Here is a 55,362-nt window from a genome sequence, read left to right on the forward strand (position 1 = left end):
CGCGATCGCTGGCGCCCAGCAAACCCTTGGCCTCGCACACGGCACGAAACACCTGCCACTTGTTGGCGCTGGCGCCCGGCGCACAGCTGTCGGCCACCAGTTGCCCTGCCACCATGGCAAGCGACAGCGACCGCCGCCCAAAGGGCGTCGTCGAGATATGCTCGATCATAGTTCCTTCGCCTTTCAATCAGGCAAAAGAAATCTGCTCACCGTTTCGGTGCCATGACTCTTGACAGTGATTCGGGGAAATGCGATTCTCTAGTTGCTAAACCAATGAGAAGGGCTTCCACGACGGCAACGTTTGGGGGCCTTTTTCTTTTGCGATCAGTCTCCTGTTTTCACTTTCCCAGACTCCCTGTACGCCTCGTAAAGGCGCTCAAGGTTCTCTGAAATCCAGCCGCCAAATCCGGCGGCGTCCTTGTCTTTAAGAGCAAGGGTATAGGTCTTGCCGGCCGCCTTTGCGGTCACGCTCACCATTTTGTCCGTGGCTACCCAACGCTCAGCTTGAGCGGGTGGCTTGGATGGTTTTTTCGTGAGTTCTCCGAACACTGCCTGGAACCTGGAATCGCTCGGCGCTTCCCTGACCTGAGCTTGAGAGAGATAGGTGAGAAGCGCGGGCAGTGCCGACGGCTTCATGATCTCCGCCAGTTCCGTCCAGCGGCGGCGGCCCACTTCGGGAGCAGGGCCTATTGCCTCGATCAATTCAAGCGGGATCTCGCGCACGACACTGATCAGCTTGGATACCGCTGTTTTCTCGATGCCAAGCGCAGACATGATGACATCGCGCGAAAAAGAACGGTCCTCAAGGCGGGCCGCAAAGAGCGCGCGTTCGATGAAGGACAAATTTGCCCGCGCATTGTTTTCCTGACCTTGGCTTACGATCAATTCGTCGTCCGACAGGTTCCGCACGACAGCCCGAACCTTGAGGCCAAGCTGCGAGACCGCGGCCAACCGGCGATGTCCGTAAGCCACCTGGAAGCGTCCCTTGGCATCGGGATGCGGACGGACAAGGATCGGCACCTGCTGGCCATGGTCCCTGATCTGTTCGACAAGTTGAGCGAGTTCAACAGGATCCATGGTCAAGCGATCGCGAACAATCGATGCGTCGACAAGGGCAGCATCGAGTTCGACGACCGTTTGGCCTTCAGCCATCTGACGCTCGAGATCTTGGACGCGCTCCACCTTCTGTGTGATATTGCCAAGCGTCTTCGCAATGCCACCAATCGGAGCGTTGGCTCGCGGGGCAGAAGCAGCCAGGCCTGCGATCGGCCGTGATGCCGCCAGCGGTTCAGCAGGCCGCAAGAGAGCCGTGCTTTCGGATACTTCGATGAGGTTCTTCCGAGCCATTATTTCCGGCTCCAAGTGCTCTTGAGGAGGGTCTCAATTTCCGAGTTGACCTGGTTGAGCGACTCCATCGCCCGGTCATACGTGCCTCGGGTGAACTGAGCTCTGTCAACTTCGTAAAGGGTCTGCTTGGTCACCCCTGCATCGGAGATCGCCGTCGACTTGAGCATGGGATACTGAAGCATACGGTTGCCGAAGATCGCTCGCATGAAACCTGTCATCTGACTTTGTGGCCCATCATTGGGTTCAAAGCGGGTAACGAGGTAGCGCATCCAGTCGTAACTCGTGCGGCCGCCTGCGTTCTCGACCACGGCCATCAGTTCACTGGTCATAGCCAGGAACTGGCTCATCGACATGACGTCAAGCATTTGCGGGTGTACTGTGATCAGCACCGAAGTTGCCGCGCACAGCGCCGACATTGTCAGAAAACCCAATTGCGGCGGGCAATCAATGACAACGATATCGTAAAGGCTCTCAATAGGTGCAAGAGCCTCACCGATACGGGCAAAAAACATCGACTCTGCTGTGCCGGAAGCAATGGCCGTCGGGGTTTCGTGTTCGAACTCCATCAGTTCAAGATTACCAGGAACAATATGGAGATTGGGTGTGTAGGTAGCCCGGACGATATCGGCGATCGAACGTGGCTCGTCATATCGGATGGCGCCGTAAAGGGTCTCTCCTTCGCCAACATCCAATTCGGGTTGATGCCCAAACAGTGCAGAAAGCGATGCCTGCGGATCGAGGTCGATCGCGAGCACCCGATATCCGCGTATGGCCAGATACTGGGCAAGATGAGCGGAGGTTGTGGTCTTGGCTGATCCGCCCTTGAAGTTCATCACGGCGACGACCTGGAGCTTCTCGCCAGCCCGGCGTATGGGCACGTATTTCTGAGTGCTGTTCTTTTCGTCAAGGCTGGCCCGGATTCGGTCCATGTCCTCAGGGGAATAGACGCGCCGGCCATTGGCCAAGGGCTCAGGCCCATGGCCTTCGGATGCGACCTGTCGAAGATACCCCTCGCCTATCCCGATATAGTAGGCTGCCTCGGCAGGCGTAAACTGCCTGATCGTCTTCTGGGACGTAGGAGGAAATATCTTCTGCTGATGGAGCTGCAACTGCCGTGACAGTTCCCGCGAATCCGCGGACAACATGGACGGAAGGTGCTCCTGCTCTTGGTGTATCCTGCTCTGCAACATCCCTGAACCTTGAACTACGCATTTCGCGAAAGAAAAAGCCAAACTGCGCAGTTACAATATGGCCCGATTCGTGAAGATTTGACAAACGCTTAACCATAACGCCCCCGAGGCGTCATGCCGCTTCGACCTGCCCCCTTCACGATCAATCCAGGCTAGGCCTTACAGTCGCCTGCGGACGCCTGCCCTCCAGAACACTCGACTACCCGACGCCTTCACCGCAAAGGCTTTTCCATCTCCTGTAGCGGCATTCCACTTCCTTCTTGCTGACGGGCAAGGCACTCACAGGCCTTCGCTCATCGCTTGGTCGCCAAAAGTTGCCCGCGGGCAACTCGAATTGCCAAAAGTTGCCCGCGGGCAACTCGCATCCAAGACAAAACACTAAGCTGTCTTTGGTCGACAGACCCGGCCTGTATGCACTTAAACCGTCAGAGAAGTTGCCCGCGGGCAACTCGACGTCCCGATGAACATCGCGGTCACGTCCTACAAACACCATCCTCAAATTTGACGAGGCGACTTCCGCACTGAAGCACCTATGTTGCGCAAGTTTTCAACCTGGCTGGCGACAATGTCCGACCCCACCTTCGCAACTGTTGACGATAAGGTGCCAAGAACCGGAACAGGCCACGCGATCGGCCATCACGGAGAATTGCTGCAGGGCGTATTCCAAGGACATGGCAAGCGACTTATTCGCGGACTGATTACCTTGCCCCTTCCCGCTCTCAGTACCAATGCCCGATTTGTTCCATCGAGCGGTGGAACGGTACGCGTCCAGCCGTCGGGGAAGACGAAAGCGCGCAGAGCTGCAAAACTTGCCTTGCAACGGCTCGGCCACAGTCAACTCGGCGGAGACCTGCTCATCGAAAGCTCCATCCCCGTTGGCTTTGGATATGGTTCGTCCACCGCCGATGTTGTTGCCTCCATACGCGCAGTCGTATCCGCGTGCTCGGCCTTCTTGCGTCCGGCAACCATCGGCAGGCTGGCTGTAGCGGCTGAACTCGCTAGCGACTCCACGGTGTTCGGCGACGAGGCCGTTTTGTTTGCGCAGAGAGAGGGGACCGTAATTGAACCGTTGGGCGGATCCTTCCCGCCACTCTACCTACTCAGCCTGGGACACAGCTCGGCATCAGTCGTCGACACACTCAAGCTCCCGAGGGCCCGATACACCAGCGCGCAGATCTTGCAGTTCAGCGTTATCCGTGGACTGGCGCGCCACGCCATCGAACATCAGGACGCCGCCTTGCTCGGCCGTGTCGCCACCGCCAGCGCCACAATCAGCCAACAATATCTACCCCAAGCCGGCTTTGAAACCGCGCTGCAATTGAGCAGGCTGCACGAAGCCTGTGGAGTGCAGGTATCGCATAGCGGTTCGCTTATAGGGATTCTGTTTGACGCTTCCAAACCAGAGGCGCGACGTCATTTGACGAGTGCGGCCCGCGCCGCTCAAGCCGAAGGGTTCGGTGCCGTGTCAGCTTATTCCGTTTTTAGCGACGGGGTGCAGCCATGAATTCCTTCCTCGAGGCCTATGAGACGCCGAGACTCTTCCATCTAGCACCCAATTTGATTGCCGCCAGCTTTGCGCTGATGAAGCTGATGCCGGCACGTCTCATGCTAGATCGTGCAGAGCAAGAAGGAGCACTGGACAAGGGCGCGCGCATCATAGAGTCGTCATCTGGATCATTAGGTCTAGCACTGGCCATGTTGGCCGCGGAGCGGAACTATCCATTGACCTTGGTCACCGCGTCGAGCCTGATCGATCTGCTCTTCGCTGCGCGGATCCGCCAACTCGGCGCCGAATTGATTGTGAATGAAGATCCGTCGGCGTCGGGTGACCAGTGGGGTCGCCTTTCAATCATCGAAAAGCTCATCGCCCAAAGGCCAGGCACGTATTGGCCAAGACAATACGACAATCCCGACAATCCAGCTTCCTATGCGCGGTTAGCAGAATTGCTGGTCCGCGCAAACGGACAGATCGATTGCCTCGTCGGCACTGTAGGTTCGGGAGGCTCGTTGTGCGGCACCGCTGGCTTTCTAAGATCGGTTTTCCCCGATCTCCATGTCATCGCAGTTGACACCAATCGCAGCGCACTTTTCGGGCATCGCCCTGGCGCTCGTCTTCTTCGCGGTCTCGGCAACAGCCTGGTACCAGCAAACCTTCGTCATAACGAGATCGATGAAGTCCACTGGATCGGTGCGTTTCAGGCCTTCATGGCTACCCGACACCTCAACACCATGTTCGGAGCTTATCTAGGTCCGACAAGCGGTGCCGCCGCGCTGGTAGCTCAATGGTATGCGAGCCGAAATCCCACGGCATCAACCGCAGTCATATTACCCGATGAGGGAGGTCGATATCAGCAGACCGTCTACAATGACGAATGGCTGAGCAGTCTCGCCGGCTGGCCGGTTTGCGAACTGCGCAGCCCCCAGAGGCTGGACCGGCCGCAGGAACACGGCGAGGGCAGTTGGACGATGCTGGATTGGCAACGGCGAATGCTAGTGAACAAAATGGCAGAAGCTACGAAAGACGACCTGTCCCGAAATATCGCCAAGCCTCCTCGGTCGACCCAAACGGGGAGGGGAGACTGACGTTTGAACTTCGATCCAGATCTTTGAGACCACTTGCGGTCAAGACGGCTACGACCCGATCAGAACGCTTGATGATCTCCCGCCTTCGAGCCCAGGCTATGGCAGCCACAGGCAACACAGAGGCAAGCTCCGCAAAGACCCCCTCTTTCTCGGCGATGCTTTCCTGAAGCTCTATCATTCCGTCGTTGCCGATGGGAACTGCCAGCCCTTTGGATTCACGAAGTGCGCAAAGCGCCTGATATGTGCTTTGAGCAGCGCCGACCGAGACTGCCAATGTTTGAAAGCCAGGACTCAGTGCGTGAATTCTGTCGCCGCCATGCGAAAGCGCATGCGCGAGCGAGCCGTGGACTTCTGCAGCAATGAGCCGGGGAAGCCGATCTGTTACTCCCTCCCGCTGGAGCTCCTTGAAGCCAAGCCAGAGCCCTGACAAGGCGTCACCGTAACAGACCGGCAGTGCACACCAATCAGGGACCTCGCCATTGGACTGCTCGACTATTTCATAAGCGAGTGTCTTGTATCCCTCGATACCTACCGGATGACTACCAACCACCGGCGCCAGAAATGGCGAACATGCCCACCAATTATGTCGCGCAATCCCCTCCTGTAAGAACCGCCAGCGGTCAGGTTTGGAAGAGAAGGGGACAATTTGCGCCCCGTATTTTGCAATCTGTTGCACCATGGGTGTGGCTGCACCTGCAAAAGTCGCCACCACGCATTTAAGCCCGGCTCGTGCCGCGTAGGCTGCCAACGAAGCGCCGGCGTTTCCCGACGAGGCCGTGGCGACGATTTTCGAGCCGCGCAAGCGCGCCATCGATACCGCTAGCGTCGAAAAACGATCCTTGTGCGACCATGTCGGGTTGCGCCCCTCATCCTTCAACCAAAGGCGCGGTATGTCGACCGTCAGGCCGAGTTTTTCTGCCGAGAGCAGAGGTGTCAGTCCCTCTCCAAGAGACACCGCCTGATCATACGAACAGGGGAGGCGTCTTTGAAATCGCCAAAGAGAGCTGGCAGGTGCGTAACCACGGTCCAATGCACCAGATTGCGGAACCACTACCTGAAGGTTTGAAGGAGCTTCGTGATGGCATCGCGGACAACCTCGCGAGTCGATGACCAACGAATGCGGAAACCTGCTCGAGCAACGCAGGCACTGATACGAGTAGTCCGAATCCATCACGCTCCCCCCAAGAACGGGACTTAGTAAGAACATCTGGCGTCTGAGAATTTATCGAGCCAAGGTGTGGCCGAGCTTGGCCGCGATGCGATCTGCAGCATCTTTGACGAGGTCACCAATTTCGGAAAACCTTGCCCTCGAAATGGCGTCGCGTGGCATGGCGACGGAAATGGCCGCAACAGGTTGGCCGCTGTCATCCAAGATGGGCGAGCCATACGACAGGACCCCCATGATGCTCTCATTGAGGGATGTGGTGTAACCTACCGATTGCGCCAGTCTGATCTGGGACGCAAGCTTCTCCAATCCGGTGATCGACCGGGGCGTTCGCTGCTCGTAGGGTCCTTCGCCAATCAGCTCTCGCATCTCTGCAATGCTCATTCCGACAAGCAGTGCCTTGCCGATAGCCGTCGTATGCAGAAGGCACGGGTCGCCGGGATTGGCTCGGATGACGATTGGGCCAGTGCCTTGGACGCACAGCAGCAAAATGGCGGCAGCTCCGCGCCGGACACCGGCAAAACAATTGAACCCATGTGCCCGGGCAAGGTTCTCAAGCTCAATCTGACTGGACCTGATCAGCCGGTTCTGATCTTGCGCTCCATATGCCAAGCCGAGCACGGCCGCACCCAACCGGTACCTTCTTTCGGTGTCCTGCTCGGCATAGTCGTGTTCGGAGAGGGTGTTAAGGAGGCGCTGTACTGCAGCCGGGCTCAGGTCGAGGCGTCTGGACATCTCGCGCACTCCCTGGGCTCCGTTCTCCTTGAGGAGCCGGAGGACAGCAAGGCCCCGTTCGAGGGAGAGAGAGCCACTCATTGTTGTTCCTATAATTAGAGTGGTGTTTCGATAAATGACACTTGCTTTTGATACCAATCAACCGCCAAGTCAATCGGAATGTTCACTATAGTGGGTCGCACTATAATGAACATGCGGTCGACAAGGCCGCATGGATATACGTGTAGCAATCGGGCTCAACGTACAGCGGATCAGGCGAGAATTGGGTCTCTCGCAAGAGGAGCTATCGTTCCGTTCGGGCTTCACGCGAGGTTATATCAGCAGCCTCGAGGCAGGCAGGCGCAACATCACGATACTGTCCCTGGTTAAACTTGCAGATTCGCTCGGCACATCTGTCGACCAGCTAATCCGCACCCCAAATGGCCGGCGCGCCGAAGGCGTTTGAATACGGCATTTGCAGCCGGCAGTTCATCCGGCGCGCCTGATCAACACTTCCACTTCGACCTGCAATGCTAGCGCAATGACTTCGAGCGTATCCACAGTCGGGGAATTGCCCTCACGCTCGAGCTTGCTGATATAATTGCGATCGAGGCCGCATAGATCCGCCAATTGCCCTTGCGTCAGACCCGAAGCTGAACGCCTCATCCTAAGGTTTCGTGCAAAAACCGACCTTAACTTCATGGATTCGAGAACAGCATATTTTCTACATATACATATACATACTATAGTAATAAATGAATAAGACCCAACTTGAAAAAGGGCGCTCTCCATACATCTCTGTCTCACCTACTCCAAACACGGTTACAGATGCAGAGAGAGCTTCTACAAATATTCGAGACAACGGCGCGAATGAGCGAGGCTGGGTCGGTCAATGAAATCGTCAAGCGCCTTAGACAGGGGCTAACGCGGTTCGGTTACAGCGCGTGCCTGATCACAAACCTGCCCAGGCCTGAACATGAGCGGTGGCAACAACACATCCTGATCAACGAGTGGCCCCGACAATGGTATGAGCGCTATGTGAATGCCGGGCACTATCGAAATGACCCTTGCGCTCTCATAAGCCGGTCCACGGAAGTGCCCTTCCTTTGGGAGGAGGTTGCAAAACGCCATCTCTGCAAGGCCTCGCGGCGGGTAATGGAAGAAGCCGGCGATTTTGGGTTGCGGCAGGGGCTGTGCGTTCCGATCGGGTTGGGGACCGGAAACCCGGCAGTGGTCACCATGGCTGGCGAGGAGATCGGACTTTCCCCAATAGCCCGCTGCACGGCACATGCTCTGGCAAGGCATGCCCACTCCGCGGCCAGGCGATTGATTGCCCGCACCAGTCCGCGATTTGCTCCGCTGTCACCGCGCGAGAGAGAAGTCCTCAGATGGGCTTCCCTGGGTAAGACAGCCTGGGAAATCTCCAACATCCTTTCGATTTCCGAAAGCACGGTAAATACCCATTACCGTAACTCCCGATGCAAGCTCGACACCACGAATGTGGTTCACACCGTCGCAGAAGCGCTGCGACGAGGCGAAATCGAGCTGTAATCCGCCTTGGAACGTGCCCCAATGCCGCATCTGCCATTCGCCGTCCATGTCATAGACCGTTTCAATCGCAACGCTTACACTCGGGAGGTGGAGCAGCATTTCCGGATTCGTCACGACATCTATGTCGTGCACCGCCAATGGCTGGACCTTGCCAGGCCTGACGGACGCGAGGTCGACCCCTTCGACACCGACGATGCCATTTACCTGCTTGGTTTAGAGCAGGGGAGGGGAGTGGTTGCCGGAAGCAGGCTGATACCGACTGAAAAGTCCAACCTGTTCAAGAATCTGTTTCCGCATCTGGCGGCCAATGGCGTACCCGTGGGGCACGAAATTCTTGAATGGACGAGGTTCTTCGTGGTTCCAGACCTCAGGGGAGTCCAGAAATCCTCTCTCGCCGCCGGCATCATGCTTTGTGCGATCCAGGAATTCTGCCTGACCCGCCTAAAAACGGCACTGATCGTGGTTTGTGAGGATTTCTGGTTCGACCGGCTGTCTGCACTAGGCTGGCAGCCGCGTCGCCTGGGCGCACCTGGTCGAGATGGAGCGGCCGTCATTGTTGGGCTGCAGATCAGGATCGATCCTGAGGCGCTGGAATGCACCCGAGAATATTACGGAATTGCTGGCAGTTGCCTGTGGTCCGGCAGGCCATCCGAACGGATTTAAAGCCACAGGCGACCAGCCGCAGTTCCTTGGATAAAGGGCTGGGGCGATAATTTGTGCTGGCGTCAGAGAGATTGCCAGTAAGATAGCTTGCGGTCTATCAGAGCCCATTGCGAGACATACTCGAGGCCGTCCGAGATGAAGCCAATGGTGCTGATCGTTTCACAGGAAACGGAATTCTATCTGCTCTTCAGCCACATCCTGCAGGCTGAGGGCTTTGACACCGAGTTGATCCACAAACCCGTCGACACCCATGCAACTGCCGAGACAAAGCGGCCTATGGCGATCGTTCTCGACTGCCAGCTTAATTCAGAGTTAGCGCCGATGATCAGCGGCCTCAAGAACGACACGCCAACCTCGCAGATTTCAGTCATAGGCCTGCTTGCGGCGGACGCTCAGGCACAGCACATCGACTTGCTAAAGGCAGGAGCCGACGAGATATTTCAGCGGCCATTCCCACCGGCGCAGCTTGTCGCTCTACTCCATAACAAGCGACCCGCAAAATCTAAAAAGCCAGCTTCCTCGAAAGGTCTACTGGCATATCGCGATGTCGAGCTCAACCTCGATACACATCGCGTTTACGCCGCAGGCAGGGAGGTGAAACTGCCTCCCATAGAATACAAGCTGCTGCTGCATTTTATGCTGTCGCCTGGAAAGGTGTTTGGGCGCGAAGATCTAATCGTAGCGGCCTGGCCGCGTAAGGCAATTGCCGACGAACGCAGTGTGGATGTGCATATCGGCAGGCTACGCAAGGCGCTGAAGCGCGCAATCGGCTATGACATGATCCGCACCGTGAGAACTGCGGGGTATGCCCTGGCTGAACCGGACATTAGCTAAGGTTACGAACCTTGGCCGCGATCCCCGACGCTTAAGCTCGTCAATACCAGGATTCACCGATGGCGCCCCATTCACGCGAGAATAGGTTCCAACCTTGCTGACTGGTTCTCATGGCGGTCGAACTGGGGGTGGTATGAATCTGGTACTGAAAGTCTTACAGGCCGACGATCTCGGCGCCGTCGCGCATTTGCGGCTGGACGCCGCGCAGGAGCGGTTTGCGGGCGGCAAGCTAGGGGAGATCTTTGGCAAGCTCCAGGCGGCGCGCTCACCTGCAGAAACTCCCATTGCAGTTGTTGCGGACGGCGCTGTCGTGGGGTTTTTCATTCTGCGGCAGCCACCTGCTTCCCCTGCCTGGGCACCCGCCTCGGCCGTGTCGTTGCACAATCTTCGCATTGGCGTGAGCTTTCAGGGGAGGGGCTATGCGAGGCAGGCGATGGAGGCGACGGTTGACTGGATCCGGGACCATCGTCCTTTGGCCGATCGGCTCATGCTGGCCGTCAACGAGCTGAACCTGCCCGCGTTGCAGCTTTACGCCAGTTGCAACTTCTTCGGCACCGGAACGACTCTGGAGGGTCCGATCGGCCGTCAGCTTGTACTGGTGCGTCCGATCGTCTCTGGTGCTGACACTTAGTGCCAACGGCACTTTCCGCAGCCCTCACAACTGTTCCAGCGGAACCATAAGTTTGAAAAGGCAATCACCGGGCTCCGCAAGCGAAGGAGCGCGACGACAGGCCACGAGACCTGAGCTTGCAAACCTGACCAATTGAGGCTCCCGATACGGCCACTCGACAGGATGGATCAGTCCGGCTTCGTCATCGGCCCGCACTTCGTCGCCGAGTTCGGCGAAGGGTTCGAAAATACCGCGCGAATGAGAGTAGACGAAGGAATCCCGCCCGGCGACCATCATGATACGCGTGGGCTGCGCCGGTTCGACAAGCAATTCGGGGGTGACCCCGAAATGCTTGAGCAGGCGTTTCAGGCCATTTTCCGCAAGCGCAGCACCGGCTGACGACAAGGTGGCGCCGCCACCGAGTTCGGTTGTCAGTGCCAAGATGTTTCGTTCCTCGGCCGCGGAAGCGAGTGTTGTCATCCCCCCACCGCCTGCACCATTGCTTACAAAGCTGATCGGGGCTCCAAACACTTCCATCATCTGGAACAATGCCTGCCGCTGTCCCTCATCCCGCCCAGGCCTTACCAGGGAACTCTGAACGTAGTGTAGGGATCTGCCGCCCGAATGGAGGTCGACCACGAAATTTGCCATCGGGATCAGGACCTCGCTGACGTAATGGGCGATCATCTGGCTCGGCGTCCCAAGAGCGTTGCCAGGGAACATTCTGTTGAGGTTGCCCTCATCCAGGGGCGACACGCGCCGTCCCGAGATCACGGCCGGATAATTCAGCGCCGGCACTATGATCACCCGTCCACGAATGTCGGCGCAGTCGAGACTCCGGGCCAGATTGAGGAGAGCAACTTGGCCTTCATATTCATCGCCATGTGTGCCTGAGATGAGCAAGGCAGTCGGACCGGGGCCATTCTTCAGGCAGAAAACCGGAATAGGTATCCAGCCATAGGCAGACAGATCGGTAGAATGCGGCAACCGGAAACAGTCTGATTGACTGCCATCGGCGTCAAAATCGACAGGTGTCCAGATGCGAGATTGCAAAGTCATTTTCTGACCCCTTCAGAACTGTCAGTGAAGCAAGTTGCTCAGAAATGCTCGTGTGCGAGCGTGGGTGGGAGCCGCAAAGAATGAAGCTGGATCCGACTGTTCGACGATGCTTCCTTGGTCCATGAAAACGATCCGGTCAGCCACCTCCCGCGCGAAGTGCATTTCATGCGTGACGCAAACCATCGTCATGCCATCTCGAGCAAGGCTCGTCATGACGTCGAGCACCTCCTTGACCATCTCCGGATCAAGGGCCGAGGTCGGTTCATCGAACAGCATGATCCTAGGGTTCAGGCACAGGGCCCTTGCAATGGCGACCCGCTGCTGCTGGCCGCCTGACAGTTCGGCTGGATATTTGTTCGCCTGCTCCGGGATCTTAACTTTTTCGAGGAAATGCATCGCAATCTCGGATGCAGCGCCCCGTGACTTTTTTTGAACCCGGCGAAGGGACAGGGTGCAGTTGGCAAGCACTGTGAGATGCGGAAACAGGTTGAAACTCTGAAACACCATTCCCGTCTGCCGGCGGGCAGCCGAGGATTTGGCTGCGTCCATTTCCAGTGGGGTATCCGCCAGGCGAATGGTGCCGCTCTCATACTTTTCGAGCCCGTTGACGCAACGGATGAGTGATGACTTTCCTGACCCGGACGGTCCGCAGATCACAATGCGAGAACCGGTGCCAACAACCAGGTCTACATTCTTCAGCACATGAAACGTGCCATACCATTTGTTGAGCGCAGCGATGTCGATCGCCGGCGCAAGCGAGTGCTCCTGCATTTCTTCCTCCGACTGGATTGGTCCGGGGCCGACTTTAGCGTCGGTCCGCTTTCAGCAATTTGCGCTCGAGTTGCTTGACGCCACCGGTGACAGCGAGTGCAAGCAACAGGAACATGACCCCTGCAACTGTAAGCGGCTCGGCATACCGGTATGTATCGGACGCGATATCAAAGGCGCTTCCCAGCATCTCGGGCACGGCAATGGCAGCCAGGTATGGCGTGGCCTTCAGGATCGAGACGAAATAGTTGCCCATGGGCGCCGCAATGTTCCGCAGCATCTGTGGTGCGATGACAAAAACGACGGCATCGACGCGACCCAGGCCTAGCGCGCGCGCAGCCTCCTGCTGTCCTTTAGCCACGGCATCGATGCCAGCTCTGAAAACTTCCGCGAGATAGCCGCTGTAATAGACGCTGAGCCCGAGGATACCGACTGCAGTAGTGGGCAGCCGGACGCCATAGAAAGGCAGCACGAAATACATGAAGTAGAGCCATCCTAGCACCGGAGTTGCTCGAATGAAGTCGATGACGAAGCGCATGACATAGTCCGCTGTCCATCCGCTCCTGCGGATCATCTCGAAAGCGAAGCCTAGCCCGGCAGCTCCGGCGCACGACAACGCAGTGATGATCAAAGTCGTGCCTACAACGCTTAGGATCGTAGGAATGGTTGCTATGGCGAAGCCTATTTCAAATCCCATGAAGCTGGCTCCTCCGTTCGCCGATCCGGCTGGAAAGATATCGCCCCATCAGGGCGATGGGATATCAGACCACGAAATAGGCAAGCAGCAACGAGGTATAGATTGCTACGGGGTCGTACTCGATCTGGGCCAGTTCCTTGGCCCTGAAGGTCATGTCGGTGAGCGTGACCAACGAGACGATCGCCGTGCCCTTCACCAGCTGAATGAGTTGGTTGATGAAGGTTGGTGCCATTGCCGTGAGTGCTTGAGGCAGCTCGATCATGAACAGGACCTGCGCTCTTGTGAGCCCCAGCGCGGACCCGGCCTCGCTCTGCCCCTTGTCGAGCGCCTGAAGACCCGCGCGGACCGATTGGCTGGCGTAGCCGCCTATGTTCAACCCGATCACCATTGCCCCCACCGTCATTGCCGAGAGTTCAATGCCAAATACGGGGAGGGCATAATAGAAGACGAACAGCAGGATGATGACTGACGAACTGCGCCAGAATTCGATTACCGCCGTGACTGCGAACCTGGCCAGACCGGTCGTCAAGTGCTGGGCTATTCCGAACAGCAACGCGAAAGGAACCGCAAACAGCAAGCCATAGAGTGTTACCAGCGCTGTGACGTGAAGGCCCTGCAATATACCGAGCCATATCTGGAAAATCGACATCATCGTTCTCTCAGCGGGAACAGAGACTGGCTGCAGTGATCCCAGCAGGCACGGTTTCGGGGGTCCCGAAACCGTAATTTTCCATCAGTTTGGTCAATGTGCCGTCCGCACGCAGCCTTGCGAGGCGCTCATCGAGCATGTCGCGTAGATCCGCATCCTCCAGGCGAAACGCAATCGCCGCGAAATTCGCCTTGTCATCGCTCGTCTCGAATGGAACTGCCCTTTCCAGACCAATAGCTCCTCGACCGGCGAGCAGGCCGATCACTGTCGGGGAGGAAAAGACTGCTACATCGATCCGTCCCGCTCTCAATGCGGAAACATTTGCCTCAATATCGGGGAACAAAAGCATCTGAGCGTCAGACACGCCGGCGCTGGTGGCATTCTTGACGACAGAGCTGCCCCGGCCTGCACCCATGATGGTATCGGCGTTGGTGGCAATGTCCGCATAGCCATGGATACGCTTGGGATTGCCTGAAAGCACAATCGCGGCGTCAGGGACCTTCAAGTCCGGTGTCGCGAACGCAACCTGCTTGCAGCGCTCGGGAGTGATTGCCAGTCCTGAGGCTATGGCATCGAAACGGCCGGCCAGCAGACCTGGAATGAGCGCGCCAAACTCTGTGACACGTATGTCGAGTTCGATGCCGTCACCGGCAAATGCTGCTTTCAGCAGATCTGGGTGCCAACCCGACGGCTGTTTGCTCTGCTCGTCGCGGTATCCCCATGGCTTACGATTATGGATGCCGATGACCAGTTTACGCTCTTCGAGCATGCGTTCGCGGGCACCTGCGGCCTCGGCACTCACCAAGGATGCCTGCACCGCACCCAACGCGATGGCAATCGCAAGAATTGTCGATTGAATGGACCCAGCCTTCAAGTCAGTTCCTCCCTGAGCTTCTGTCGCGGCCGCGGCTGTTCCCGGCCTTTCGGCGCGGTTGCCCGCGAAACCCGACCACACTCAGTCGGTAGACCAGGTATACCTAGCTGTCAACAAATATGTATTCTATATGAATTTTATATGTGATTCGTATGTTGCAAATTTGATAGGAACGTTGGCGGTGAATGTCATTCTTCATGAAGCGGTGCGGCAAGAACTGGAGCAGCGCGTGGAAAGCGGCAACTACAAATCCGGAACAATGCTGCCGTCGACTGCAGCGCTCGCCAGGGAATTCGGCGTCAGCGCCATCACGATCAAGAGGGTGCTTCGCGACCTTCAGACGTCTGGTGTTCTCAGATCGGTCGCCGGGCTCGGGACCTTTGTCAGGGAACGAAGGCGCTTTGTTAGGAACCTCGATTTCTCGCTCAATAGCCTCGATGACGCAAACCGACTTGGGATCCCCGCGCGCGTCGAGCCAATCTCGATAAGTCGAGAGTACATTCTTGATCCACAGCTCGCCGAGTTCGCAGCTGCCCCCAAAGACAAGCCCATGATCTGCATACGCAAGGCCATCATCGCGCAGGCCGAGAAAATCATGCACGACACCACCTACGTCTCCATCGACCTGGACGACGAGACAATCGATGAGTTCTCGCGAAGGCTGGTCATGGAGGTGCTTGCAGAACGCGGGCTGGAATTCACCTCAAGCCGGATCATGATTGATGCGGCGCCGGGCCCGCCTGAGGTTTGTCAGGTTTTTTCGCTACCGCGCGGCTACCCCGTCCTGCGCAGGCTCTACAAGTTGACTACCGCAAGCGAGGACCAATTCGTCGCCGGCATGGCCCAGTCACCATTCGATCGGCTCGCCTGCACGACCGAGATAGATCTGGCTCATCGTGCCGATGCTTGCCTGCGCCAGCGCTGAACACCCATCAACCGCAAATGAGGAACAACATGCTGCCAGCCCCACCTCCCCCGGACGTCCCTCTCCATGAACTTGAGCGCCGGCTCGCCTTGATCCGGCAAGAGATGGCAAGCGATCGGATCGACATCCTCGTCCTGACCGGACAGAAAAATATCGAGTATTTCACGGACTACCGAACCTTGTCGTGGGCATATCATGCAAGGCCGTTGTTCGCCCTGCTCGATGAAAGCGGCGTTCGCATTATTGCAAGCAACATTGAAACCAGGAACCTCGAATCCAAGCCGCGTCACTTTCCCTGGTTCTACTACGACGGCTATCTGCCTGAGGCTGCGAATGCCGTCGCCGAGCAGATCAGACGCCGCAGAATCGGGAAATTTCTGCGGATCGGAATCGACTACGGACAGGACATGTTCGGTCGCGGCTCGATCGAACTCGTGAATGGATTGCAGACCCTTGCGGGCGAGAGTGGCCTGCTGAGTGGAGCCGCCGCTCTTTGGCGCACACGGTGCATCAAGTCCCGTTTCGAGGCTAATCTCAAGCGGATGTCGTTTGCGATCGTAAATGCGGCATTCGACCAGGCAGTTTCCGAAGCCCGGTTGGGAATAGCCGAGTTCGAGTTTTGCCGGCTGGTGCAAGTCCACATTATCAGGAACGGAGCTGACAAAGCGGATCCGATAGCAATGACTTTCGGCAAGGGCGATTTCATTTACAGCCGCCATCCAGGTGCCCGCCAATTGCGACAAGGCGACTACCTTTGGACGGATTTTCGCTCAACATATGGCGGCTATCCGGCAGATCGCAATCGCATAGCCAGGGGAGGGGAGCCAGGACCCGCAGAGATCAGATTATATGACACCACGCGTTCTCTAACCCTTGCACTTGTCGACAGCATTCATGCCGGGATGAGGTGCAGTGAGCTTTTCGCCAACTACCGCAATCTTTGGCACGACGCGGGCCTGCCTCCGAGCTACGGTTTGGTCAGCCGCATTGGGCATGGGGGAGGTCTTGACGTAACCGAACCTCCTTCCATAGCAGCAGACAGCGATGCAGCCATCCGTGCCGGAATGATCCTCCATATCGAGCCCAAGTTAGAATTTGATGGCGCGGTCTATCAGTTCGAGGAGATCGTCTATGTCTGCGAGGACGGGATCGAGTTTCTAAGCACTCCGTCCCCGGCCGCCATACCTGTTATCGCCTAGAGGAACCCGAAGGGCTGGCTCGTGATGCTCCCCTATGCCGATTTTTCAATTCCTCCTTGCCCGCGGGCCCGCTGTTAAACTATGCCCGCAAAGAGCATTGCCGGTTCTGATCCTGGAAATTTAGGGCAACTACATCTGCCGGACAAACAGGCGATGCCGATACGCTGACCTTCAATGTCAGCGTATCGGCGGCCTGAATGAACAGTTCATCCTTTCGATGAAGCCAGAACTGCAGCATTGTCCTACCCTGGCTGTCCGGCGGGCAGGGTGGTTAAAAGTCCTCGTCTCGTCGCTCGTCAGGTCTCGACCCGCCTGCATAGTGCAGCGCAGCCATGCGGACACCTCCACAAATCTGTCGATTGAGTGGCAGTGCCTTATGCCTGCATCAATGATCGAAGTAGCGCTCCAAACCAAACGGGGAGGCTTGCGCGGGCAGCTCGATCACGCGGTATCCAACTTTCCATGTCACGACATCAATCCCATTTGCGCCTGGTCCGAAAACTGGAAGAGGGCCTTGGCAACGACCTGTGCGCCGCACTAGCAGATCCCGACGTCGTCGAGATCATGGTCAACCCCGATGGCCGTACCTTCATCGAACGATTTAGCAGTGGGACTGTCGCTGCCGGAACGATGACCAGCTTGTCCACCGAGTTGATCATAGGAGTTGTAGCCCACGTCCTACAGACCGAGGCCAACAGGTCACATCCCGTCGTCTCAGGCGAATTGCCCATCGGCGGGCATCGCTTTGAAGGGGTGTTGCCTCCAGTCGTTAGTGGGCCGGCATTTTCCATCAGACGCCGCGCTTCCCGTATCATTGCGCTGCAAGAATATGTGGATACACAGGCGATGACGACCGATCAGGCCGCGACAATAAGAAAGGCGGTCGCTTCACGACAAAATGTCTTGATTGCAGGCGGCACGGGATCCGGAAAGACGACCCTGGCCAATGCGCTGATCGCCGAAATGGCAGCGATGGCACCCTCCGATCGTATCGTCGTGCTTGAGGACACGGCCGAGATCAATTGTCCCGCGATCAACACTTTGTCGCTGCGAACTGCCTACGATGTCGACATGAACAGTCTTCTGAAGAGCACTATGCGGCTTCGTCCCGATCGGATTGTGGTCGGCGAGCTTCGCGACGGAGCAGCGTTGACCTTGCTCAAGGCCTGGAACACCGGCCATCCCGGCGGTGTTACGACTTTGCACGCTAACAGTGCGGTTTCAGCACTGAGGCGCCTCGAGCAGCTTACGGCCGAGATCAGTCAGCAGCCCATGCGTGAAGTCATAGGCGACGCCGTCGACATAGTCATCTCCATGCAGCGGACCCAACGAGGCCGCAAGGTCACCGACATAATCGCCGTTAGTGGATACGACGGTTCAAATTATCAATTGAGGGGGATATGAGTGAATTACAATCTGCGTGTGTGCCAGACGCTTTCAGGGGTTGCAGTATTCTTTGCCAGCAACTCCGCCCTTGCATCCAGCGGTGGGGCCTTGCCCTGGGAGCGGCCCCTACAACAGATCCAACAATCGATCACTGGACCGGTCGCAGGCTTCATCGCACTGGCGGCTGTTGCGGTCGCTGGAGGGATGCTCATCTTCGGTGGGGAGCTGAACGACTTTGCCCGCCGGCTGTTCTACGTCGTGCTCGTTGCAGGCGTGCTGCTGGGTGCAACGCAGATCGTTGGCCTATTTGGGGCTACAGGCGCTTCGATCGTGGATTGCAGTACCCTGGGCTGTATTGTTGACCAGGCGCCCAGCCATGTCTGACAGCTCTACGCCCTTGCAGATCAATCGCATACACCGCGCCCTTTCGCGCCCTAGCCTTCTTCTCGGTGGCGACCGCGAACTGATTTTGTTGTCAGGACTGGCGGCGATCATCCTGATCTTTGTCGTCCTGACCTGGTACGCCGCAGGGGTAGGCTTCATCGTCTGGATCACTGCTGTCGCAGTCCTGCGAGCCATGGCCAAGTCGGATCCATCCATGAGGCAGGTCTATCTCAGACATATCCGTTACCGCTCGACATATCGGGCAACAGCAGGGCCATGGCGAGGTTGAACGATGGTCTCCTTGAAGAGTTTTCGCCATCGGCATACCACATTCGCTGATCTTCTGCCTTACGCAGCGCTTGTCGATGATGGCGTCATCTTGCTGAAGGACGGGTCGCTGACGGCAGGATGGTATTTTGCAGGCCCCGACCTCGAGAGTTCCACCCACCTTGAACGGAACGAGCTCACCCGGCAGATGAACGATTCCCTTGTCCGCATGGGATCAGGCTGGATGCTGCAGGCCGAATCCATGAGGATAGGGGTCTCAGGCTATCCGCTTGAGCAGGACTGCCACTTCCCGGACCCGGTTACACGCGCGATCGACAGCGAACGCCGCGAACTATTCGAAAGCGGAGGGGGACATTTTGAGTCCAAGCATGCGCTCATCCTGACATGGCGCCCGACAGATCGAAGAAAATCAGCACTAACGCGCTATTTCTATGCAGGGCCGAACGAGCGCCGACCCGGCTACGCTGACGAGGCCCTTGCCCGCTTCTTAGACGCGATAAGCGAGATCGAACAAAATCTCCGCAACGCAGTCTCTATCGAGCGGATGTGTCGCCGACAGGCAACTGACGCATCTGGCAAGGTCGCTCTGTACGACGACCTGTTCCAGTTCGTCCGATTCTGCATCACTGGTGAGAATCATCCGGTTCGGCTGCCCGACGTTCCCATGTATCTCGACTGGCTGGCCACGGCAGAATTCAGGCATGGATTGACGCCTACGGTCGAGAACCGTTTCGTCAGCATTGTCGCAATCGACGGACTGCCGTCCGAAAGCTGGCCGGGCATGCTCAACTCGCTCGACCAGCTGTCGCTGCCATACAGATGGTCGTCGCGTTTCATATTCCTTGACGAGCAGGAGGTCCGCCCCCTGCTTGAGCGCACTCGCAAGAAGTGGCAGCAGAAGGTGCGTCCGTTCGTCGACCAGCTTTTCCAGACGTCGAGCCGTGCTGTCGATCAGGATGCACTTGCGATGGTGGCCGAGAGCGAGGACGCCATCGCTCAGGCAACCTCGCGACTCGTGTCCTATGGATTCTATACGCCTGTTGTCGTGATGTTCGGCAAAGAAGAGGGCCTACTGCGCAAACAGGCCGAGACCGTTCGGCAATTGGTGCAGGCCGAAGGCTTTGGCGCCAGGATCGAGACCCTCAACGCTACAGATGCCTATTTGGGTAGCCTGCCAGGCAACTGGTACGCCAATGTCCGCGAGCCTCTGATCAACACCCGCAATCTCGCGGATCTGCTGCCCTTGAATGCAACCTGGTCAGGCAATGCAAAGGCACCATGCCCGCTCTACCCGCCGGGCTCTCCTCCACTAATGCAGGTCGCATCCGGTTCCACCCCGTTCCGCGTCAATCTGCATGTCGACGATGTCGGCCATACCTTGATTTTCGGCCCGACCGGATCTGGCAAGTCAACACTTCTTGCATTCATTGCCGCGCAGTTTCGCCGCTACTCGTCCGCCCAGATATTCGTGTTCGACAAAGGGGGTTCGATGCTGCCTTTGACCTTGGCAGCAGGCGGTCGCCATTACACAATTGGCAGCGTCAATTCGGCAGAGAAAGGGCATGACGAAAAGGCCAAGGAAAGGCTTAACTTCTGCCCGCTTCTTGATCTTGCTAATGAATCCGATCGTGCATTCGCATGCGAATGGCTGGAAACGCTTGTGGTGCTCCAGGGGACCGAGGTTACGCCCGAAGACCGGAGTGCCATAAACCGCCAGATCGGGCTTATGGCAGGATCGATGTGCCGGTCGCTGTCAGACTTCGTGTCGGGCGTTCAATCGCAAAAGATCAAGGGCGCGCTGCAATTCTATACGGTTGAAGGTCCTGCCGGACACCTGCTGGATGCAGAGATCGACACTCTGTCGCTCGATACTTTCCAGACGTTCGAGATAGAGGAGCTCATGAACATGGGTGAACGCTACCTTGTCCCGGTGCTCACCTACCTGTTCAGACGTATCGAAAAGCGCCTCACGGGTGCACCCAGCCTCATAGTTCTTGACGAAGCCTGGCTCATGCTTGGCCAACCCATCTTTCGCGAGAAGATACGAGAATGGCTGAAGGTATTGCGCAAGGCGAATTGCGCCGTCGTCCTGGCAACCCAATCGATTTCGGATGCAGAACGCTCGGGCATCATCGATGTTCTGATGGAAAGCTGCCCGACCAAGATCTGCCTTCCCAACCCCGCAGCACGCGAGGGCGGCGTGCGGCCGTTCTATGAGCGATTGGGCTTCAATAGCCGCCAGATCGAGATCGTGGCCTCGGCGCAGCCGAAGCGCGATTACTACATTGTCTCGTCCGATGGCCGACGGCTGTTCGAGATGGCTCTTGGGCCGGTGGCGCGTGCCTTCCTTGCAGCGACTTCGAAGCAGGACATCAAGCGCATCACATCGTTACGCGCAGATCACGGGAGCGCATGGGTACGCTTGTGGCTGACCGAAAGGGGGGTAACCGATGCAGCAGCGCTTCTGGACGACTGTTAGCGACAACAATGCACGGCTGGTTCTGGCCATCTGCCTTGCGATCAGCTTTCCAGCGTCTGCCCGGGCTGGAGCTGTAACCGGGCAGGCAACGGAGTGGACCCAGTTGCTCAACAATGGCCAGCTCATCAGTCTCGCCGGAAAATCTGCGCAGCAGGTGAACAATCAGATTACGCAGATCGCCCAATCGGCTGAGCAAATTCAGAACCAGCTCAACATCTATCGGAACATGCTCCAAAACACTGCCCGCCTGCCCGAGCATGTCTGGGGCCAGGCGCAACAAGACCTCAGCAGGCTTCGACGGGTCGTCGCCCAAGGACAATCAATTGCCTTTTCGATGGGCAATCTCGATGACCTCCTCAACCAACGTTTTCAGAGCTTCAGCCAATTCAAGACCGAACTGCCGGACGGGGCATCCTTCTCCAAAACCTATGAGGCCTGGTCAGCGACCAATCGCGACACCATCGCCGGCACATTGGGGGCCGCCGAACTCACCTCGAACGACTTCGCGTCCGAGGAGGGGACCCTGTCCTCGTTGCGGACGATGTCGGAGACCGCCGACGGTCAGATGAAGGCCCTGCAGGTTGGACATCAGATAGCCGCCCAGCAGGTGTCGCAGGTCCAGAAGCTGCGCGGACTGGTCGCCCAGCAGACAACGTTGATGGGCGTCTGGATGCGCGCCGAGCAGGCCAAAAAGGATCTTTCGCAGGCGCGGAGGGAGCATTTTTTCGATTTCGCGGAGCCAAGCGTCCGGGGCGGGCAGGAGATGAGGCCGCGATGGTGAACAGGCAGCTCTTCTTCTTGGCCCCGACCCTGATGCTCATGGCGACGGTCCCTGCCATTGGGCAGGAGGGATCGGTGCTGACTGAGCTCGAGAACTCGATCACGACTGCCGCCAAGGGCTGGGAGCAGACAATCATGTCCGCAGCCCGCTCGCTTTTCTGGATCTTGGCAGCCATCGAAATCGCTGTTGCCGCCATCTGGCTTGCAATCAACGCAGCCTCGCTGGAAGCCTGGTTCGCTGAACTCGTCAGACGAACGATGTTCGTAGGCTTCTTTGCCTTCGTTCTGGATCGTGGGCCGAGCTTCGTAAGGACTGTGGTCGACAGCCTGTTTCAGATTGGCTCTGCAAGCGGATCCGCATCCCCTGCCGACATCTTCAATGCGGGCATCAAGGTCGCTACTGCGATGTCCAAACAGGCAAGGTTCGGACTTTTCGAGGATAACGCCCTGGCAATTGCCGCAGTGTTCGCAATGGTGGTGGTGGTCATCTGCTTTTCGCTTGTGGCCGCGGTGTTCGTCGCCGTGATGGTCGAAATGCATGTCGGCTTGCTTGCCGGCATGATCATGCTCGGCTTAGGAGGATCGTCGTTCACAAAGGATTTCGCAGTTCGCTACCTGATATATGCGTTCTCGGTCGGCATGAAGCTGATGGCCCTTGTGATGATCGCTCGAATTGGCTCCGAAGTCCTGCTCGACCTCGCTGGCCGTTCGGGTTCTGAGAATGACCAATTCGTGGCGTCTCTGGCGATCGCGGGCATCTCCGTAATCGTGTTCATCATCGCCATGTACGTGCCGGCAATCATACAGGGTGTCGTCCAGGGCGTGTCGACATCGAATGGTCTGGAGGCAATCCGCCACGGCAGTCAGGCTGCGACTGTTGCCGCCGGCGGTGCCTTCCTCGGCACTGCGGCTGCCGCCAACGGTGCTGCCAGTGCAAGGCTTGCACGATCGTCAGGATCGTCAATGGCCGCTGCTGCGTTGCGCGGGGCGGCGGCTGCCGTCGGAAATACAACCAAGGCTACCGCGTCGGCTGCCAAGGACAAGATGATAGCAGCCCCTGGATCTCAGGCAAGCTCACTGCTGGGGCTCGCCAATTCCAAACTAGGCCCATCCCGCCCTAACGGACGTCAGTCGTAGCAAACAGCCTGAATGATCAGCATCGGAAACTGCAAGAAATGTCAGAGAATGATTTGGGCAGTCCATATCTTGCGGCCCGCGAAGAATGGAACGAACGGTACGGTAGCTATGTCAGGCAGGCTGCAGCCTGGAGAATGATGGGTATCGTTGCCATGATCATGGCAACGATCGGTTTCGGTTACGCGCTCTACCTAAGCTCTCAGGTTAAATTGATTCCATATATCGTAGAGGTGGATAGGCTCGGCGGCGCGATCGCCGCAGGCTTTCCTCAGCAAATCGAATATGCTGACGCGCGTGTGGTGCGGGCGACGCTTGGCAGTTTCATTGCAAGCTTCAAGAGCGTGACGCCAGACGCGGTGGTCCAGAAACAATACATCGATCAGACATATGCGCTTCTACGCGCGACCGACCCATCGACCGAGAAGATAAACGCCTGGTACCGGGCGAACTCTCCGTTTGAAAAGGCGCGCAGCGCCACCGTTGCCGTCGAGGTCAGCAATATTGTTGCGCTTTCAAACCAGTCCTACCAGATCGACTGGACCGAGTTCGAGCGAGACCGCAAGGGCAAGGAAAACGAGAGCCGTCGTTTCCGCGGCATCGCCACGGTGACGCTGACCCCACCCCAGGACGAGAGAGTCATCCGGCTCAATCCGATCGGGCTTTACCTTCGCGACTTCGATTGGACAGCTCAACTCTGAAAGGTATGCAATGCCGAGTTTGAAAAACAGCACGCGCAAAATCGCCGTGCTCGCGCTAATCATGTCATTGGCACCCTTTCATGATGCTGACAGCCGGGATCTTGAAACGACAGGCAACGAGGCACGGGCTTCGGCCATTTCCAATCAGTGGCGAGCCAAACGAGGTCTCGTCACTAAAGGCTTAGATGGCAAGGTCACTTTCCTGTTCGGTGAAGTTCAGCCTTCAATCGTCTGCTCGCCACTGCAGGTATGCGACATCGAACTCGAGGCTGGCGAGATCGTGCGGGACGTCCTGGTTGGCGACACTGTCCGATGGAAGGTCGAACCCGCAAGCTCCGGCGCGAGAGACAATCAGGCTATCCATCTGATCGTCAAGCCTTCCGAGGCCGGACTCATCACGTCCATGGTCGTCACGACCTCCAGACGTACCTACCACATGCAGTTGCGATCCCACGAGATCACCTACATGCCCAGAGTTGGATTTGACTATCAGACCGACACATCGGGAAAGTTGGCGAGCGTCAATGCCCGGCTCGATGCCGCAAGGTCATCGGAGAGACATGCGGCAGAGGGGCTAGACTTTGAATACAAGATTTCGGGCCGCGCGCGCTGGAAGCCTATGCGCGTCTACTCAGACGGGTCCAAGACCTACATTCAGTTTCCCCGTTCGATTGCCGGACAGGATTTGCCAGCTCTGTTCGTGGTATCCGGAGGTACGGACCGCATAGTCAACTATCGGTTCAAGGGCGACCTCATGACCGTCGACTTCGATGTGCAAAAGGCGGTCCTTGTTTCCGGAACCGGGTGGGCCAAGGAAAAGATTACCATCCAACGGGGAGGGCAATAATGGCGGCTCTTTTGTTGCGAAGGCTTCTCGTTTCGGGATTTGCTCTGCTGGCGCTATCAGCTTGCCAGACCGCGGGATCGGACGACCGTTCGAAACTTAGCATTCCGCAATCGGTCGTCCAATCGATCGCCATCGACATGACCAGCCGCTTCGGCGAGCACTTTCAGCCAGGCACAACGCAGGTCGATCTTGGCCTGGAAAATTCGCCTTTGGCCAATGCGTTGGCGGAAGCGCTGACGCGCGGAGGCTACGCTGTGGTCAGAGGCAAGCCCGCAGACCAAAGGCAGGGCAAGACGCTTGAGCTTGCCTATCACATTCACCCTCACGAAGGTCAGATCCTCGCGACGCTGTCCACGCGCGAGTCATCGCTATCGCGAGCTTATGAAATCTCAGGGGAGGGCGCCAAACCAGCCAGTTCGTTCTCCATTCTCCGTCGAGGCTGAGGGAGGCTCATGGTTCAGTCATTGCAACTTGGTTCGAGTTCAGACCACTCCGGAATCGTTCGCATCAATCGCCGGCCGTTGTTTATCGCCGTGGCCATTGTGGTTGTATTTGTGGCAGTTCTGTTCGCTGGATTGATGACCCGCAGCCTATATCTGGACGCTGGGTCCGGGCTTGACGAAGCAAGCGGCAGCCCGGCCTCAAACTTCGCCGACCAACTCAAGAATGGCGTTGGGGACGCTATCATCGGTGAAAAACAAGCTGTGGTCCCTCAGCCGAGCAACGGCCAAACATCGCCGATTCGATTGCAAGAGGTAGTCCTCAACCAGCCGGTGGTTCCAGCAGCGTCTACCCCACCAAGCGAGGAAAGCGACGAAGCGTGGCGTCAACGGCTCGAACGCGAACAGCGCGAACAATACTTGCGCGAACGCCACAGGCAGCACCTTGCCAAGCTCCAGGCGTTTGCTGCCGCACGGGACGCTCCACTTGCAATTGACAAGTCCAAGTTGGTTACGGAAGCGCATTACATGCACGGGGGAACATCACCGAGCACACTACCGGATGCGGACAGGTCGGCATTGGATGCGGCCCTGAGATCAGCTGCGATCGATCCCAATGGCCAGCACGGCAAAGCAGCGTTTCTACAGCAACAATCCAAGGACAACCTGGGCTATCTGCCGAACAGGATGATCCGTCAACGCTCGGAACGGGAACTCAAACGTGGGTCCGTTATCCCCGCCATAATGGTCTCCGGAGCAAATTCAGATCTCCCCGGCCGCCTGATCGCTCAGGTCTCCCAGAACGTTTATGACACAGCGACTGGAAGACTGCTTCTTGTTCCACAGGGCACCAAGCTGTTCGGCCGCTACGACAGCAATGTCACCTTTGGTCAGTCGCGGCTTTTGACAGTCTGGACGGACCTCATCTTTCCCGACGGGTCGACTTTGCAGATTGGCGGCATGCCCGGTACCGATAGCGAAGGCTATGGTGGGTTCAAGGACAAGGTGGACCGCAAGCTCCTGCAGACCTACGGCTCGGCGGTGCTGGTCGCCTTAATCGGGGCGGGCACGGGTTTGGCCAATCCGTCAAACTCCCGCTCAGATGGTGCCGGCCAGAATTTCGGTGATACGGCCCGCACGAGTTTCAGTGAAGTCTTCGGTCGTCTCTCCGAACGCTCCATACAGCGCAACATGGATGTCCAGCCAACCGTCCGGATACGCTCCGGCTACCAGTTCAACATTGTTGTCGACCAAGACATTGTCTTCGACACTTCTCCCGCCCCATAATTCGCTCAGCCCACGCCATGATAGTGACTGGGGCAAGAGCTGCGCCCATCCACTGGGCCGACCCAATACCAGGCGGGCAACACAAAAGGAGCGAGCTATCTGGCACCTGAGGAATAGACAAGTGATAGTGACGCGGCGGCTCTCGCAGGGCTCCAATCTGAGATCCGGTCATCCTGTCGCTTGCTTGGCCAAGGTCTTATCCGGTAGAGCTCGCTTCAAGACCTAATGCTCGCGATTTCCGCTGGCAAAATGCAGGCAATCTGAGGTCAGTCTGATCGGGAAAGAGCAATGAAGCGTCAAGTTCGACCGTTTGTCGTGGAAGTCAAGCGGAAGCGCGGCAGTCAGAAACCAATGAAATCCATTTGGGGCGCTGTCGACTTGGCATCGATAGCAGCTGAAACACAAGCAATGGTGGACCTAACTGGGCCTCAACTTCTTGACTCTGTTCCCACACATGTTGTTTCTGACCATGGGTTTAAACCACAAGCGGAGCTTGACATGCCATCCCCAAACGAAGCTGAGACAGAGCAGACAGTGACCGAAGAGCCTGCAGTTAGCGAGGCGCCAACTGCCAAGAAAGCCAGCCGAGCCAAGACGGCCAGATCGACGAAGAAACGCGCGGCGAAAGCTGAGCCTGCGCCTGACGTTCAGGCTGCCCCCGCTCGTGCGGGTCGCAAGGTATATTCTCCAAAGGAACGGGCTGAAAGGCTGAGCAGAATCGAAAAGGCGATCGGCGGCGGTGATAGCGTAAAGGGTGCAACAGCGCAGGCTGGCATTTCGGAGCAGACATACTATCAGTGGAAGAAGGCTGCGGCTCCTGCCCCATCAGAAGGCGGCGAACTGAAGGATCTCGTAGCGCTCGAAGAAGAAAACAAGCGTCTTAAGACGCTGCTTGCGGAGAGGCTCCGCCAAGAAAATGCCGAACTTAGGAAAAAGCTCGGCCTTAACTGAATGGCCTGTATTCCGTGCCCCGCTCTACTAGCTCGAATTGGCGACTACACATCGTAAGAGCCGACGTTAGGATGAAAAACCGACCGTCAAAGGGCGGCTCCGGGGGCCTTGCTTCGATCAAGTAAAAGCGTGCAGGCATGGCGCCCGACAAGGAAAACCCGCTCCCAAACAGGAGCGGGTTTTTGATTGCCTCGCAAGCAAGGCTATAGTTGTTGGCAGAGCGCGCTTTAGGGCGGGCGGGGCGTGTGCTCTACACGACAACGATATCAAGCCACCCTTTTCAGCGATAGCTGATATCTATGCGTCCAACCGAGGGCACTCCGTCCTCATGGCGCTGCAGTCTTTTGAGTAGTCCTCGGACAGGGGTCGGCCTCGGCGTGGAGACAGCCAGCTTTTGCTCGCCTGCGAGCCCCGCGAGTTGGGAGTTCGCTGGCCCGAGAGCTCCCTTATCCATCAAAGCAAGAACCTTGACCGAAGCATCCGCAGTGTCGGCCAGCTCGCTTGACTTGATCTCAGACAATCCGCCGACAATTGCATTGTTGACGAAATCCCGGGCGTTCCCGGTCGCAGGGCAGCCAAGACAAGCACGTACATTCCCAACCAACAGGGCCAGAGGCATTGCCTCAGCGGTCTGGGCTGCACTCTCGGGCGGTGTGCCCGATTTGATTTCACCCCCTGGTCCAATGGTCGTCGAAAGCGGCCTAGGGAACCTGACTGCCACGGCTGCATTGTGAAGGGCACTCTTCTTACGAAAGGAATTTGCCATGACCAAGACTCCGCGCCTGTCGACGCGCAATATTGCGACCGTCCATGACCAAAAACTGGAGCGAGGCGAGGGTGGCGAGCTCCATCAGATTGCAGAAGCAGACACACCTATTCTAACAACCGCGCAAGGGGCGCCTGTTTCCGACGACCAGAACTCATTAAAGATAGGCGCGAGAGGGCCGACGGTCCTCGAAGATTTTCATTTTCGTGAGAAGATTTTCCACTTCGACCATGAACGCATTCCCGAACGGGTCGTGCATGCTCGAGGTTACGGCGCTCATGGATTCTTTGAAACATACGACTCCTTGGCTGCCTATACGAGAGCCGACATCTTTCAGCGAGCGGGTGAGCGAACGCCTGCGTTCGTACGTTTTTCAACGGTCGCAGGCAGTAAGGGATCGTTCGATCTTGCTCGCGACGTGCGCGGCTTCGCCGTCAAGCTGTATACCCAGGAAGGCAATTGGGATCTCGTCGGCAATAACATCCCGGTGTTCTTCATTCAGGACGCGATCAAGTTTCCCGACATTATCCACTCAGTGAAACCCGAGCCAGATCGGGCGTTTCCGCAAGCGCAGTCGGCACACGACAATTTTTGGGACTTCATCAGCCTCACGCCTGAATCGATGCACATGATCATGTGGGTCATGTCGGATCGCGCGATCCCGCGATCGTTTCGCTTCATGGAAGGCTTTGGCGTCCATACCTTCCGCTTCGTCAACGCCAAGGACGAGTCCACCTTCGTCAAGTTCCACTGGAAGCCGAAGCTCGGGCTGCAATCGGTGGCCTGGAATGAGGCGGTAAAGATCAATGGTGCGGACCCAGACTTTCATCGTCGCGACCTCTGGCAGGCCATTCAATCGGGCAACTTCCCCGAATGGGAGATGCGCGTCCAGCTCTTCGACCAGGACTTCGCCGACAGCTTCGATTTCGATGTCCTCGATCCAACCAAGCTCATTCCAGAGGAAATCCTCGAGCCAATCCCCGTCGGCAGATTAGTACTGGACCGAATGCCCGACAACTTCTTCGCCGAAACGGAGCAGGTCGCCTTCATGACCCAGAATGTGCCGCCAGGCATTGATTTTTCCAACGACCCGCTGCTGCAGGGACGCAACTTCTCCTACCTCGATACCCAACTCAAGCGATTGGGCAGCACGAACTTCACCCATCTGCCCATCAATGCGCCCAAATGCCCGTTCCACCATTTCCAGCAGGATGGTCACATGGCGATGCGCAATCCGGTCGGCCGCGTGAACTATCAGCCGAATTCATTCGGGGAGGGGCCCCGGGAATCGCCCCAACAAGGTTTCCGCTCCTTTGCCGATGCCGAGGAGGGACAGAAGGTCCGCCTTCGAGCGGAGAGCTTTGCCGATCACTACAGCCAGGCCAGGCAGTTCTTCCAGAGCCAGACAGCTCCGGAACAGCGCCACATTGCCATGGCCCTGACCTTTGAGCTGAGCAAGGTCGAGACCCCGGTGATCCGGGAACGGATGGTATCTCACCTTTTGAACATCGATGAGGGGCTGGCCGTGACCGTAGCCGACAAGCTTGGCATCAAGAAGCTTCCCGCTCCGGCGGACGCAGCAGTTACGCCCCGCGATGACCTCCAGCCGTCGCCAGCGCTCAGCATCATTGAGAATGGTCCCAACAGCTTTGCCGGCCGCAAGGTGGGCGTGCTCGTCAGTCCTGGCACCGATATCTCCCTTTTGAAAAAGCTCCAGACGGCGATCGAGAAGGAGGGGGCCGTGATGGAAGTCATTGCGCCGAAGGTTGGGGGCGTGGAAGCCGCAGACGGAACCTGGATCGAAGCTCGGCACATGATCGACGGCGGGCCATCGGTTCTGTTCGACGCGGTCGCTCTGCTTATTTCGGACCAGGGAGCAGAGCGCCTAATAGGTGAAGCGGCGGCACGCGACTTCGTCGCCGATGCGTTTGCCCACTGCAAGTTCATCGCCTTCACGCCGGGAGCGGTACCACTTCTGCAGAAGGCCGGGGTTGATCATGAAGCCGACGAAGGCCTGATCCCCCTCGTCGATGCGAAGGCGGCCAAGGCATTTGTCGAAACCTGCCGCAGGCTTCGACTGTGGGGCCGGGAGACCGCCGTCAAGCTCTAAACAATCAGCCACAGCGGGAGCCGATCATGCAAATCATCCGTACGGAAATCGAACAAGATCTCTCGACCGAAGAGCATCCCATTGTGCGAGTGATGTTTAAGGGTGAGGGGGGTGAATGTGTCATTGTCGACATGGCCGACGTTGACGCACTCGCGGTCGACGAAGACGCGGCAATAAAGCGTGCGAAGGCCGTGCTCGTGCAGACCGCCACATTCGATGTTTCCGTCAATGAGTATGACGCTCGAAGCAACGGCAACTTTGATCAGGTCAGCGTAACGGAAGCGACGGATCAAAGCGGCGGGATCTATATCTTTGAGTACCGCGACGGTGATGGCGTTCGGCGAGTTCCTCCCTCGAGAATGCCGAGTTTGAATGCCGCTCGTGAGGAGGCGCTTCGGTGTGCGGTAGAGCTGCTGGCAGACCTTGACCTAAGCGCGGGTGCACTCCCGGACTGGCTCATCCGCATTTACGACGACGACGGCAATCTTCTAGCAGTCGTCGACGTCCAACAGGCGAACGCAGCTCGTCAGACGGCTGATCAGAAAGCGGACGGATCGTGACGGCTTGTAGGGTGAGAGAGGCTGCTTCTGTCGGTCGGATACCGGGGGGGCGATAATGGCGGCCCAAGGGCTTGCACATGGTCCGCTAGGGCAGAATTGTTTGCATGTTTGCGTCGACATGCAGCGGCTGTTTGCACCAGGCGGCCCTTGGGCCGTACCTTGGGCACAAAAAGTGCTGCCGGCGATTGAAGAGCTTGCTGGCAGGCACGAACGGCAAACCTTGTTCACGCGCTTCGTTCCCGCCGCCCGTCCGGGCAATGGACCAGGCACGTGGGCGCGCTACTACCGCCGTTGGGCTGAAGTCACCCTGGCCCACATGGACCCAAGCTTCGTAAGGCTGCTGCCCACGCTTGAGCGCCTCGTTCCTCCTGCTCGCGTACTCGACAAGCACGTCTACTCGCCGTGGACGGAGGGGCGTCTCGATGAGCTGCTGACTTCGCAGTTCGACACGCTCGTCATCACGGGCGGAGAAACCGACGTTTGCGTTCTGGCGACGGTCCTGGGTGCGATCGATCGGGGATTCCGGGTCGTGCTGGTGACGGACGCATTATGCAGTTCTTCCGACAAGACGCACGATGCTCTCATGGAACTGTATCACGCCCGGTTCAGTGAACAGGTCGAGATCGCCACCATGCGGGAAGTGCTGGAGGGATGGCGGTAGTTAATGGTCGCGAACAGCAAGGCGAAACTATACGATTGTCTGATCGTGGGAGGAGGCCCTGCTGGTTTGCTTGCTGCCACCTACCTCGGACGATTTCGGCGAAAGGTGCTTGTGATCGATTCTGGTCAAAGTCGTGCAAAGCTCATTCCCCTGACCCGCAATTGTCCCGGTTTTCCTGATGGCATCTCTGGCCCAGCTCTGCTGGGCCGGCTGCGGAGGCAGGCGAGCCGCTACAACGTTCGGTTTCTCGAAGGATATGTCACTCAGCTGTTCTGCAGTCGAGGCACATTCTCCGCGAAGCCCACGAACGTTCGGGCCCGCGCTACACTGATCGCAACCGGAGTGGTCGATGTCCTCCCCGATATTCCTGAGCTGGATATGTTGATCACGCGGGGCCGCATCAGGATTTGTCCAGTGTGCGATGCTTTCGAAACAATCGACAGATCGCTTGCTGTAATCGGACCTTCAGCCAATGCAGTAGCCAAAGCAGAATTCCTGCAACCGTACACGCGGAAGATTTCGATCCTGGCGACAGGAACTCTTGATAATGAGGGTCGTGCTGCCGCTGCAGGACTTGACATTGCTGTTGCCAATCCCGCTTCGATCCGTGCTACCGACGACGGGGTGTCAGTACGCCTCATCGGGGGCGAAAGGCGCGTTTTCGACGCTATCTATCCCGCCATGGGAGCCACGATAAATTCTCGCGTCGCTGCTGACTTAGGTGCCGAATGCGACGAACTTGGAAATCTTGTCACCGACGCTCGACAACGGACGGCTGTTCCCGGAATGTATGCCGCTGGAGATGTCGTCAACGAACTTAATCAGCTGTCAGTTGCGTTCGGACATGCCGCAATCGCCGCAAGCGACATCCACCGCTACCTGGATCGTCCAGTCCTATGATGCGGCCGACGATATCGTTCAGTGCCTGACGGCCTGAGCGATATTCCCATGCACGCCGTCGGCATGGCAGATATTACGATCTGTCAGTGGGCGGCAAATCGATCCGACGTGTGGTCGAGCAATTTCTCGCGTCAAGACCGGGCCGGTAAATCATTCCATAATAATTGGGATTTTTTTGCCTTTGGTGGAATTTCATTCCATTTTAATAGACAAGTCTGCATCGGCATGCCATATCATGTCCAAAATACGACATGCTATCGTGAATGCGTAATTGCGTCACCTAGCTCAAATGACCGTCGTTCCACGCTGATTGCTTCAGCACAAGCTAACAAAGGAGAGTGTCCCGCTCCCGGAGCCGGGCCCAACGGAATATGGCAACAACTGAGAGCGACCCAACGGTCAAGATCAGTATCAAAGACGTCTTCAAGATTTTCGGCGAACAACCGGAGAGAGCCCTGGAGCTGCTGAAGGCAGGCAGGACAAAGCCGGAAATCCATGCTGCGACCGGCTGCACGATCGCCGTCAACGATGCATCCTTCGACATCAGCGCCGGCGAAATCTTCGTCATCATGGGCCTGTCGGGGTCCGGCAAATCCACCATGCTGCGCCTCATCAACCGGCTGATCGAACCGACCAGCGGTGCAATCGAGATCGCAGGCCGCGACGTGGCGCAGATGTCGCGCAGCGAGCTGGTCGCGCTCCGCCGCAACGACGTCAGCATGGTTTTCCAGTCCTTCGCGCTGCTGCCCAACCGCAGCGTCATCGACAATGCCGCCTTCGGGCTCGAAATCGCCGGCATGGAAGAGGCCGAGCGAAAGCGGCGCGCCCGAACCGTCCTGCAAGCCGTGGGTCTGGAAGGCTATGACGACAGCCGTCCCGATCAGCTTTCTGGCGGGATGAAACAGCGCGTTGGCCTTGCCCGCGCTCTGGCGGGAGAGCCGACCGTGCTCTTGATGGACGAGGCCTTTTCGGCGCTCGACCCCCTCATCCGGACGGAGATGCAGGACGAACTGGTCCGCCTCCAATCAGAGCACAGCCGCACCATCGTCTTCGTCAGCCACGACATCGACGAGGCCATGCGGATTGGCGACCGGATCTGCATCATGCAGAACGGCGAGGTCGTGCAGGTCGGCACGCCCGACGAGATCGTGCTCAAGCCCGCCAACGACTATGTGCGCTCCTTCTTCCGCAACGTCGACGTCTCGCAGGTCTTCCGCGCCGGCGACATCGCCCGCAAGACGCAGGTGACGATCATCGACCGGCAGGGCGTGTCTGCTGCCGCGGCGCTGGAACGCATGGAGCACTACGATCGCGACATCGCCATCATCCTCGGCCGTGACAAGACCTATCACGGCATGGTCAGCCGCAATTCGCTGATCGAAACCACGCGAGACGGTGCAAGCGATCCCTACCGGCGCGCCTTCCTGAAAGACATCGAGCCCATCCCAGCGGCGGAAAGCCTTTCGAACGTTCTCGGCAAGGTCGCGGCCAGCGCCTTTCCGGTTCCGGTGATCGACGAGGCGAACCGCTATCTCGGCTCGATCAGCAAATCCACGCTGCTCGAAACGCTCGACCGCACCGCCTGATCGAGCTCATTCGGAGACAATCCATGACTTTCGATATCGGCGACGGCGTCGACAGCGCCGTCAACTACATACTCGACAATTTCTCGCCGCTGCTGGATCTGATCGCGGCGGTCATCGGCGCGGTGACGAATGGCATTCAGACGGTCCTGCTTGCGACGCCGATGACGCTTGGCATCGCGATCTTCGTCTTGCTCTCGCTCTGGCGCGTCGGCTTCGGCTTTGCGCTCTTCACCGCCGCTTCCCTTTGGCTCGTCGATCATATGGGCCTGTGGTCCGCCATGATGGAGACGCTGTCGCTGGTGCTGGCCTCGACGCTCGTCGCCATGCTGATCGGCCTGCCGCTCGGCATCGCCATGGCGCGCAGCGACCGCGTGGCAGCGATCGTTCGTCCAATCCTCGACCTCATGCAGACCATGCCGGCCTTCGTCTACCTGATCCCCGCCGCCATGTTCTTCGGCCTAGGCGCGGTGCCGGGCACCATTGCGACCGTCATTTTCTCCATGCCTCCGGTCGTTCGCCTGACCAACCTCGGCATCAGGCAGGTGCATGTCGAATTCATCGAGGCGGGCAACGCCTTCGGCTGCACGGCCTCCCAACTGCTCTTCAAGGTGCAGCTCCCCAATGCGCTGCCCTCCATCATGACCGGCATCAACCAGACGATAATGCTGTCGCTGTCGATGGTGGTGATCGCCTCGATGATCGGCGCGGGCGGCATCGGCAACACGGTGCTCACCGGCATCCAGCGCCTCGATGTCGGCACCGGATTCGAGGGCGGAATCGCGGTCGTCATTCTCGCGGTGATCCTCGACCGGATCACCCAGAGCCTCGGAAAGGAACGCGCCGGTTTCTGCCGCCTTCTTTTCCGCCGTCAGGCGCAGCAGCCCACTGCCTCAGCCGTCACGGCCTGAGGCGCGCCCGCTGTGCTGAAAGAAGGCGGTGTCCAGTCCGCCGAATGCGAACCTCAAAAAAGGAGCAAAAATGTTCAAGACACTCGCTACCATGGGCTTGGCAGCCGGGATTATTGCCGGCTCCTTCGTCTCGGCGCTGGCTGAAGACAAGGCGCCGGTGAAGCTCGGCTGGGCGGCCTGGTCAGACGCCGAATTCGTGACAAAGCTTGCCGCCAAGCTCATCAAGGACAAACTCGGCCACGAGGTCGAACTGGTTCAGACCGACGTGGCGCCGCTCTATCAGGGCGTCAGCCGCGGCGACATCGACGCCATGATGATGGCCTGGCTGCCGGAGACCCACGCCGACTACTTCGCCAAGGTGAAGGACAAGGTAACGACGCTGGGTACCGTCTATGATGGCGCAAAGCTCGGCTGGGTGGTGCCCAAATACGTGCCCGAGGACGCCATCGCCTCCATCGAGGACCTCAAGAAGTCCGATGTGAAGGAGAAGCTGAAGGGCCGTGTCGAGGGTATCGATCCCGGCGCCGGCCTTACCCGCCTTTCCGAGCAGGCGCTCAAGGACTACGCGCTGGACGGCTACAAGCTGCAGATCTCCAGTGAAGCCGGCATGCTGACCACCATCGACCGGGCGGTGCGCAAGCAGGAATGGTTCGTCGCCACGTCGTGGAGCCCGCACTGGATGTTCGGCAAGTACGAACTTCGTTACATCGACGACTCCAAGGGCTCGCTTGGCAAGGCGGAGCATGTCGATGTCATCGCCCGCAAGGATTTCCCGACGGACAATCCTGAAGTCGCGGCCTTCCTGTCGCGCATCAAGCTGCCGATCGGAGACCTCGAGGCGGCAATGTTCGACGCGCAGGAGACCTCCTATGAAAAGGCGGTCGACAAGTACATCGCTGACCATCCCGACCAGATCAAAGCGTGGCTCGCCGCCGACGAAGGCTGACATCGCGCATTGCTATAATCTTTGGTCCTCGCGAGAACGCTCGCGAGGACTTCCCATCGCCGATGAGGGAACGCACATGTCCAGAGACCACTCCATTTCCATGCTCCTCGCGCCCGAGATTGCCGACGACACGCTTGGCGGCCGGATATCGCTGGCACGAGACTCCCGCGGTCTGTCAATTGCAGAAGCTTCCGCGGTTACGGGCGTGATGGCAGAGACGTGGAACAACTGGGAAAATGATCGAGCGGAGCCACGCTCCGATCGTCTCGGCATGCTCGCTGGTGTTCTGCAGATTAGTATTACTTGGCTGATTCACGGGCAGGGCAAGGGTCCAAACCAGATCTAGTAGAAATTGTCGAACCGCGACGTGTTCAGATATGTAACCTTGGGCGTTGGCCCAGCCACGGTCGTAGGATTGGCGCTTCCGCTCTCTGACGATGTCCGAGCGGTGCAGAATGTTGAGTTCTAGGCTAAATCTTCGGTCGTGACGTCGCACTTCAAGCTAAAACCCACCGGTCTACATGGGTTGTCACAGCAACTGAAAGATGAGAAAAAACAGTCAACTTAGAAACACGACACCATACTATCGTTTAAGCCTGCCTCTGCAAACAAAATATTTGCGTAATACGCAGACGCAAGCTGCCGGCCGGGTGGAGCTGGTTAGCGTTGCGGAGCCCGACCGGGGGCGATCCAGTCAAACTCCACTGGGCTTTAGCTTTCTCATCCTGATTGCGGTATGGACGGGCGGGCTCCCGAGGAGACCCATGGAGGTAGGTTGTGGTTTTTTCGCAGGACCAGTTCTTTCAAGCTGTTGCGTCTAGGCAAATCCCAAGAATTAGAATTGCGGGAATCGTCGTGGAGCAGGGTGCGGTTTTGGTCCAAAGACCCGCCGATGATCCGACATCATGCTACGCGTTTATCGGCGGAGAGTATGAGGTTGGAGATACCTTCGAGACCCGACTGAGGAAGGAGTTCGAGGAGGAGACCAATGCGAGAGTGGTCGAAGCTCACTACCTGTTCTGTGTCGAGAACCATTTTCGATACAATGAGAACCTAGTTCAGCAGGCGGAGCACTATTTCCTTGTTAGCTTGGATCGATTTGATGTCGAAAGCCGAGAAAACCACCTGAGACAGGATTGGCTACCCCTTTCGCTGTTCGGTCAAGCCGATGTGCGACCCATCGCCGTCCGCGACGCTGTCGCCGACGGTAGTTATTTGAGTAAACGACACATCGTTCAGATGGCCAATTAATCGATTGCGACCATGGCGCCACTGCTCATTCCGCTGCAGCCAGACGTGATACCGTCAGACCATGGTTCGACGCCAGCTTCTCGGCCGCTAGGGTCGGGCCGATATCGACATATTGGTCACGCACCAGGTCGAGCGCAGCGTTCCGAAAATCCTCGGTATGACGTCGATTGCTTGGCCGGCCGCGCCGCTTCGAGGCCAGGCCGCCGGCGCCGTCCTGATCATAGCTCTGTAGCAGACGGTGCACCTGACTTCGGCTGAGATTCAACAGCTCAGCCGCCTGAACGACACTCAGTCGCCGATCGCGGACTTTCTGGATGGCTTCGAGGCGGTGCAGTTCTTCTTGCGACAAGGTGATGAGACAAGGCATGACGGCTCCAGGCTGAAGCCATCAACCTTCCTTTCCAGCTTCGAGTTGGCGAGCGTCGGAGCTGTGAAAGTCGGGGACTGTCGCATCTCTAAATTGCTCAACTGTCGCATCTCTATATAGCCGCTACAGACATTTGTCGCATAAGTTATGTTATGGAACTATTCCGTTGCCACTCGCCGAACATGGGCTATCAGTCAGGCAAGGCTTGCCGGTGAGGCCAAAGCTCAGGCATTTGCCGGGTTGACCGATTCTTTATGCGTAGCACACCGCCTCGCCACCGAGCTTCGTGTTCAACGCCCGTCGCAGATTTCCGCAGTGATTTTGTTTTGGCGCGCTCACCGCTCCTCTCACTGGGCGCCAGTGAACGATGCTGCAAAGGACTGGCTGCGAGGCTGGAACCGTAGGCGCCACCACTCGTTACTCCTTCATCTATCACCAGGATGACAGGCAAGCAGGCATGGGCGTGTTGATCGGAATTCTAATTACTTTCCTTGTAGTTGTTCTGGTTCTTTGGCTAGTCAATCGGCTGCCGTTGGACGGACGCACTAAGCAGATAGCTCAGGTCATCGTCATAATCATTGGCATCGTGTCCCTCCTCAGGCACCTCGCCGTTTTCTAAACGTTGCAAAGCCCAAGATGAAAGGCTCCCCTATGGCCACCGGTAATCCTTCAGACAACACAAACAAGGCAAACCAGCATGAGGCACAGGAAGCTTTGGAAAAGCAGGTAGCTCAGATGAGGCGCGAGATCGCCAAGATCAATCGGGTCTTGACAGAACGAGCCGAGGAAGCCGCCGCATCTGCGGCCGGATGGCTAGATAGTGCGAGCGATCGCGCATCCAAAGCGACCCAGGCCCTCCGGACCCAGGCTCAGACTGTCTCCGAAACCGTGCGGACAAACCCCGGCACTATCTCATCAGCGATGATAGTTGGCGGCGTGGTTGGGTTCGTGCTGGGTTGTATTCTCACACAGGGATCAGACCAACGACGCCATTGGTACTGATGCTGAGAACGGCAGCCCGGCCCAAAGCATTGGCGGCGGAGCACCGAGGGCGGCCGTCATGATACGGCAGGTAGCTTCGAACGTTAGCTCGAAAAAAATTGAGGCCGCACTAGCACCCGATATAGCGATCTAAACGATGAAAGCTTCACAATTTTCGTTAGTTAGGCGGGTTAGTCTGGGATTCCTGCCGCACCCGTTTGCGGGTTCCGGTTCCTTGTCCGAAGGAACGTTTGGGGTCACCCCTTCCCTGTTCACCGTGTCTGCGAATGCGCTCATCGCTGTTGCTGGTTATCACACGCGTGGCCGAGAACCAGGGCAGATATCACAACTGCAACTCTGACGCATCTCATGGTTCAACACCTCCTGAAGGATAATCATCAGGAAGGGAAATATGTTCATTCTTCTTAGGGCGATGACACGGACGGAACAAGCACCGCGCTCAACGATTTACGATGGTGCTCGGTAGGGTCGCGCAACCGCAGCATCCTGTCACCTTAAGCGAGACAAATTCGTGACAACCGAACCGGCGGTGAAGTTGACGAACCGAAGTCGGCATCGAGATCTGGCGATAGTTATCGCCATGCCTCTGGCATTCTTGGTCATCGGATACGGCTTGCGATACGGCGCATACTCGTTTGGTCACACGCCTTCCTTCGCAGACTATCTGCAGTCTCTTTGTCGGTGGGACTGCTCTTGGTACGTGCGAATAGCAACAGACGGCTATGACGGTTACCCTACCGCCAACCAGACTAATGTGGGACGCTGGGCTTTCTTTCCCCTCTATCCGCTCATGGTGAGAACCGTTGGAACCGTGTTCCAGCTGGAAATACTTTCGGCGGCAGTCCTGACATCAACAGTCCTTGCCTGCGCCGCCTGTCTGGTTGCCTGGCCGCTTCTCGGCAAAGATTCCAGGGCTTATGCACTTCTGTGTGCCTATGTACTTAGCGGGCCGCTTTCGTTTCATTTCACGAGCGTCCTCACCGAACCTCTTTTTCTACTTCTGACGTCTTGTGTCCTTCTAGCTCTGAAGCGCAGCAATTATCTGGCTGCGGGTGCCTTTTCCGCCCTGTTGTCTGCGACGCGATTGGTTGGTGTGTTCATTGTGCTCGCCTCGCTTCTGAAGATCTATCAAGACTACCGGTTGCAAAGACCGGGAAAGCCATTTGCGTACTGGATCCTTGGCAAACCCCAGATTCTGGTCGCCATCTTAATTTCACCGGCCGGCTTGTTTGCCTATATGCTCTACCTTCGGGTTACCGTCGGCGACGGCCTCGCTTTCGGCCATGTGCAGCGAGCTTTCGGGAGGGTCGCGGGCAATCCCATTCTGTTCTTGTGGGAAGGCCTTTCTGCTGTCCCGGCAGAAGGGTGGATACCTAGCCCTCCGCAATGGAGCGCCCTTGTCGCGGTTGGTGGGCTCTTCATGTGCGTATTACTTGCCTGGCGTCGACAATATGGGGCTGCACTGTTCTGCACGTTATGCATCGTCCTTCCACTCTTCACCAATCTCGCGTCGATCGTCCGATATGTGGGAGGACTAGCGCCCATCTTGCTGCTTGGTGCGCAAATATTGTCAATCAGGACGGATGTCTTCATCGTCGTGCTGCTGCTGTTGCTGGCGAGCTGCTATCTGCTCACCCAGGCGTGGATAGGGGGCCATCTTGCGTTGGTCTGAACAATTCGTCAGTCCGAGTTTGATGGGAGCAGCAACATATGCGCTTGCCATCTCGCTGGCAGTCGTAGAGGCAGGCATCCTCGCCGCGGCACTCCTACCCAACGTAGATAGCGACTATCGCGCCTTTTACATCGACGGCACGACAACTTGTCTGAACAGAGGGGTTTCCGCCGACTATTCGATTGGGGAGATCGTTTCGTTTCGTCGTGATGGTGCCAAGCGCGCGAAAGATTTCAAGGTGTGCGGCTGGTCAGGACCAGCGGGTGACGGGACACACTCACTTGGCGAAAGTTCCCGATTGCGCGTCAGGCTCACGAATGCCAGGTCCCCTATCAGGGCAACCCTTGAAATCGCCCCCGTCCTGCGTCCTCCCCAAGACCGACAGCGGGTGTTTTTCTCGATCAACGGCATACCAACTCACGCCACCACCTTGATCGGCCCCGACATAAGGTCGGTTTCATTGGACGTGCCGGATTCTGCTCTCGTTAAAGGTCCGACCCTCGAGCTTGACCTGAGCTATCCTGACGCCATTCCTCCGACGAGATCTGCGAGTGCGATCTACAAACGAGCGATCAAGCTGACTTCATTTCGCCTGAACTTCGCTAGTCTCGGTCAACAAATACCCACCGGCTCAATACCACCCAATTGATCGCCGGGACGGTTGCGGAGACAGTGATGATCGACAAGACCTCATTCATTCCGAACCCCTGAACCAGAACAAAGGGAATGAGACTGGCGATAGCGAAGCCTATGGCGGTGGCGATCACGAAGCGCGGACCTTCGCGCGTGTGTCGGCCTCTAGACATGAAGGTCACCGTCTTGTGTGCGAAGTAGGAATAGATAGCGGCGCATCCATATGCGAGCAGTGACGCGGCAATTGCCGAGAGATCTTGAACGCCGGCAAAAATAAACGCCAGACCGGCGTAGACCAAGGTGGCAGAGATGCCAACGGCGCCAAATTTCGCCATGGGGCTTGCTGCTGTGCGCACCAGGGCGCCCTTCAAACGCGGCCGCTACAGGCATATTGCGCGCCCAGAGGAAAGGCTGCCAGCGCCGTTTCCAGCCGGGATGCAAGAGGTCTATCGCTGGGGAATAGCAAAAAATGCTGTGTCGTGATCTCTGAAAGCCCCGCATCGCGAAACAGTGCCTTGGCCTTGCGCGCGTTAAGAAGCACGGCATCTTCGTCGAATGGGCAACGCAGCACGGCGAGACGGGTCAAGGGATTGTAGGGGTTATGCTCGATCAGACACGCTATGCCGCCTGGCCGCACGACCCGCCGCATCTCATCGATGAACGACGCCCAGGTTTCTGGCTGCACGTGGTGCAGCACACAGCTCGCAAAGGCAAAATCAAACGACCCGTCTGCGTATGGCAGGCGAGCCGGCATGCAGAGGTCATAAGCGTTATGTGGATGATCTTTACGGGCGCGGTCAATCGAGGCTTCCGAAAGGTCGCAGCCATGCAAACTGTCAAAGACATGCGTCAGGTGGGAATGGAGCGCTCCCACTCCGCACCCGATGTCGAGCGCGCCTAGAGGCTTGCCGGTCGCCCTCAAGCCGCGCACGTCGACCTCTCGCGCGAGGAGTCTGGCCTTGGCTACCAGAAAGAAGTCATGACCCAGGCCCGAAAAGCTGATTGAACGGGCGACAACTTCTCCATACCGCGGGCCGTATCGATCAAAGAGCTCGGCCATCAACCAGTTCTCCGGCTGACTACCGCGCCGAGACCAGCCTCCTTGCCCGTAGGATGCATGTCGCCAAAACTTGTCGTCTTGGAAACCACATAAAGCGGCCGCCGCTTAACCTCGGAGTATATTCCACCGACGTAAAGCCCGACCACGCCGGTCATGAAGAGGTTGATACCGCACAGGAAGGAGACGACCACGATCGTCGAAGTCCAACCCTGAGCGATTCCCGCTTCGAGGGCCCACGCCAGCATGGCGTAGACGCCGTACCCCAGCGCCAGAAGCGACACAGTCAACCCACCCCATAAGGCCATGCGCAGAGGGGTGTCAGAGAAGCTTACGATCCCATGGACAGCCAGATGCGCCATCTTCCAGAACGGGTATTTGGTCTCGCCACGGGCTCTCGGTGGGCGCTCGAAGGAGACGGCGGTCTGCTTGAACCCCATCCAGGCAAACATCCCCCGTACGAACCGGTCATGCTCGGGCATGTCCCGGAATGTCTCAAGCGCCTTGCGGCCAACCAGTCGAAAGTCGCCGACGTCGCGAGGAATGTCGATCTTGGTGACCCTTGCAAGGAGCCAGTAAAAGAGACTGGCGGTCGAGCGCTTGAACCAGGTTTCGCCATCGCGGCGAACGCGGCGTGCATAGACGATCTCGTAACCGTCGCGCCACTTCGCGATCAGTTCGAGCACTACCTCTGGAGGATCTTGGAGATCAGCATCCATTACGATGACTGCTTCCCCGGCGGCAGCGTCCATACCGGCGGTAATTGCCATCTGATGACCAAAGTTGCGCGACAATTCCACCAATCTGAATCGGGCATCACCGGCACCAAGCCGACCCAGGCAATCGACGCTCCCATCGGTGCTGCCGTCGTCTATGAAGATTGCTTCGGCATCACCATCCAGGCGGACAAACAAATCCTTCATCCGGTCTACAAGGAGCGGCAGAACCTCTTCTTCGTTGTAAACCGGTATTACAAACGAATAGCGCGGTGCCTTGCGCCTTTGACGCACCAATCCAATGGCATCGTTTCGCATGAAACTCACAATCGCGCAGGTGGCAGAAGGTTCCCAATGTCATGGAGAAATAGTTATGCGGGATCTTGACTTGGCCACGAACAATCCCATGAACCTCCGCTGCCAAGAGATAGCCAGGCCAGAATGCAAGTGTTTGGCAGGAATGGACCCGTACGTACCCCTCAAGATCCGTGGTCAAGAACGACAAAAGGACAATGCTCTTAGGGGTTCGCAATTCTGCTGCTGTAAGCGTGTCTTGAAGGATTAAGCCGGGTTGCCTCAAAGCCTGTCCGTTTCAGATATGGAACCAGCTTTGGCCATTCATCGTTGCCGATAGGGCTATCTGAAAGGCTAGTTTGTGGCGACGATGTTTGCTCTAGCTTTGACATCAACTCTCTACCTGCTCTGGACTTTTGTTCAAGCAGCCTTGAGAGGAGTGCGCCGGCACGATGCTAAGGAGACCCGAGTAGCAGCCTTGGGGGCGGCGATCGGTATCGCGAGCTTGGTGACTATCGCTGCGATAGCATCGTCCAATCTTTGTGTCCCCAAATGCCGACCGCTTGCTGAACTCGCAATGCTCTTGAACTAGATCCGTCTCTTGCCAGGGCTGAGTTCTCCAATGGGCTTGCTCAGATAGGGCGAGTTGGCAAACCCGAAGCGCCAAGCTTTGTCAGTTGCTCTCGAAATGCCGATCCGAACGCCAGATGCGACAGGCATGTCCGAGACGGAAGGCTCGAAAGCAAAACGCTCGTCAAAGAGGGAGATCCCGTCATAGGAAGCGTCGACCCCCAGAGCCTGGCAGAGACGCCCTGGTCCGGAGCAAAGCAGGTGAAGTTGGGTCACGTTGCGGCGTTCAACCATGCGATTGACGCCATAAAGTGGTTCAAGGGCACGTAGCAAAACGGCACTGCCGCGCTGGCAAACGAAATTCAGGCACCAATGGAGCCCGTAAGACCGATACACGTAAGCATGTCCAGGGGGGCCGAACATAGCCGCATTCCGACGCGTTTCGCCGCCAAAACTGTGCGAGGCTGGATCATCTGCGGAGTAGGCCTCTGTTTCAACTATCATGCCTCCCACACCTTCAATGCAGAACCGAGATCCAATGAGTGCAAGCGCAACGGCGTCAGGCGCGCGATCCCAGAAGTACGTGGACTGGACGAAACTTGAAATAACGGACCTCCATAGCGGTATTTTGGGGACGCCACGCTCTACGACCTATTCACAAGTATGTTTGCTTCCTCGGCAGCATCTGAGAACGCCTTTCTTGCCTCGCTCGGCGCAACGTTGCCCATTCTCGCTTCATCCAAGAGGCGGCAGGCATTTCGTAAAATTGCTCCCGGCGCTCGCGGCCACTTCTCATGCCGAATACAATAGATGGCCTCCATGACCGTGGTGACCTTCCTTGAAGTTCCCGGCTTGCCCAGGGCGACCACTACGGGCTGATCGAATTCGACACGCATCAGGAAACAACCAGTACCCTGCCCATAGGTTCCGGCCAGATATTTTTGGTGCAATAACGGAAAAAACCCCACCAACGCTGGCTCATAGCCCGCACCGTGTGGAGGCCTGCTTGGAAATATCCTTGTCCTCGAACCCAAAGATGGCCCAGGCAGAAAATCGGCAGTTGGGGTCGAGATTAATTGATGCAACAGCCCGAAAACTGGCCGGAGAATTTGTTGAGAAATTTACATCAGAAGTAGCCTCAAGGCGTCTGGTGAGTTTATCCGCGATTACCAGGCAGATTGTCGCGATGAGCCACGCACCATTGACTAGCTCGGGAGGCGCCGAGGACGACAACCGCTATGGACGCCGCCGCGTGTTATGCCACTCTCCAAGCGTTGCCACCAAGTCGCGAATTCAAGGAGAACCAAATTGTCCCCCAACGACCTTCCCGTTAGTCGCTTCCCCGTTCCCAGTCTCGCCGATATGCCAATTGACATACGGGAGCGTATCGCGGCGGTGCAAGAAAAGTCAGGCTTCATCCCCAATGTATTTCTGGTACTGGCCAACCGACCAAAGGAGTTTCGGGCCTTTTTCGCTTACCATGATGCGTTGATGGACAAGCCCGGCAACCTTACGAAGGCCGAACGTGAGATGATCGTTGTGGCTACGTCCAGTTTGAACCAATGCCAATACTGCGTGGTCGCCCATGGTGCTATTCTGCGCATCCGGGCAAAGAACCCACTGATTGCTGACCAAGTTGCAACTAACTACCGTAAGGCCGACGTCACTAAAAGACAGAAGGCGATGCTCGACTTTGCCACAATGGTGAGCCAGTCCGCGCAACTGGTCGGCGATGCTGATTTTGAGAAACTTAAAGAGCATGGCTTCAACGAGGAAGATGCCTGGGACATAGCCGCGATTGCCGCCTTCTTCGGTCTCTCAAACCGTCTGGCGAATGTCACCAGCTTGCGACCGAACCGAGAGTTCTACTCAATGGGACGTGACTAGCGGACCCGTTGCGACAGGCTCGCACCAAGTCCGGAGGCGTGGCGAGTCGACTTAAGGCTTGAACTGAACCGCTTGATGGCGAGGATTTCAAGCGCAGTGAAATCAGGATTCGTCCAGCGTTTTCGCATTACCCAAGGCCCGCTCGACGCTAACCGAGCGGCGCATTGGATTAGATCACCAGCAGTCGCCTATGGGGACAGCGTGACTCCGGTTACCTTGGTTGCATCATCGTCATCGGTGGTAATTGAAACCTTGGCTCCGGGAACTATGCCTGATGGGATGGCAACATCGGGGGGCACGGTAAAACTACTTCCGTCCTCCAAGGTGATAACCTTTGTTTCCGGGATGAATTCGCTCACTACACCGTCTTTTGTGGTGGCGAACGCGGCGCTGTTCATGAGGGCTAAGGCACCGAGTGCCATGCAGATTTTCCTCATCATTTTCTCCTTCGCTGAACCCGCCCAGTGTCATCAACGCCAGAGGAACTTCATGGTTGCAAAAAGCCTGTCCTGCCAACGACGCAACATGACCACCGCTAGGAACGTCCATTCGCTTCACCACCCAAGCGGGTATCAATATTGCACCGTTGGAAAAGTTGGTTCGACCTCGGAACTCCTCGTTTCAAGACACGTTGCGGCTCCATGTTCGTTCTTTAAAAGGACCTGGAAATGCACGATGTGATCGACAGCAGTAACGTCATCGGCACAAAGGTTTACGATCTAACTGGCGTCCGGATCGGCTCGGTTGAGAGCTTGGTGTTGACCCGAACTGGAGGCCGCGTGGTTCACGTGGTCCTCATTTTTGGAGGCTTCCTTGGCTTGGCAGACGAACACTATCCTGTGCCTTGGGCCAAGCTGTCTTATGACGAAAAAGTAGCTGGCTTCAAACTCGACATCACAAAAGAGCAACTTGAAAAAGCCCCTCGATACATCTCAGCCAGTGAATTCGATTGGTCCGAACGCAACACTCGACAGATATATGGATATTACGGAGCGCAACCCGATTGGTGAAAACTTGCCCTAGGTTCAGGCAACTAGCATGAGCTTAGTAATGTGCTCGGCTACGAGCGAGTGGGCCGCTCGCAAGCGTCAGCTCATCCCAGTTTGCAGGAAGATTTGTTCCAAGTCTTAGCCGAACCGCCCTACAGCGCGCCCTTGACGTTCTCAAACTCGACATTCGTCGCCACCGTCGATCCCCTGCTAGTTGGCCAGACACAACAAGGGGCCTGGATACGAATACAACCACCTGAACGCTGCGGGGTCGGGATGGCACCTAAATGGCAAGAATCCCTTACAAAGAAGCCCTCACTCGCACATTCGTCGGCCGGTGACATGCGCCGCATCGCTTCGCGACCCGTCCTCGCGTCAAGCACCATTCCTGCAAATGGGAACCGTCCAGTCTTCCGTGCATTTGAATGTCGTGGACAAGACTTCTACGATAGACCCGGTGGGGTCACCGAGCGGATGGACCATCAAGCTGGGAGATTCACCAGTAGTTGGAACTGCTATTCACAGCGGTTCGGAGGTGAGAGAAGCTTACCAATCGCTGATGTCGCTTGCCGATGCCGACCGGCTGAGGGAGGAAGATCCCTTTACCGACCTCTTTATCCTAGATTTTCCCACCCAGATCGTCGTTCATCAGTCGCGGTTCCAGGTAGACCTGAACCGCGCGCGGGAGGCTGCGATTTATCTGTCGCCAGACCAATCCTGGGGCCTGAATGTCTGGCGGAAGAAACCTTCTCTTGCGCTGATAAGCGATGTTCATGCCTTTCATGATGCTTACTACTGCGCTTTGAAGCGCGCATTGATGGATGTAGAGGAACGTTTTGGCAGATTCGTTCTGGTCGATGTCCACAGCTACAATCATCGCCGAAATGGGCCGGACGCGCAGGCTGCACCGCAAGAGGAAGCGCCTGACATCAACATCGGAACTTTCTCGATGGACCGGAAGCGCTGGGCGCCAATACTTGATCCCTTCATCGAGACCTTGCGGGGCCATCGCCTCAACGGAGAGCGGATAGACGTTCGCGAGAATGTGTCGTTTCAGGGCAAAGGCGAGCAAGCGCGCTTCGTGCACGCCAATTTTCCTCAAACCGGATGCGCGATTGCGGTCGAGTTCAAGAAAATCTTCATGGATGAGTGGAGTGGTAAGCCTGACCAAGCAATTTTGGGCAAATTACGCGCCATGCTTGCGTCGACAGTGCCGGTCTTAGAGGCGGCTCTGCGAGGGATGGAATGAATCCAAAGCTGGCCGCTCCAGACCCTACGCTAGCACCAGTAGAAGCCGATATCGACGCCCTGCTCAAACAGGGCAGGCCAATACGCCATGAATTTGCCGATGGCGGCCGGTTACACATAGATCGGCCTTTGCCCTTTCTATGCGTCTATATAGGATCAGACCACACAGCTGCGTTCGATGCCGCCTCTGCCAACGCCTCTTATTTGATCGCCCCCCATCCCAGGCTCGCTAGTCAAGTGGCTCGATTGGTTGCGATGAAAATGTTTCGACAGTGCGGAGCATTCCTGATCATCGACATCGGAGAGTTGAGCATAGACAGGTTCCTGACTGACGATGCTCCTTTTCTCCCACCATTCGAAATTGCTCTGGCAACCGGTAATACCGCTCAGGAAAAGGCTGCACTCAAACGTTTTGCTGCTGCGGCTGCTGAGCGAGAGGTAAAATATCGGACGCCGCGTGTCTGCGACCTCAACCTAGCCGAATGGCAAGGGCCGCAGCTTTCTGACGTTCTCGGAAAGATACCATGTCTCATCGTCCGCTTTGCGCCGATCTACCGGATGACCGGCGACAATGGCGTCTACCCGGCTTTGCGCGATCTTGTTGTGAGCAACATTGTGGATTCCACGCTGCAGGCAGTAAGCGCTTTCCTCCAGGCGTCGAAGCTGCCCTCCCCGACTACCCATCGTTCGCTGGGACGGCGTGTGTTTATCGAGGCAGTCGCGCGAGCCGATCGCGACATTGATAAGGTAGCGTCTGCCTTCGACTTTCTGCTTGCGGTGACGCCAATCAATTCCGAGCAGGGGTATCTGGAGTTTGAGGCAAACGGATTCCAACGGATGCCGACCCTACTCTATCGGCCGCTCCCCTTCGACGTCTCCGCAGAGAAGCGAAAACTCTACTCGGTTTCGCTCGATCATCTCGAGGATCCCCTTCTTGCCGGACTTCTTTGCGAAAAACAGCAAGAACTTGATCTCCAATTGTCGATGCTCGCGTCCCGCGAAACCTCACGCTTTGCTGAATTGGGACGTGCCCTCTATGGAAACGTCGAGCCCGACCTGGCCGTAAGGGCAGGAAGAATTCTCAACAACGTGGCTGTCGCCAAGCGGAAGGCAGGAGCAAAAAGTCTCAGCGCAGATGCCGTCGCTGCAGCAGCGCGAGAAATGATTGCTCGATACAGCGCTGCCTGCCCCGATTTCAAGGCGTCCGTGGAAATTCGCGCGGATTTGCCAGCTGGTCTCTTGGTATCTCGAAACCGGCTTCTGGTGTCGCGGAATACTTCTGTCCCGCCCGAGCGTCTGATGGCGCTGTTAAGTCACGAGATCGGCGTTCATTTGCTCACCTATTTTAACGGGGAGACGCAGGGACTTTCCATGCTCCGTAACGGCCTGGCGGGTTATGAGGGCATGCAGGAAGGGCTCGCTGTGTTGGCGGAATATCTCGTCGGTGGCATGACAGCAACGCGGCTGAGGCTGATTGCGGCAAGGGTTCTCGCCTGCCAAGCAATGCTCGATGGCGCTACGTTCGAAGAAACTTTCAGGATACTCAAAGACGATTTCAGTTTCGATTGCCCCGCCGCCTACAACGTGGTGTTGCGTGTGTTCCGAGGTGGTGGCCTTGCCAAAGACGCCATCTATTTGCGCGGCGTACTACAAGTCCTCCATCACCTGAGGAACGGTGGCAGCCTAACGCCTTTTTGGGTAGGCAAAATCTCGGCCGCCCATTTCGGCGCGATTGAAGAGCTCCGCACCAGAGGCTTGCTTCGTGCACCTCGATTTGAACCTGCATTCCTGTCGTCTCAAGTGGCGCGGCCGCGCCTTAAGAAGGCGATGGCTGGGATGGATCCAATCGACATGATTTCGACATGACAGGAGCTCCAATGCGCATTGCCTTCTTTGTCAATTCCGTTGAGAGAGAAACTGCCGGTTACACGACGACAACGCTTGCGCTGACCGCAAGTCAACGCGGGCATTCGGTTATCTATGTCGAACCGGGTGACTTCATTTTGCGTCCAGACGATAGCTTAGCCGTAAGCGGTGTGGTTCTGCCAAGTGCGTCCTACAGGACCTCCGATAAGCTTTATGCCGCCTTGCAGGGGGCGAGCGCCCAGAAGAAGATCTTCGCTGTAGGCGACATCGACATTCTGTTTCTACGAAACGACCCGTCACTCGACGCGAGCGAACGACCATGGGCCGCCAATGCGGGCATTATGTTTGGGCGACTTGCCGCGCAACACGGAGTAATGGTGGTCAATGATCCTGACGGGCTCGCTCAGGCACAGAACAAGCTTTACCTCCAGGCATTCCCTGCCCTTGTCAGGCCCGCCACGCTGATCTCCCGCAGCATTGCTGAAATTCGCGCGTTCATAGACGATCAGCCCAAAGGGTGCATCGTCAAACCGCTTCAGGGATCCGGTGGCAAGAATGTCTTCCATATTGCGACCCCGGACGATTCAAATCTGAACCAGATTTTCGAGGCGGCGAGCGGAGATGGTTATCTGATCGCGCAGACTTACATTCCCGAGGCCAAAGCTGGTGACGTGCGCCTGTTTTTGCTTAACGGCCGGCCACTTGAGCGAGATGGCAGCTATGCCGCTTTCCGCCGGGTTCCAGCAAAGGGGGATGTCCGATCCAACATCCATGCAGCTGGAACTGCGCGCAAGGTTAAGGTGACCAACCAAATGCTGGCTCTGGCCGAGACCGTGCGCCCAAAACTGGTGCAGGATGGCATGTTTCTCGTCGGGCTGGATATCGTCGGTGACAAACTCCTCGAGATCAATGTTTTTACACCAGGCGGTCTGACGAGGCTCGCAGCGATGTACAAGGCAGATTTTAGTGCATCTGTCATCGACATACTGGAAGAGAAACTGGCACTGCGCCAAGCGTATGGAATGGCCATTTCGAACGCCCGCTTGTCCACGCTATAAATCTGGTGCGCGATCTTAGGTCGACTACGCGGCCAGCGGCCTCAACGCCCACAGAGCGAAAAACTGTTCTTGAGCGTTTGGGTTAGCTCACGAGGGCGGCATGATTGTCTGCCAAGACACCGATGAGCCCGGCTCCCTGCGGATGCTGTCAATCACGCAGGAGCAGCGATGCGGAAACCTTTGCGCTCTAGACCAACAGCTTCCCCTCGGCGCGACGTAAGGGAACCGATTTGGTCCACGTCGATTGTTACACTGCAACCAACGAGAGGCTATTGAGATGATTTTCCGAAGCACCCTTGCCACAGCGATCTTGTTTGCCGGTACCGTTTTCGCTGCCGCCCAAACAGTTGTTGTTACCCCGGAACAGGAAGTCGTGGTCCGCGAGTATGTGAAAACGAATCCGGTGGTTGTTGAACGTCCGTCCAACTTTGAACTGGTAGTTGGAGCCATTGTACCTGACATTCTCAAGCCCGGCGCACTTGCCGAAAACACAATGCCAAATCAGTATCAGTATGTCGTCATGGACGGTCGGACTGTGCTGATCGACCCCCAGACTCGCAAGGTAGTCTATATTATGGACTAACCAGCCAAGCGGGTAGGTACCTCGCGAGAGCAGGGCCTCCGCTACAGTGCATGACCTAAAAGGTGCCTGCTTCGCGGCAGGCGCCTACTTTTTGAACTAACGGGCTGGAAACAGAAGCATGCTGCCGAAGCCGCTCGTGAAACGATACTCTCTATATGAAATTTCATTTAGGTTGGAGTAAAATGGTGCACGCTCAGAAGGCGCGGAACGCAAAGCGTCCGCTCGCACCAATGACCTGGCAGGATTGGTATTACTGGACAGTGGTCGTCGCCGCCATCGCGATGATTTTGTGGCTTGTGATCTCGTAGAGATTTCGGGTGATCGGTGATTGGGGTATAGGGTCATTAGCGAGATGCCAATGAGCGAGCGCACGTACGTACAGACAAGTCCGTGATACTGCAGGTGGCCCCAGCCTCAACGACGGCTATCATTATTCGCGTGCCGACCCTGACAGCGCTTGTCGTTCATGAGACTGACGTTTCTGTCGCTGTCGAGGAGGTGTGTTCTGCACAGGGCGAAGGGCGCGTTGGGACTTCTCGGCAACATCTTAGCCACGACTAGCTCCTTCGGTATTGAATCCTCACTGAGTCTTGTTCCACGCCACATTTGAGCGTCAGGGCTCTGAGCAGTCCCGTCTTTTGGGAATCCGATACAGCTCTGCCCTTTTTCGTCCGACCGGATCCTCTCATGCCCCTGGATCAGTCGGTCGAAACTCCTATCTGATGCGGAATGACCTTACGACCGAAGACACAAACCCCAATAAAGCTCGTGGGAGAATGGGTTCTGCCCACGGCGGCCACACTCGGGTCGGCAGTGCGCGCTAGAGGCATTCTTCTTGAGGTACGGGCCCGCTTACCGCTGGCGGCACGAAAGTTCCTTCATGTGCAGACTGGGCAATTGGTCCTTCTCGTGCCGGAGGAAAGCGATGGTGACTGGCTCGACGTAATTAAGGTCATTGCTGGTACGCTGCGGGCCATCGAAGACCTACCCGTCATTCCTAGAGAAGTCGAAGATATCCTGACGATAAGTGCGGCCGAACGACATCGCTGGCTGAAAGATGGTCGCTTACAGAGCGCCGGCACCAGGACAGTTAAGCTGCAAGGTCGCGCGCGGAAAATCACCTTCCACGTGTTCGATCCGCGGCAAATCGAGGACGTGCTCGATCGCGACTTAGTTTCCGTGTGGCGAGAGAAGGATGCCACTACCGCTTCCGAAAACCGACGTCGTGCCGCAGGAAAGGCTGCGCTTACGCGAGCCCGCAAACGCGCGGCGGCTTTCGCCATGAAGACACCAGAAGCTAGGTTGTCGAAGCTGGAAGGTTGGGATGACTTCGACCTTGATGGATTGCTTAGATAACGGTGATGGAAATCCGGCAATTGGAAACGGGTAATTTCCCGCCACGCCTGAATTCAGTTTTCGTTGCTTCGACAAAGGGCAAGAAGACCTGCATGTTGCGTGGTGCGCAAGGCAAATCTTAGCCTGCAAGGGACGGTGGCCGTTCTATGCGGAAGCGTCAAGAAGCTACAGCCCTTCTGCTGCCAGTGCATGGCGAACGCAGTCGCGCTGCTCCACGTTCTCCATGAATTGACTCAGCCCGACGGGATGTTCGATTCCGACCATCCTGGCCCAACGCAGGATGACGTACAGCATCGCGTCGGCGCCGGTGAAGCTTTCGCCGAAAAGGTACGCGCCCTGCACCTCTGCGCCGATCCAGATGAGGCGAGGCTCCACAACCTGACACAGGCGAGCCTGTTCCGCTTCATCCTCGCTGAAGAACAATGGAATGAATCGCTTGTGCAGCTCGCTGGACATGAAGGCGAGCATCTGCAGATGCCGCAGTCGGCTGAGTTCATTTCCGTACGGAAAAGATCCGGCACAGCCGGTGAGCCAATCGAGGATGGCAACGTTCTCCGTTAGGAGCGTTCCGTCTTCGAGAACGATAGCCGGAACATAGCCGTTCAGGTTGATGCGCGTGTAGTCGGACCGTCCTCCAGCGTGTGGCTGAAGGTGTCGACCTTATGTGGGCGAAAGCGAACCCGGCTTCGCGCAGCATGATGTGCGTGGCCTCGGAGCTACTGCCAAGCGTATGGTAGAAATCCATTGTTTCTCTCCGTCAAGGAGGCGCATCGCGCCGTTTTAGCTGTAACGGTGACCAATTCTCTCGCCAGCGACGAACGGATCAGTTTTGCGGGAACCGTAGCCATCACCTCGAGAAGGCAGGCGACGGTTCGCATTTGCGCCTGAGCACGGACTTTATTTCGACGGACAGGATGGTGTCGCCGAGCATCTATCGGGGTGGGAAAACATGCTCGATTCCCTTGCGCGCTATCTCCGCCGCTGACCTTCCAAGAAATCCGGTCTTCCGAGTTGCTCTTCGAGGAGCCACCCGAGGAGAGCGATTTTTAGGTTGGCTTCAGGAAATATGCGCCAGCAGGCGGGCACGACTTTTCACGGCCACCCTGACTGACGTGACGAGTTGTTCGGGGAAGCCGGGCGGGAGCGCGTCGACAACGATGTCGGTCACTTTCTCGGCGTTTGCAGCGAGGTCTTCGAGGATCGATCGTGTCAGGGGCAAGCCGACGCCTGCCAACTCTGCGGTCTGAACGAAATGGCGCGGCAAGATTTTTTCGACGGAGTAGTGACGGTTCTTGCCCACGGACATGGCGAGCTTGAATTTTTTTTGCTGAATCTGACCAACATCGAGACTCGGCTGAGCGGTCAGCACATCGTAGAGCGGGGTGAGCCGGAAGCGCCCGCCGGGACCCAAAGTGATGCTGAAATTCTTTGCATGGCCATCTGTGGCGCCCAGGATCCAGAACAGAATGCACGCGCGCATGAAGGTAGCAATGTCCTGTTCCGGCCTGTCGCTTCCCTTCAGGAGTTGGATAATGTCGCGCATACCAGGCCCGCCATCGGACTGGTATTTGCGCGTGGGCGGCACGGACAAGGCCTGGCAAATGTCTTCCTGCGGCAGGCGCAAAAGCCGTCCGTCATTGGCCCAGCGGCGGTCGAAACGCTCGACGATGAGCGTGCGGCGGTCGCCAAAATCAGCAACCTCGCTGTGGGCGGTCGGCACGCCAAAGGCGGCGAGCAATTTCAAGCAGAGATATTCGTTCTCTACGCTGTTCGAGAGATCGATTCCGTTCGGGAGCTGGCCAATCTGGGGCTTGAAGATATGCGTGGTGGCAGTGGTCCCTGCGGGCTTGAACCATTTTCCGTTCTTGCGGAGCAGGGCGGTCTTTTCCTGCGCCCCTGCAATCGAGATGCGAAAATCCTGGTCCTCACTCATGCCGAGGGGGGAGGCCGTGAGGTTGTTGATGATGGCGGCGACGTCCTCGTCGGTGACGGGATTACCATCGGTAGTGCCAGCCCTACCCGGATCGACGCCGTCGGGAAGGAATTGCAGCGCGCCCACGCAGTCATGTCCAAGAGCCGTCAGCAGGCTATAGGCATCCGTACCGCCTGCGCCGACGCGTTCGGCGACGCGTTTGCGGATGGCATCGCTGTCCGGCAGCAGATTGTCGAAGACGTTGAGGACCGGCGCGCCGATATAACGGTCCTCGCGCAAAGGCAGAGAGATCGAGACTGGGAAGGTGTTTTCCCATTCGAGCCATCCTTTTGCATATTGAAAGTCGATGGCGCCGGTGGATTCGCGGTGCAGCACGCCGACAAGGCGGCTGTTCAGAAAAACATTGAGGGGCGCGTGGGCCCGGCGGCGAGTCATTAGAACAGGTCCTCTATGCTATCGCTCGCCTTGCTGCGGGGACGGACGACGAGTTCGAGGTCGAGAGCCGAGAGCGCGGTCATCAGCGTGCGCAGTTGGACGGCGGGCTCCCCAGCCTCAAGGCGGGAGACGGTGCCTTGGCGCAGATGGATGTGGTCACCGAGCGTGCCTTGCGTCAGGCCGGCTTGCTTGCGGGCCCGGCGCAGGATAGCGCCAAGTTGTTTTTCGCTGCGGGCAATCTGATCAGCCATGTTGACCTCCATAAACAAATATACGAATTCACGTATAAAGTGTCAATATACGGTTTTGCGCATTAAATAGAAAAATACGCCTTCACGTATAACGCAAGGGCATACGCAAACCCTAATTAGGAATACTTCCATGGGCCGAGTGACGCGCGGATTAGCCCGGCTCTCTTCCCACGTCTGGACAAGGGTCTGAACCTGCCAATGAGAGGTAGACCGCATCGGACTACCCTTTGCGTCAACCCCGAGAATAGCGGG

Annotated in this window: 59 protein-coding genes and 1 pseudogene; 39 read left to right on the plus strand and 21 right to left on the minus strand. The window is 57.3% G+C overall.

Annotation, left to right across the window (positions count from 1 at the left end; genetic code table 11):
• Positions 1-324: 324 nt before the first annotated feature.
• Positions 325-1,347 (minus strand): plasmid partitioning protein RepB, encoded by a 1,023-nt coding sequence (repB, locus tag GGR00_RS24065; protein WP_055972578.1) that lies wholly within the window; start codon positions 1,345-1,347, stop codon positions 325-327.
• Positions 1,347-2,537 carry a plasmid partitioning protein RepA gene (repA, locus tag GGR00_RS24070; protein ID WP_055972575.1) on the minus strand — a complete coding sequence of 397 codons (1,191 nt, stop codon included), beginning with the start codon at positions 2,535-2,537 and terminating at the stop codon, positions 1,347-1,349. The genes repB and repA overlap by 1 nt, the downstream gene beginning before the upstream one ends.
• Positions 2,538-3,069: 532 nt before the next feature.
• On the opposite strand from repA, the gene GGR00_RS24075 reads away from it, so the two are divergent.
• Positions 3,070-4,041, plus strand: coding sequence for a GHMP family kinase ATP-binding protein (locus tag GGR00_RS24075; RefSeq protein WP_184701695.1), 972 nt, complete (start codon positions 3,070-3,072; stop codon positions 4,039-4,041).
• Positions 4,038-5,120: a PLP-dependent cysteine synthase family protein gene (locus GGR00_RS24080; RefSeq protein WP_184701696.1), complete on the plus strand. Its 1,083-nt coding sequence runs from the start codon at positions 4,038-4,040 to the stop codon at positions 5,118-5,120. Before GGR00_RS24075 ends, GGR00_RS24080 begins: the two co-directional genes overlap by 4 nt.
• Here the strand turns inward: GGR00_RS24080 and GGR00_RS24085 are convergent.
• Both GGR00_RS24085 and GGR00_RS24090 read right to left on the minus strand, forming a co-directional pair.
• Positions 5,050-6,291: a threonine synthase gene (locus GGR00_RS24085; RefSeq protein ID WP_082496466.1), complete on the minus strand. Its 1,242-nt coding sequence runs from the start codon at positions 6,289-6,291 to the stop codon at positions 5,050-5,052. The two genes, GGR00_RS24080 and GGR00_RS24085, sit on opposite strands and share 71 nt — an antisense overlap.
• A gap of 51 nt (positions 6,292-6,342) precedes the next feature.
• Complete coding sequence (locus GGR00_RS24090; RefSeq protein WP_055972569.1) at positions 6,343-7,101, minus strand: IclR family transcriptional regulator; 759 nt, start codon at positions 7,099-7,101, stop codon at positions 6,343-6,345.
• 130 nt (positions 7,102-7,231) lie between these two features.
• On the opposite strand from GGR00_RS24090, the gene GGR00_RS24095 reads away from it, so the two are divergent.
• The gene (locus GGR00_RS24095) at positions 7,232-7,465 is read left to right on the plus strand and encodes a helix-turn-helix domain-containing protein (protein WP_082496451.1); all 234 of its coding nucleotides are present in this window, start codon (positions 7,232-7,234) and stop codon (positions 7,463-7,465) included.
• Positions 7,466-7,488: 23 nt separating this feature from the next.
• Here GGR00_RS24095 and GGR00_RS24100 read toward each other — a convergent pair whose 3' ends face one another.
• Positions 7,489-7,791 carry a helix-turn-helix domain-containing protein gene (locus GGR00_RS24100; RefSeq protein WP_343065634.1) on the minus strand — a complete coding sequence of 101 codons (303 nt, stop codon included), beginning with the start codon at positions 7,789-7,791 and terminating at the stop codon, positions 7,489-7,491.
• Between the two features lie 78 nt (positions 7,792-7,869).
• Here GGR00_RS24100 and GGR00_RS24105 point away from each other — a divergent pair, with 78 nt between their 5' ends.
• The 4 genes from GGR00_RS24105 to GGR00_RS24120 all read left to right on the plus strand — a co-directional run bounded on the left by GGR00_RS24105 (position 7,870) and on the right by GGR00_RS24120 (position 10,678).
• Positions 7,870-8,550, plus strand: coding sequence for a helix-turn-helix transcriptional regulator (locus GGR00_RS24105; RefSeq protein WP_162244908.1), 681 nt, complete (start codon positions 7,870-7,872; stop codon positions 8,548-8,550).
• A gap of 21 nt (positions 8,551-8,571) precedes the next feature.
• Positions 8,572-9,213 carry an acyl-homoserine-lactone synthase gene (locus tag GGR00_RS24110; protein ID WP_184701697.1) on the plus strand — a complete coding sequence of 214 codons (642 nt, stop codon included), beginning with the start codon at positions 8,572-8,574 and terminating at the stop codon, positions 9,211-9,213.
• A 144-nt stretch (positions 9,214-9,357) separates the two neighbouring features.
• Positions 9,358-10,047 (plus strand): winged helix-turn-helix transcriptional regulator, encoded by a 690-nt coding sequence (locus GGR00_RS24115; RefSeq protein WP_162244907.1) that lies wholly within the window; start codon positions 9,358-9,360, stop codon positions 10,045-10,047.
• A gap of 133 nt (positions 10,048-10,180) precedes the next feature.
• Positions 10,181-10,678, plus strand: coding sequence for a GNAT family N-acetyltransferase (locus GGR00_RS24120; protein WP_184701698.1), 498 nt, complete (start codon positions 10,181-10,183; stop codon positions 10,676-10,678).
• Positions 10,679-10,702: 24 nt separating this feature from the next.
• Here GGR00_RS24120 and GGR00_RS24125 read toward each other — a convergent pair whose 3' ends face one another.
• The 5 genes from GGR00_RS24125 to ehuB all read right to left on the minus strand — a co-directional run bounded on the left by GGR00_RS24125 (position 10,703) and on the right by ehuB (position 14,704).
• A complete protein-coding gene (locus GGR00_RS24125) occupies positions 10,703-11,716 on the minus strand; it encodes a succinylglutamate desuccinylase/aspartoacylase family protein (RefSeq protein WP_184701699.1) in 1,014 nt (337 codons plus the stop codon).
• A 21-nt stretch (positions 11,717-11,737) separates the two neighbouring features.
• Positions 11,738-12,487 carry an amino acid ABC transporter ATP-binding protein gene (locus tag GGR00_RS24130; protein ID WP_055972550.1) on the minus strand — a complete coding sequence of 250 codons (750 nt, stop codon included), beginning with the start codon at positions 12,485-12,487 and terminating at the stop codon, positions 11,738-11,740.
• Between the two features lie 34 nt (positions 12,488-12,521).
• Positions 12,522-13,181, minus strand: coding sequence for an amino acid ABC transporter permease (locus GGR00_RS24135; protein WP_055972547.1), 660 nt, complete (start codon positions 13,179-13,181; stop codon positions 12,522-12,524).
• A 64-nt stretch (positions 13,182-13,245) separates the two neighbouring features.
• Complete coding sequence (locus GGR00_RS24140) at positions 13,246-13,833, minus strand: amino acid ABC transporter permease (protein ID WP_343065636.1); 588 nt, start codon at positions 13,831-13,833, stop codon at positions 13,246-13,248.
• Positions 13,834-13,840: 7 nt separating this feature from the next.
• The gene (gene ehuB / locus GGR00_RS24145) at positions 13,841-14,704 is read right to left on the minus strand and encodes an ectoine/hydroxyectoine ABC transporter substrate-binding protein EhuB (RefSeq protein WP_184701701.1); all 864 of its coding nucleotides are present in this window, start codon (positions 14,702-14,704) and stop codon (positions 13,841-13,843) included.
• Between the two features lie 181 nt (positions 14,705-14,885).
• On the opposite strand from ehuB, the gene GGR00_RS24150 reads away from it, so the two are divergent.
• Both GGR00_RS24150 and GGR00_RS24155 read left to right on the plus strand, forming a co-directional pair.
• The gene (locus GGR00_RS24150) at positions 14,886-15,629 is read left to right on the plus strand and encodes a GntR family transcriptional regulator (RefSeq protein WP_184701703.1); all 744 of its coding nucleotides are present in this window, start codon (positions 14,886-14,888) and stop codon (positions 15,627-15,629) included.
• Positions 15,630-15,658: 29 nt separating this feature from the next.
• On the plus strand, positions 15,659-16,828 hold the full coding sequence (locus GGR00_RS24155) for a M24 family metallopeptidase (RefSeq protein ID WP_210315122.1): 1,170 nt from the start codon (positions 15,659-15,661) through the stop codon (positions 16,826-16,828).
• Between the two features lie 79 nt (positions 16,829-16,907).
• Here the strand turns inward: GGR00_RS24155 and GGR00_RS24160 are convergent, their stop codons facing one another.
• Positions 16,908-17,066, minus strand: coding sequence for a hypothetical protein (locus tag GGR00_RS24160; RefSeq protein WP_184701707.1), 159 nt, complete (start codon positions 17,064-17,066; stop codon positions 16,908-16,910).
• 224 nt (positions 17,067-17,290) lie between these two features.
• Between GGR00_RS24160 and trbB the strand changes: the two genes are divergently transcribed.
• The 20 genes from trbB (at position 17,291) to GGR00_RS24260 (ending at position 37,193) form a co-directional block, all read left to right on the plus strand.
• Complete coding sequence (trbB, locus tag GGR00_RS24165; RefSeq protein WP_055972538.1) at positions 17,291-18,232, plus strand: P-type conjugative transfer ATPase TrbB; 942 nt, start codon at positions 17,291-17,293, stop codon at positions 18,230-18,232.
• Positions 18,233-18,244: 12 nt separating this feature from the next.
• Positions 18,245-18,598, plus strand: coding sequence for a TrbC/VirB2 family protein (locus tag GGR00_RS24170; RefSeq protein WP_184701809.1), 354 nt, complete (start codon positions 18,245-18,247; stop codon positions 18,596-18,598).
• A complete protein-coding gene (locus tag GGR00_RS24175) occupies positions 18,591-18,887 on the plus strand; it encodes a conjugal transfer protein TrbD (RefSeq protein ID WP_082496448.1) in 297 nt (98 codons plus the stop codon). The genes GGR00_RS24170 and GGR00_RS24175 overlap by 8 nt, the downstream gene beginning before the upstream one ends.
• Before the next feature lie 3 nt (positions 18,888-18,890).
• Positions 18,891-21,365, plus strand: a complete 2,475-nt coding sequence (locus tag GGR00_RS24180; RefSeq protein ID WP_184701709.1) for a conjugal transfer protein TrbE — start codon at positions 18,891-18,893, stop codon at positions 21,363-21,365.
• Positions 21,337-22,146, plus strand: a complete 810-nt coding sequence (gene trbJ / locus GGR00_RS24185; RefSeq protein WP_082496447.1) for a P-type conjugative transfer protein TrbJ — start codon at positions 21,337-21,339, stop codon at positions 22,144-22,146. The genes GGR00_RS24180 and trbJ overlap by 29 nt, the downstream gene beginning before the upstream one ends.
• Positions 22,140-23,282 (plus strand): P-type conjugative transfer protein TrbL, encoded by a 1,143-nt coding sequence (trbL, locus tag GGR00_RS24190; protein WP_184701711.1) that lies wholly within the window; start codon positions 22,140-22,142, stop codon positions 23,280-23,282. Before trbJ ends, trbL begins: the two co-directional genes overlap by 7 nt.
• A gap of 38 nt (positions 23,283-23,320) precedes the next feature.
• On the plus strand, positions 23,321-23,980 hold the full coding sequence (gene trbF / locus GGR00_RS24195) for a conjugal transfer protein TrbF (RefSeq protein WP_184701713.1): 660 nt from the start codon (positions 23,321-23,323) through the stop codon (positions 23,978-23,980).
• Positions 23,981-24,041: 61 nt separating this feature from the next.
• Positions 24,042-24,827 carry a P-type conjugative transfer protein TrbG gene (gene trbG / locus GGR00_RS24200; protein ID WP_246441618.1) on the plus strand — a complete coding sequence of 262 codons (786 nt, stop codon included), beginning with the start codon at positions 24,042-24,044 and terminating at the stop codon, positions 24,825-24,827.
• On the plus strand, positions 24,827-25,270 hold the full coding sequence (locus tag GGR00_RS24205; RefSeq protein ID WP_184701717.1) for a conjugal transfer protein TrbH: 444 nt from the start codon (positions 24,827-24,829) through the stop codon (positions 25,268-25,270). The genes trbG and GGR00_RS24205 overlap by 1 nt, the downstream gene beginning before the upstream one ends.
• Positions 25,271-25,279: 9 nt before the next feature.
• The gene (trbI, locus tag GGR00_RS24210) at positions 25,280-26,554 is read left to right on the plus strand and encodes an IncP-type conjugal transfer protein TrbI (RefSeq protein ID WP_184701719.1); all 1,275 of its coding nucleotides are present in this window, start codon (positions 25,280-25,282) and stop codon (positions 26,552-26,554) included.
• A gap of 288 nt (positions 26,555-26,842) precedes the next feature.
• A complete protein-coding gene (locus GGR00_RS24215) occupies positions 26,843-27,505 on the plus strand; it encodes a transposase (RefSeq protein WP_184701720.1) in 663 nt (220 codons plus the stop codon).
• Positions 27,506-28,269: 764 nt separating this feature from the next.
• Entirely contained in the window at positions 28,270-30,381 is a 2,112-nt protein-coding gene (gene katE, locus GGR00_RS24220) for a catalase (RefSeq protein WP_184701722.1), read from the plus strand.
• Between the two features lie 26 nt (positions 30,382-30,407).
• On the plus strand, positions 30,408-30,941 hold the full coding sequence (locus GGR00_RS28355) for a DUF6894 family protein (protein ID WP_246441605.1): 534 nt from the start codon (positions 30,408-30,410) through the stop codon (positions 30,939-30,941).
• A 55-nt stretch (positions 30,942-30,996) separates the two neighbouring features.
• Positions 30,997-31,602, plus strand: coding sequence for a cysteine hydrolase family protein (locus GGR00_RS24230; protein ID WP_184701724.1), 606 nt, complete (start codon positions 30,997-30,999; stop codon positions 31,600-31,602).
• Positions 31,603-31,605: 3 nt separating this feature from the next.
• Positions 31,606-32,502, plus strand: a complete 897-nt coding sequence (locus GGR00_RS24235; protein WP_184701726.1) for an NAD(P)/FAD-dependent oxidoreductase — start codon at positions 31,606-31,608, stop codon at positions 32,500-32,502.
• 371 nt (positions 32,503-32,873) lie between these two features.
• Entirely contained in the window at positions 32,874-34,088 is a 1,215-nt protein-coding gene (proV, locus tag GGR00_RS24240; RefSeq protein WP_184701728.1) for a glycine betaine/L-proline ABC transporter ATP-binding protein ProV, read from the plus strand.
• A gap of 23 nt (positions 34,089-34,111) precedes the next feature.
• On the plus strand, positions 34,112-34,996 hold the full coding sequence (locus GGR00_RS24245) for an ABC transporter permease (protein WP_184701730.1): 885 nt from the start codon (positions 34,112-34,114) through the stop codon (positions 34,994-34,996).
• A gap of 70 nt (positions 34,997-35,066) precedes the next feature.
• Positions 35,067-35,942, plus strand: a complete 876-nt coding sequence (locus GGR00_RS24250) for a glycine betaine ABC transporter substrate-binding protein (RefSeq protein ID WP_184701732.1) — start codon at positions 35,067-35,069, stop codon at positions 35,940-35,942.
• A 76-nt stretch (positions 35,943-36,018) separates the two neighbouring features.
• A complete protein-coding gene (locus GGR00_RS24255; protein WP_244487778.1) occupies positions 36,019-36,288 on the plus strand; it encodes a helix-turn-helix domain-containing protein in 270 nt (89 codons plus the stop codon).
• Between the two features lie 431 nt (positions 36,289-36,719).
• Positions 36,720-37,193 carry an NUDIX domain-containing protein gene (locus GGR00_RS24260; RefSeq protein WP_184701734.1) on the plus strand — a complete coding sequence of 158 codons (474 nt, stop codon included), beginning with the start codon at positions 36,720-36,722 and terminating at the stop codon, positions 37,191-37,193.
• Between the two features lie 43 nt (positions 37,194-37,236).
• Here GGR00_RS24260 and GGR00_RS24265 read toward each other — a convergent pair.
• Positions 37,237-37,560: pseudogene (locus GGR00_RS24265) on the minus strand (helix-turn-helix domain-containing protein); the annotation flags it as partial.
• A 457-nt stretch (positions 37,561-38,017) separates the two neighbouring features.
• Here GGR00_RS24265 and GGR00_RS28615 point away from each other — a divergent pair.
• From GGR00_RS28615 to GGR00_RS24275, 3 genes are all read left to right on the plus strand, one after another.
• Positions 38,018-38,179, plus strand: a complete 162-nt coding sequence (locus GGR00_RS28615; protein ID WP_156381151.1) for a Thivi_2564 family membrane protein — start codon at positions 38,018-38,020, stop codon at positions 38,177-38,179.
• An 894-nt stretch (positions 38,180-39,073) separates the two neighbouring features.
• Positions 39,074-40,234: a hypothetical protein gene (locus GGR00_RS24270; protein ID WP_184701736.1), complete on the plus strand. Its 1,161-nt coding sequence runs from the start codon at positions 39,074-39,076 to the stop codon at positions 40,232-40,234.
• Positions 40,221-40,883: a hypothetical protein gene (locus tag GGR00_RS24275; protein ID WP_246441609.1), complete on the plus strand. Its 663-nt coding sequence runs from the start codon at positions 40,221-40,223 to the stop codon at positions 40,881-40,883. The genes GGR00_RS24270 and GGR00_RS24275 overlap by 14 nt, the downstream gene beginning before the upstream one ends.
• Here the strand turns inward: GGR00_RS24275 and GGR00_RS24280 are convergent.
• From GGR00_RS24280 to GGR00_RS28685, 5 genes are all read right to left on the minus strand, one after another.
• The gene (locus GGR00_RS24280) at positions 40,837-41,202 is read right to left on the minus strand and encodes a GtrA family protein (protein ID WP_055972489.1); all 366 of its coding nucleotides are present in this window, start codon (positions 41,200-41,202) and stop codon (positions 40,837-40,839) included. The two genes, GGR00_RS24275 and GGR00_RS24280, sit on opposite strands and share 47 nt — an antisense overlap.
• 32 nt (positions 41,203-41,234) lie before the next feature.
• A complete protein-coding gene (locus GGR00_RS24285; RefSeq protein ID WP_055972486.1) occupies positions 41,235-41,927 on the minus strand; it encodes a class I SAM-dependent methyltransferase in 693 nt (230 codons plus the stop codon).
• On the minus strand, positions 41,927-42,958 hold the full coding sequence (locus tag GGR00_RS24290) for a glycosyltransferase family 2 protein (RefSeq protein WP_055972483.1): 1,032 nt from the start codon (positions 42,956-42,958) through the stop codon (positions 41,927-41,929). The genes GGR00_RS24285 and GGR00_RS24290 overlap by 1 nt, the downstream gene beginning before the upstream one ends.
• Positions 42,959-43,522: 564 nt before the next feature.
• Positions 43,523-44,131 (minus strand): DNA-3-methyladenine glycosylase, encoded by a 609-nt coding sequence (locus tag GGR00_RS24295; RefSeq protein WP_082496442.1) that lies wholly within the window; start codon positions 44,129-44,131, stop codon positions 43,523-43,525.
• A gap of 17 nt (positions 44,132-44,148) precedes the next feature.
• The gene (locus GGR00_RS28685; RefSeq protein WP_082496441.1) at positions 44,149-44,400 is read right to left on the minus strand and encodes a DUF982 domain-containing protein; all 252 of its coding nucleotides are present in this window, start codon (positions 44,398-44,400) and stop codon (positions 44,149-44,151) included.
• Positions 44,401-44,812: 412 nt separating this feature from the next.
• On the opposite strand from GGR00_RS28685, the gene GGR00_RS24305 reads away from it, so the two are divergent.
• Positions 44,813-45,391 carry a peroxidase-related enzyme gene (locus GGR00_RS24305; protein ID WP_280137932.1) on the plus strand — a complete coding sequence of 193 codons (579 nt, stop codon included), beginning with the start codon at positions 44,813-44,815 and terminating at the stop codon, positions 45,389-45,391.
• Positions 45,392-45,579: 188 nt separating this feature from the next.
• Here the strand turns inward: GGR00_RS24305 and GGR00_RS24310 are convergent, their stop codons facing one another.
• Positions 45,580-45,813, minus strand: a complete 234-nt coding sequence (locus tag GGR00_RS24310) for a DUF1344 domain-containing protein (RefSeq protein ID WP_244487776.1) — start codon at positions 45,811-45,813, stop codon at positions 45,580-45,582.
• Positions 45,814-46,059: 246 nt separating this feature from the next.
• Between GGR00_RS24310 and GGR00_RS24315 the strand changes: the two genes are divergently transcribed.
• The 6 genes from GGR00_RS24315 to GGR00_RS24340 all read left to right on the plus strand — a co-directional run bounded on the left by GGR00_RS24315 (position 46,060) and on the right by GGR00_RS24340 (position 52,491).
• On the plus strand, positions 46,060-46,401 hold the full coding sequence (locus GGR00_RS24315) for a PRC-barrel domain-containing protein (protein ID WP_184701739.1): 342 nt from the start codon (positions 46,060-46,062) through the stop codon (positions 46,399-46,401).
• Between the two features lie 409 nt (positions 46,402-46,810).
• Positions 46,811-47,629: an N-formylglutamate amidohydrolase gene (locus GGR00_RS24320; protein ID WP_055972681.1), complete on the plus strand. Its 819-nt coding sequence runs from the start codon at positions 46,811-46,813 to the stop codon at positions 47,627-47,629.
• A complete protein-coding gene (locus GGR00_RS24325) occupies positions 47,626-49,494 on the plus strand; it encodes a flavohemoglobin expression-modulating QEGLA motif protein (protein ID WP_184701741.1) in 1,869 nt (622 codons plus the stop codon). The genes GGR00_RS24320 and GGR00_RS24325 overlap by 4 nt, the downstream gene beginning before the upstream one ends.
• Positions 49,495-49,505: 11 nt before the next feature.
• On the plus strand, positions 49,506-50,552 hold the full coding sequence (locus tag GGR00_RS24330; protein ID WP_055972474.1) for a glutathione synthetase: 1,047 nt from the start codon (positions 49,506-49,508) through the stop codon (positions 50,550-50,552).
• 277 nt (positions 50,553-50,829) lie between these two features.
• Positions 50,830-51,135 carry a DUF1236 domain-containing protein gene (locus GGR00_RS24335; RefSeq protein WP_055972471.1) on the plus strand — a complete coding sequence of 102 codons (306 nt, stop codon included), beginning with the start codon at positions 50,830-50,832 and terminating at the stop codon, positions 51,133-51,135.
• A gap of 729 nt (positions 51,136-51,864) precedes the next feature.
• Positions 51,865-52,491 carry a hypothetical protein gene (locus GGR00_RS24340; RefSeq protein ID WP_184701743.1) on the plus strand — a complete coding sequence of 209 codons (627 nt, stop codon included), beginning with the start codon at positions 51,865-51,867 and terminating at the stop codon, positions 52,489-52,491.
• A gap of 165 nt (positions 52,492-52,656) precedes the next feature.
• Here GGR00_RS24340 and GGR00_RS28360 read toward each other — a convergent pair whose 3' ends face one another.
• From GGR00_RS28360 to GGR00_RS24355, 3 genes are all read right to left on the minus strand, one after another.
• The gene (locus GGR00_RS28360; RefSeq protein WP_246441612.1) at positions 52,657-52,959 is read right to left on the minus strand and encodes a glutathione S-transferase C-terminal domain-containing protein; all 303 of its coding nucleotides are present in this window, start codon (positions 52,957-52,959) and stop codon (positions 52,657-52,659) included.
• Positions 52,960-53,548: 589 nt separating this feature from the next.
• The gene (locus GGR00_RS24350; protein ID WP_184701745.1) at positions 53,549-54,859 is read right to left on the minus strand and encodes a type II toxin-antitoxin system HipA family toxin; all 1,311 of its coding nucleotides are present in this window, start codon (positions 54,857-54,859) and stop codon (positions 53,549-53,551) included.
• Positions 54,859-55,110, minus strand: coding sequence for a helix-turn-helix domain-containing protein (locus GGR00_RS24355; protein ID WP_184701747.1), 252 nt, complete (start codon positions 55,108-55,110; stop codon positions 54,859-54,861). The genes GGR00_RS24350 and GGR00_RS24355 overlap by 1 nt, the downstream gene beginning before the upstream one ends.
• Positions 55,111-55,362: the final 252 nt, after the last annotated feature.

It is taken from the genome of Aminobacter aganoensis, from assembly GCF_014206975.1.
GTDB lineage: Bacteria > Pseudomonadota > Alphaproteobacteria > Rhizobiales > Rhizobiaceae > Aminobacter > Aminobacter aganoensis.

What these genes read in the sequence shown, in the direction of transcription:
- repB (WP_055972578.1), bottom strand. Translation starts at nt 1,347, where the DNA reads ATGGCTCGGAAGAACCTCATCGAAGTATCCGAAAGCACGGCTCTCTTG.
- repA (WP_055972575.1), bottom strand. Translation starts at nt 2,537, where the DNA reads ATGTTGCAGAGCAGGATACACCAAGAGCAGGAGCACCTTCCGTCCATG.
- GGR00_RS24075 (WP_184701695.1), top strand. Translation starts at nt 3,070, where the DNA reads ATGTTGCGCAAGTTTTCAACCTGGCTGGCGACAATGTCCGACCCCACC.
- GGR00_RS24080 (WP_184701696.1), top strand. Translation starts at nt 4,038, where the DNA reads ATGAATTCCTTCCTCGAGGCCTATGAGACGCCGAGACTCTTCCATCTA.
- GGR00_RS24085 (WP_082496466.1), bottom strand. Translation starts at nt 6,291, where the DNA reads ATGGATTCGGACTACTCGTATCAGTGCCTGCGTTGCTCGAGCAGGTTT.
- GGR00_RS24090 (WP_055972569.1), bottom strand. Translation starts at nt 7,101, where the DNA reads ATGAGTGGCTCTCTCTCCCTCGAACGGGGCCTTGCTGTCCTCCGGCTC.
- GGR00_RS24095 (WP_082496451.1), top strand. Translation starts at nt 7,232, where the DNA reads ATGGATATACGTGTAGCAATCGGGCTCAACGTACAGCGGATCAGGCGA.
- GGR00_RS24100 (WP_343065634.1), bottom strand. Translation starts at nt 7,791, where the DNA reads ATGGAGAGCGCCCTTTTTCAAGTTGGGTCTTATTCATTTATTACTATA.
- GGR00_RS24105 (WP_162244908.1), top strand. Translation starts at nt 7,870, where the DNA reads ATGAGCGAGGCTGGGTCGGTCAATGAAATCGTCAAGCGCCTTAGACAG.
- GGR00_RS24110 (WP_184701697.1), top strand. Translation starts at nt 8,572, where the DNA reads ATGCCGCATCTGCCATTCGCCGTCCATGTCATAGACCGTTTCAATCGC.
- GGR00_RS24115 (WP_162244907.1), top strand. Translation starts at nt 9,358, where the DNA reads ATGGTGCTGATCGTTTCACAGGAAACGGAATTCTATCTGCTCTTCAGC.
- GGR00_RS24120 (WP_184701698.1), top strand. Translation starts at nt 10,181, where the DNA reads ATGAATCTGGTACTGAAAGTCTTACAGGCCGACGATCTCGGCGCCGTC.
- GGR00_RS24125 (WP_184701699.1), bottom strand. Translation starts at nt 11,716, where the DNA reads ATGACTTTGCAATCTCGCATCTGGACACCTGTCGATTTTGACGCCGAT.
- GGR00_RS24130 (WP_055972550.1), bottom strand. Translation starts at nt 12,487, where the DNA reads ATGCAGGAGCACTCGCTTGCGCCGGCGATCGACATCGCTGCGCTCAAC.
- GGR00_RS24135 (WP_055972547.1), bottom strand. Translation starts at nt 13,181, where the DNA reads ATGGGATTTGAAATAGGCTTCGCCATAGCAACCATTCCTACGATCCTA.
- GGR00_RS24140 (WP_343065636.1), bottom strand. Translation starts at nt 13,833, where the DNA reads ATGATGTCGATTTTCCAGATATGGCTCGGTATATTGCAGGGCCTTCAC.
- GGR00_RS24155 (WP_210315122.1), top strand. Translation starts at nt 15,659, where the DNA reads ATGCTGCCAGCCCCACCTCCCCCGGACGTCCCTCTCCATGAACTTGAG.
- GGR00_RS24160 (WP_184701707.1), bottom strand. Translation starts at nt 17,066, where the DNA reads ATGCTGCAGTTCTGGCTTCATCGAAAGGATGAACTGTTCATTCAGGCC.
- trbB (WP_055972538.1), top strand. Translation starts at nt 17,291, where the DNA reads ATGTCACGACATCAATCCCATTTGCGCCTGGTCCGAAAACTGGAAGAG.
- GGR00_RS24175 (WP_082496448.1), top strand. Translation starts at nt 18,591, where the DNA reads ATGTCTGACAGCTCTACGCCCTTGCAGATCAATCGCATACACCGCGCC.
- GGR00_RS24180 (WP_184701709.1), top strand. Translation starts at nt 18,891, where the DNA reads ATGGTCTCCTTGAAGAGTTTTCGCCATCGGCATACCACATTCGCTGAT.
- trbJ (WP_082496447.1), top strand. Translation starts at nt 21,337, where the DNA reads ATGCAGCAGCGCTTCTGGACGACTGTTAGCGACAACAATGCACGGCTG.
- trbL (WP_184701711.1), top strand. Translation starts at nt 22,140, where the DNA reads ATGGTGAACAGGCAGCTCTTCTTCTTGGCCCCGACCCTGATGCTCATG.
- trbF (WP_184701713.1), top strand. Translation starts at nt 23,321, where the DNA reads ATGTCAGAGAATGATTTGGGCAGTCCATATCTTGCGGCCCGCGAAGAA.
- trbG (WP_246441618.1), top strand. Translation starts at nt 24,042, where the DNA reads ATGTCATTGGCACCCTTTCATGATGCTGACAGCCGGGATCTTGAAACG.
- GGR00_RS24205 (WP_184701717.1), top strand. Translation starts at nt 24,827, where the DNA reads ATGGCGGCTCTTTTGTTGCGAAGGCTTCTCGTTTCGGGATTTGCTCTG.
- trbI (WP_184701719.1), top strand. Translation starts at nt 25,280, where the DNA reads ATGGTTCAGTCATTGCAACTTGGTTCGAGTTCAGACCACTCCGGAATC.
- GGR00_RS24215 (WP_184701720.1), top strand. Translation starts at nt 26,843, where the DNA reads ATGAAGCGTCAAGTTCGACCGTTTGTCGTGGAAGTCAAGCGGAAGCGC.
- katE (WP_184701722.1), top strand. Translation starts at nt 28,270, where the DNA reads ATGACCAAGACTCCGCGCCTGTCGACGCGCAATATTGCGACCGTCCAT.
- GGR00_RS28355 (WP_246441605.1), top strand. Translation starts at nt 30,408, where the DNA reads ATGCAAATCATCCGTACGGAAATCGAACAAGATCTCTCGACCGAAGAG.
- GGR00_RS24230 (WP_184701724.1), top strand. Translation starts at nt 30,997, where the DNA reads ATGGCGGCCCAAGGGCTTGCACATGGTCCGCTAGGGCAGAATTGTTTG.
- GGR00_RS24235 (WP_184701726.1), top strand. Translation starts at nt 31,606, where the DNA reads ATGGTCGCGAACAGCAAGGCGAAACTATACGATTGTCTGATCGTGGGA.
- proV (WP_184701728.1), top strand. Translation starts at nt 32,874, where the DNA reads ATGGCAACAACTGAGAGCGACCCAACGGTCAAGATCAGTATCAAAGAC.
- GGR00_RS24245 (WP_184701730.1), top strand. Translation starts at nt 34,112, where the DNA reads ATGACTTTCGATATCGGCGACGGCGTCGACAGCGCCGTCAACTACATA.
- GGR00_RS24250 (WP_184701732.1), top strand. Translation starts at nt 35,067, where the DNA reads ATGTTCAAGACACTCGCTACCATGGGCTTGGCAGCCGGGATTATTGCC.
- GGR00_RS24255 (WP_244487778.1), top strand. Translation starts at nt 36,019, where the DNA reads ATGTCCAGAGACCACTCCATTTCCATGCTCCTCGCGCCCGAGATTGCC.
- GGR00_RS28615 (WP_156381151.1), top strand. Translation starts at nt 38,018, where the DNA reads ATGGGCGTGTTGATCGGAATTCTAATTACTTTCCTTGTAGTTGTTCTG.
- GGR00_RS24280 (WP_055972489.1), bottom strand. Translation starts at nt 41,202, where the DNA reads ATGGCGAAATTTGGCGCCGTTGGCATCTCTGCCACCTTGGTCTACGCC.
- GGR00_RS24285 (WP_055972486.1), bottom strand. Translation starts at nt 41,927, where the DNA reads ATGGCCGAGCTCTTTGATCGATACGGCCCGCGGTATGGAGAAGTTGTC.
- GGR00_RS24290 (WP_055972483.1), bottom strand. Translation starts at nt 42,958, where the DNA reads ATGCGAAACGATGCCATTGGATTGGTGCGTCAAAGGCGCAAGGCACCG.
- GGR00_RS28685 (WP_082496441.1), bottom strand. Translation starts at nt 44,400, where the DNA reads ATGCGTGTCGAATTCGATCAGCCCGTAGTGGTCGCCCTGGGCAAGCCG.
- GGR00_RS24310 (WP_244487776.1), bottom strand. Translation starts at nt 45,813, where the DNA reads ATGGCACTCGGTGCCTTAGCCCTCATGAACAGCGCCGCGTTCGCCACC.
- GGR00_RS24315 (WP_184701739.1), top strand. Translation starts at nt 46,060, where the DNA reads ATGCACGATGTGATCGACAGCAGTAACGTCATCGGCACAAAGGTTTAC.
- GGR00_RS24325 (WP_184701741.1), top strand. Translation starts at nt 47,626, where the DNA reads ATGAATCCAAAGCTGGCCGCTCCAGACCCTACGCTAGCACCAGTAGAA.
- GGR00_RS24330 (WP_055972474.1), top strand. Translation starts at nt 49,506, where the DNA reads ATGCGCATTGCCTTCTTTGTCAATTCCGTTGAGAGAGAAACTGCCGGT.
- GGR00_RS24335 (WP_055972471.1), top strand. Translation starts at nt 50,830, where the DNA reads ATGATTTTCCGAAGCACCCTTGCCACAGCGATCTTGTTTGCCGGTACC.
- GGR00_RS24340 (WP_184701743.1), top strand. Translation starts at nt 51,865, where the DNA reads ATGACCTTACGACCGAAGACACAAACCCCAATAAAGCTCGTGGGAGAA.
- GGR00_RS28360 (WP_246441612.1), bottom strand. Translation starts at nt 52,959, where the DNA reads ATGCTCGCCTTCATGTCCAGCGAGCTGCACAAGCGATTCATTCCATTG.
- GGR00_RS24350 (WP_184701745.1), bottom strand. Translation starts at nt 54,859, where the DNA reads ATGACTCGCCGCCGGGCCCACGCGCCCCTCAATGTTTTTCTGAACAGC.
- GGR00_RS24355 (WP_184701747.1), bottom strand. Translation starts at nt 55,110, where the DNA reads ATGGCTGATCAGATTGCCCGCAGCGAAAAACAACTTGGCGCTATCCTG.